This window comes from Mycobacterium colombiense, from assembly GCF_003284935.1.
In the GTDB taxonomy this organism is placed as follows: domain Bacteria; phylum Actinomycetota; class Actinomycetes; order Mycobacteriales; family Mycobacteriaceae; genus Mycobacterium; species Mycobacterium arosiense_A.
Window position 1 is genome coordinate 1 of record NZ_QMEV01000026.1, and the last position, 56,260, is coordinate 56,260.

Here is a 56,260-nt window from a genome sequence, read left to right on the forward strand (position 1 = left end):
GAGGTGAGCCCCACCCCTACACCGACACCGCAGCAGACCCTGTCGGCCTGACCGCGCCGTCGATCGATTCGGCCGCAACGGAAAACCGACTGGTCAACCGTCTCCGATTCGGCACTCATTTTGTGACCCAAACTGGGTATACCGAGATGACGCCCAGCAAATAGCTGGGCTTTGTCAGCGATTGCAAGGAGACTTTCATGACTGTCATGGCAGCTACCGAATTTCTTGCCCGCTCCAGCACTTTGACCAGCGTCGGCTGGATCGGCTACATCATCATCGGCGGTCTGGCCGGAGCGCTCGCCAGCAGGATCATCAGGGGCAGCGGAGCCGGCATCCTGATGGACATCGTCATCGGCATTGTCGGCGCCCTGATCGGCGGTTTCATCCTGAGCTTCTTCGTCAACACCGCAGGCGGCGGCATCATCTTCACCTTCTTCACCGCACTGCTCGGCGCCCTGTTGCTGCTCTGGGTCGTCGGGATGGTGCGCAGGACGTAACCGGCTTAACCCGTTGCGGCCGTGGTGGTTAGCGGCATGATGGATTAATGCCTCCGTCGGTGACCACCACGGCAATGCGGGCCTGGCGCGTGCGCCGCCCCGGGCCGATGAACACCGGCCCGCTGGAGCAGGTCACCACCGAGGTACCGCGACCGGGGCCCGCCGAACTGCTGGTGGCCGTCCACGCGTGCGGGGTGTGCCGCACCGACCTGCATGTCACCGAAGGCGACCTGCCCGTGCATCGCGAGCGGGTCACGCCCGGCCATGAGGTGGTCGGTGAGGTCATCGACATGGGCGCTGAGGCCGGCGGAGAATTCCGGGTGGGGGACCGGGTGGGCATCGCCTGGCTGCGCCACACCTGCGGCGTATGCAAGTACTGTCGTCGCGGCGACGAAAACCTGTGCCCCCAGTCCCGCTACACCGGTTGGGACGCCGACGGCGGCTACGCCGAGTTCGCCACGGTCCCCGCCGCTTTCGCGCACCCACTGCCCGTCGGCTACAGCGACAGCGAGCTGGCGCCGCTGCTGTGCGCGGGCATCATCGGTTACCGCTCGCTAGTGCGCGCCGAGCTGCCGCCCGGTGGGCGCCTGGGGCTCTACGGTTTCGGCGGGAGCGCGCACATCACCGCGCAGGTCGCGTTGGCGCAAGGCGCCGAGGTGCACGTGATGACCCGCGGATCCCAGGCGCAGGAACTGGCGTTGAAACTCGGCGCCGCGTCGGCTCAGGGCGCGGCCGATCCACCACCCGTGCCGCTGGACGCCGCGATTCTGTTTGCGCCAGTAGGGGATCTGGTGCTGCCCGCGCTCGAGGCGCTGGACCGCGGCGGCACCCTGGCCATCGCCGGCATCCACCTGTCCAATATCCCGACCCTGAACTACCAACGGCACCTGTTCCAGGAACGCCAGGTCCGATCGGTCACCTCCAACACCCGGGCCGACGCGCGGGCCTTCCTCGACTTCGCGGGACAGCACCACATCGAGGTGACGACGCCGGAATATCCGCTGGCACAGGCCGATCGGGCTCTGGCGGATCTGAGCGCGGGCCGCATCGCCGGGGCGGCGGTGCTGCTGGTGTGAACCGGCTCAGGTGGACAGGTGCCACACCAGCGCGGCGGCCAGCGCGCCAAGCCCATTCAACGACCAGTGCAACGCGATCGGCGCGATGAGGCTGCCGCTGCGCCGGCGCAGCCAGCTGAACACGAAGCCGGCGGCGCCGGTGGCCAGCACCGCGCCGGTCACCCCCGCGGCCATGCCCACGATCCCGCCGCCGAACAGCCGGGTGAACCCGACGTTGCTGCTGGTCAGCCCGAATGACGTCGCGACGTGCCACAGCCCGAACAACAGCGAGCCGGCCAGCGCGACGCCGCGAAAGCCCCAGGCGCGGTTGAGCGTTCCGTGCAGCACCCCCCGGAAGGCCAGCTCCTCGGGGATCACGGTCTGCAGCGGGATGATGACCATCGAGGCGATCATCGCCCCGGAGATCGTGGCGTAGCGGTTGTTCATGAACATCGGCCGGGTCGCCGGCAGCAGGACACCCACCGCGATCACCGCGGCCACGACGGCCACGGCGGCCACGGCGTAACCCAGGCCGGGCTTCCAGTGCTCGCGGCCCAGACCCAGGTCTGCCCAGCCCAGGCCGCGCCACCGCATCAGGATCACCAGGCCGACGGCTGCGCCGGGGACGGTCGCGATGCTCGCCCAGGGCGTGGTGAAGTGCGCGACCAGGTTGGTCAGCACCAGCACCACCACGACGACGGCGATGTCGAGGTGGATCCGGAATCTGTGCGGGGCCGAGAGCGGGGACACCAGGGGGTCGATGGCGGCTGTCCCGGTGGCGTCACGCATCCGGCCAGTTTACCGGCCGCCGAGGCCCCGACAGTTCGACGAGATTGCCATCACGGTTGTGTCGGCGCCCTGAGCACCGCCATCACGGCAATCTCGGCGTCAGATCACTCAGCCGTCCAGGTCCAGCCTGCGATCTTCGGGTCGTCCTCGCCGTGCTCACGGGTGTACATCCGCGCGGCGAGGCGCGCGTCGACCATGCGCTGCCGCAACATCGCGGCGCGACTGGCCAGGCCGTCCACCCGGTCGATGACGTCGATCACGAGGTGGAAACGGTCCAGATCGTTGAGCATCACCATGTCGAAGGGCGTGGTCGTGGTGCCCCGCTCCTTGAAGCCGCGCACGTGCAGGTGGGCGTGGTTGGTGCGGCTGTAGGTCAGCCGGTGGATCAGCCAGGGATAGCCGTGGTAGGCGAAGATCACCGGCTTGTCGCGGGTGAACAGGGCGTCGAACTCGCGGTCCGGCAGGCCATGCGGGTGTTCGGAGTCCGGCTGCAGCCGCATCAGGTCGACGATGTTGATCACCCGCACACCCAGGTCGGGCAGCTCGCGGCGCAGGATGTCGGCCGCCGCCAGCGTCTCCAGTGTGGGGACGTCGCCGGCGCAGGCCAGCACCACGTCGGGCGCGTCGGTGGCCGTGCTCGCCCAGTCCCAGATGCCCAGGCCGCGGGTGCAGTGCGCGATGGCGTCGTCCATGCCGAGGTAGGCCAGCGCGGGCTGCTTGCCCGCCACGATCACGTTGATGTAGTCGCGGCTGCGCAGGCAGTGATCGGCCACCGACAGCAGCGTGTTGCCGTCCGGCGGCAGATAGACGCGGGTCAGCTCGGGCCGCTTGTTGGCGACGAGGTCGATGAACCCCGGGTCCTGGTGGGATGCGCCGTTGTGGTCCTGGCGCCACACGTGCGAGCTCAGCAGGTAGTTCAGCGACGCGATCGGGCGGCGCCACGGCAATTCCCGGCTGGTCGCAAGCCATTTCGCGTGTTGATTCATCATCGAGTCGACGATGTGCACGAACGCCTCGTAGCAGTTGAACAGCCCGTGCCGTCCGGTCAGCAGGTAGCCCTCCAGCCAGCCCTGGCACAGGTGCTCGGAGAGCACCTCCATCACGCGGCCGTCGGGCGCGAGGTGCTCGTCGTCGGGCTCGACCTCCGAGAGCCACACCTTGTCGGTCGATCCGTACACGGCGTCGAGCCGATTGGAGGCCGTCTCGTCAGGCCCCATCAGCCGGAACCGATCCTCGTTGCGGGCGATCACGTCGCGCAGGAATCCGCCCAGCACCCGGGTGGCCTCGTGCGTGGCGGTCGCCGGGCGCTCGACGGCCACGGCGTAGCCGCGAAAGTCCGGGAGGTCCAGGTCGTGCAGCAGCAGGCCGCCGTTGGCGTGCGGGTTGGCGCTCATCCGCCGATCGCCGGTGGGCGCCAAGGCCCGCAATTCGTGACGCAGCCTGCCGTTGTCGTCGAAAAGCTGCTCGGGCGCGTAGCTGCGCAGCCACTCCTCGAGTTGGGCGCGGTGTTCGGGGTTGTCGTGCGTCTCGGACAGCGGCACCTGATGCGAGCGCCAGGTGCCCTCCACCTTCTTGCCGTCCACCACCTTGGGCCCGGTCCAGCCCTTGGGCGTGCGCAGCACGATCATCGGCCATACCGGTCGCTCCGCCTCACCGCCGCCGCGCGCCGCGCTCTGGATGGCCGCGATGTCGTCGAACGCGTCGTCGAGCGCGGCGGCCAGTTGCTGGTGTACGTCGGCCGGGTCGTCACCGGCGACCGTGATCGGCCGGTAGCCGTAACCGCGTAACAGCGATTCCAGCTCGTCGTGCGGGATGCGGGCCAGCACCGTCGGGTTCGCGATCTTGTAGCCGTTGAGCGCCAGGATGGGCAGCACCGCGCCGTCGGTGACCGGGTTGAGGAACTTGTTGGAGTGCCAGCTGGCGGCCAGCGGCCCGGTTTCGGCCTCGCCGTCGCCCACGACGCAGGCCACCACCAGGTACGGATTGTCCAGGGCCGCGCCGTAGGCGTGCACCAGCGCGTAGCCCAGCTCGCCGCCCTCGTGGATGGAGCCCGGCGTCTGGGCGGCGACGTGGCTGGGGATGCCGCCGGGAAAGGAGAACTGCCGAAACAACTTCCGCAGCCCCTCGGCGTCCTCCTCGATGCCGGTGTACACCTCGCTGTAGGTGCCCTCCAGGTAGGCGTTGGCGACCAGCCCGGGGCCGCCGTGGCCCGGGCCGGTCACGTAGATGACGTCGGCGTCGCGGTTGCGGATGATCCGGTTCAAGTGCGCGTAGACCAGGTTGAGCCCGGGCGTGGTGCCCCAGTGCCCCAGCAGGCGCGGTTTGACGTGGTCGGTGGACAGCGGCTCGGTGAGCAGCGGGTTGTCGAGGAGATAGATCTGGCCGACCGACAGATAGTTGGCGGCACGCCAGTACTTGTCGATCAGAGCTAGTTCGTCGTCGGAGAGCGGAGAGTGCGCGGGCGCGGAGGTTCGGGTTTCTAGGCTCACTCGGCCGATTGTCCGCGCCTTCGGCGAACAATGCTCGTGCGCGGCTAGTCCTCGCCGCGGGCGCGGGCCTCGTAGGCCTGCCGCTTGGCCACGTCGACGTCGTCGGTGAAGACGTGATCGCCGCCGAGCATCCGGTTGAGTCCCTCGGCGATTCGGCGGGGCCAGAACTTCTGGGACACCACCATCGCCCCCGCCGCCTTGGTGATCCGCACCCGGGGCTTGGGGTGGGCCACCAGGCTGACGATCGCGTCGGCGATCTCGGCGGGCTCGGCGTTGCGGAAGCCCTTCATGCCGGGCGTCCCGGCGACCAACTCGGTGTTGACGAACGTCGGCAACACCGCGGAGAACTTCACCCCGGCCGACCGGTACTCCAGCCGGGCCGAATCGGTGAACGCGACCACCGCGTGCTTGCTGGCGCAGTAGGTGGCCAGGCCGACGATGTAGAGCTCGCCGGCCAGCGAGGCGACGTTGATGACGTGCCCCGTGCCGCGCGGGACCATGCGCTGGGCGGCCAGCTTGCTGCCCAGCATCACGCCGTAGACGTTGATGTCCAGGATCCGGCGGGTGACCGCGTCGGGCTCGTCGATGATCCGGCCGACGGGCATGATGCCGGCGTTGTTGATCAGCACGTCGATCGGGCCGAGCTGCCGCTCGACCTCGTCCAGGAAACCGGCGAACGAGTGCGGGTCGGTGACGTCGAGCTTGCCGTAGACGTCCAGCCCCAGGTCGGCGCCCGACTCCTTCACCCGAACCTCGTCGACGTCGCCGATGGCGACCTTGGCGCCCAGGTTGTGCAGCGCGGTCGCGGTGGCCAGCCCGATTCCCCGGGCGCCGCCGGTGATCACGATGACCTTGCCTTTTAGCCGGCCGCTACCCTTCAGGCCAATCGAAGCCGCGTCCGCCATGCCGGTCCCCTCCCTGTTCTTGACGGGTGTCAACTTAGTCGATGGGCTAAGCACAGCACTCGACGCCGCCCCGCGCAACAACCCGGTGGCTGGGGCCCGGTCGCCGGTGCCGGGCGGTTCAGCGCAGCGCGAACCAGACCAGGCTGACCCCACCGGCCAGGGCGCAGTAGATCGCGAACGGCGTCAGGGTCCGGGTTTCGAAGTACCGCGTCAGGAAGCGCACCGCGAGGTACGCGCAGACGAAGGAGGCGACGCTGCCGGCCGCCACCTGCCCGCCGATCCCGGCGCCCAGGGGCCCGAAGAGTTCCGGGATCTTGTACACCCCCGCGGCCAGGATGATCGGGGTGGCGAGCAGGAAGGAGAACCGCGCGGCGTCCTCGTGCGACAAGCCCCGCCACAGGCCGGCCACGATGGTGATCCCCGATCGGCTGATGCCGGGGAACAGCGCCAGGATCTGCGCCGCACCGATCACCACGCCGCGAAGCAGGGGGAGTTGGGCGAGCCGGCGGTCCGAGGCCTCGTCGCCGTGTTCGGGCTCCGCGCCGGTTGCCGCGGCCCGGTCCGGGACGGGCGCGACGCGCCGGCGCAGCACTTCGCCGGCGTAGAGCGCGATCCCGTTGAGCAACAGGAAAGCCGCCGCGGGGACCGGCTTGCCCAGCGTGGTGCGGAACAGCTGTTCCAGGGCCAGCCCGGCCAGACCCACCGGGATGGTGCCCCCCACCAGCAGCCAGGCCAGCCGCTCGTCGGGCGTCTGGATGCGGCGATGACGCAGCGAGGTGAAGAACCCGGTCAGGACGCGCACCCAGTCGCGCCAGAAGAACAGCAGCAGCGCGGCGGCGGTGGCCACGTGCAGACCCACGATGAACGCGAGGTAGGGCGATTTGGGGGCCGAGACGCTGAGGTCCTGGGCCCATCGCCCGCCGACCAGCGCGGGCACCAGCACCGCGTGCCCCAGGCTGGAGACCGGGAACAGCTCGGTGACGCCCTGGAAGGCGCCGACCACCACGGCCTCCACGTAGCTCAGATGCGCGGTCATAGGGGATGCCTCCATGGGGCGACGGGTAGGGGCCGGGCGGATCGGCCTGTGACGATAGCCGACGCGGCACCGGCATGGGTCTTCGACCGAGCGTTGCGCCCACCGATCAACGGTGCGCCGAATCAGCTTGCCCACCCGGCACTTTGGCCGCCGCCGCGGCCGCTCGGCGTCGGCAACGCCCGACGGGCAGCGGCCTGACCAGGCAGGTACGGTGTCCAGATGGCTGACGGGCTGCTCGATGCCGTGCGCGTCCTCGACTTGTCGAGCGGCGTCGCCGACGCGGTCACCCGCCTGTTCGCCGACCTGGGTGCCGACGTGCTCAAGGTGGAGCCGCCGGGCGGTTCCCTGGGCCGCGACGCGATGCCCACGCTGCGCGGCGCCAGCATCCCGTTCGCCGTGCACAACGCCAACAAGCGCAGCGCGGTGCTCGACCCGTTCGATGACGAGGACTGCGCCCGCTTCCTGGACCTGGCCGCCGAGGCCGACATCCTGGTGGACACCGGCGCCGACGAGCGCGGGGCCATGTTCGGGACGTCGGGCGAGGAGCTGGCGGCCCGCTACCCGCACCTGGTGGTGCTGTCGATCACCGACTTCGGGGCGACGGGCTCGCGGTCGTCCTGGCGCGCCACCGATCCCGTGCTGTACGCGATGTGCGGCGCGCTGTCACGGTCCGGCCCCACCACCGGCACGCCCGTGTTACCGCCGGACGGTATCGCTTCGGCGACCGCCGCCGTCCAGGCGGCGTGGGCCGCGCTCGCGGCATACTACAACCGATTACGGTGTGGCACAGGGGATTACATCGACTTCTCGTGGTTCGACGCCGTCGTGATGGCCCTCGATCCCGCGTTCGGCGCGCACGGACAGGCCGCCGCCGGCGTCCGCCGCAGCGGGCGGTGGCGGGGCCGGCCGAAGAACCAGGACGCCTACCCGATCTATCCGTGCCAGGACGGTTACGTCCGGCTGTGCGTGATGGCGCCGCGCCAGTGGCGCGGCCTGCGGAGCTGGCTGGGGGAACCGGAGCGGTTCCAGGACCCGAAATTCGACGCGATCGGCGAGCGGTTCGCGGCCTGGCCGCAGATCAGCGAGCTGATCCGGGAGCTATTCGCCGGGCAGACCATGAAGGACCTGGTGGCCGCCGGGCAGGCGCACGGGGTGCCGATCGCCGCGGTGCTGACGCCCGCACGGATCCTGGGATCCGAGCACTTCCAGGCGGTGGGCGCCATCACCGAGGCCGAACTGGTCCCCGGCGTGCGCACCAGCGTGCCGACCGGCTACTTCGTGGTCGACGGCCGGCGCGCGGGTTTTCGGACACCGGTCTCCGCCGCCGGCGGCGACGACCCCTATTGGCGCGGCAATCCGTCGGTGGTCCCGTCCTCGTCGGGCCGGCTGGGCGACTATCCCTTTGCCGGGCTGCGGATTCTGGATCTGGGCATCATCGTCGCCGGCGGCGAGTTGAGCCGGCTGTTCGGCGACCTGGGCGCCGACGTCATCAAAGTCGAAAGTGCCGATTATCCGGATGGATTGCGGCAGGCCCGGATCGGCGACGCGATGAGCGAGTCGTTCGCCTGGACGCACCGCAACAACCGGGCCTTGGGACTGGATCTGCGCAGCGCCGAGGGCAAGAAGATCTTCGGCCGCCTGGTGGCCGAGGCCGACGCGGTCTTCGCCAACTTCAAGCCGGGAACCCTTGCCGCACTGGGATTTTCCTATGACGAGCTGCGCGCCATCAACTCGCGCATAGTGCTGGCCGAAAGCAGCGCCTTCGGCGGCTCGGGACCGTGGAGCGCGCGGCTGGGTTATGGCCCACTGGTCCGCGCCGCCACCGGCGTTACCCGGCTGTGGACCTCGGACGACGCGAACGACGAAGCCGAGGGGGGCCGCCACGGGTTCTACGACGCGACGACGGTCTTCCCCGACCACGTGGTGGGCCGGGTCACCGCGATCGGCGCGCTGGCCGCGCTGATCCACCGCGACCGGACCGGCCGTGGCGCCCACGTCCACATCTCGCAGGCCGAAGTCGTGGTCAACCAGCTCGACACGCTGTATGTGACCGAGGCGGCGCTGGCCGCGGGCGTCGCGCAGATCCGCGAGGACACCGCCCTGCACGCGGTCTACCCCTGCGCGGGCGACGACGAATGGTGCGTCATCTCGATCCGGTCGGACGACGAATGGCGGCGAGCCACTTCGGTTTTCGACCACACCGAGTGGGCAGACGACCCGCGCTTCGCCACCGGCGAAGCGCGACTGGCCCATCGACGCGAGCTGGTGGAGCTGGTGTCCGGGTGGACGCGCACCCGCACCCCGTTGCGGGCGGCCGAACTGCTGCAGTCGGCCGGGGTTCCGGCGGGGCCGATGAACCGCCCGCCGGACGTGCTCGAGGACCCGCAGCTGGTCGCGCGAAACGTGTACAGCCCCATGACGCATCCCCTGATCGACCATCCGCTGCCGGCCGAGACGGGCCCGGCGCCGTATCGCCACATCCCGGCGGCCCGGCAGACCCCGGCGCCGATGCCCGGGCAGCACACCGTCGAGATCTGCGCAGGCCTGCTCGGGATGAACCCCGCGGACATCCGGCGGCTGATCGACGACGGTGTCCTGTCCGCCCCGGCCGACAGCGCCTAGCCGTCGGGTCCGCAGCGCTGCCACGCGGCGTCAGGGCGAGGCCCGGCGGAGCCAGATCGATAGCCACGCTAAATTCGTTGCCATGAGCGTCGACCCCAGGACCCCGGTGTTGGTCGGCTACGGCCAGGTCAACCATCGCGACGAGATCGACCCGGAACGTCGCTCGGTCGAGCCGATGGACCTGATGGTGGCCGCGGCCGAACAAGCCGCCGACGCCGCGGTGATCAGGGCCGCCGACTCCATCCGCATCGTCAACATCCTGTCGGCCCAATACCGCGACCCGGCCCTGTTGCTGGGCCAGCGCATCGGCGCGACAGACTTCAGCACCCTCTACAGCCCCGTCGGGGGCAATGTGCCACAGTCGCTGGTCAACCAGGCCTGCCTGGACATCCAGCGGGGTCGCGCCAAGGTGGTGCTGCTGGCCGGCGCCGAAACCTGGCGCACCAGGCGCGGATTGCGGGCCAAGGGCGCCAAGCTGGTGTGGACCGAGCAGGACCACTCGGTCCCGATGGCCAAGATCAGCGGCGACGACGTCGCGATGGCGGGCGAGGCCGAGATCAGGATCTCCCTCGACCGGCCGGCGTACGTCTACCCGCTGTTCGAGGAGGCGCATCGGATCGCGAACGGCGAGTCGATCGACGATCATCTCGAGCGCATCGGGGCGCTGTGGGCCCGGTTCAACGCGGTGGCGGTGGACAACCCGAACGCCTGGATCCGCACCCCGTCAAGCGCCGACGACATCAGCCGGCCGGGCCCGCAGAACCGGATGATCAGCTGGCCCTACACCAAGCTGATGAATTCGAACAATATGGTCGACCAGGGCGCGGCGCTGGTGCTGACCTCGGTCGGGGAGGCGACCCGGCTGAAAATCCCGGCCGAGCGCTGGGTGTACCCGCACGCGGGCACCGACGCCCACGACACCGCGTCCATCGCCGAGCGCCACGAATTGCACCGCTCAACCGCGATCCGGATCGCCGGTGCGCGGGCGCTCGAGCTGGCCGGCCTGGGCATCGACGACATCGACTACGTCGACCTGTACTCCTGCTTTCCCTCCGCGGTTCAGGTGGCGGCGGCCGAGCTCGGCCTGAGCGCCGACGATCCCGCCCGCCCGCTGACGGTGACCGGCGGCCTGACGTTCGCGGGCGGCCCGTGGAGCAACTACGTGACGCATTCCATTGCCACCATGGCGGAGTTGCTGGTGGCCAATCCGGGCCGGCGCGGCTTGATCACCGCCAACGGCGGCTACCTGACCAAACACAGCTTCGGGGTGTACAGCACCGAACCGCCGGCCGAATTCCGTTGGGAAGACACGCAACCGGCCGTCGATCGGGAGCCGACGACGGACGCGGTGGTCCAGTGGGAGGGCGTCGGCACCGTGGAAGCCTGGACGACGCCGTTCGACCGCGACGGTCGGCCCGAGAAGGCATTTCTGGCCGTGCGTACGCCCGACGGGTCGCGCGCGCTGGCCGTGGTCACCGATCCCGCTGCGGCGCAGGCGTCGGTGCGTGAAGATATCGGCGGCGCCAAGGTTGCCGTCGCCGCGGACGGCAGCGCGACGCTGCACTAGCCCGGCCGGCAACATCACAGCAGGTCGCCGAACCGTTACCGGACTAACGGTCGCGTAGCCCGTGCTTACTTGCCTATTGTTGAATGCTGAGGGTTGGGGGAGGTGAGCCCAGGTGCACATCCTGGTTACCGACGCCACCGGCGCACTCGGGCGGCTGGTCGCTGGGCAGCTGATCGCTGCCGGGCACACGGTCACGGGCATTGCTGAACTTCCCCACCCATGTCTGGACCGCAACGTCGAGTTTGTTTGCACGTCGCTGCGCGATCGGGTCCTGCGGGAGCTGGCCGACGAGGCCGACGCGGTGATCCACCTGGCCCCCATTGACCCGTCCGCGCCGGGCAGCGCGGATATCGAGGGCCTGGCCCGGGTGACCGACGCCGCGGCCCGCGCCGGTTCCCGGCTGCTGTTCGTATCGCAGGCCGCCGGGCGCCCCGAGCTGTATCGGCCGGCCGAGGACCTGGTCTCGTCGAGTTGGGGACCCACCGTGGTCGTCCGGATCGCACCGCCCGTCGGTCGCCAGCTCGACTGGATGGTGTGCCGCACCGTGGCCACCCTGGTGCGCGCCAAGACGTCGGCTCAGCCCATCCGGGTGCTGCACCTCGACGACCTGATGCGGTTCCTGGTGGCCGCGCTCGACACCGACCGCACCGGTGTGGTGGACCTCGCCAGCCCCGACACCGTCAACCTGATCACCGCCTGGCGGGTGTTGCGTGCCACCGACCCGCGATCCCGGTTGCATCGGGTGCGCAGCTGGTCGCAACTCGTCCCGGATATGAATCTTTCTGCCGCACAAGAAGACTGGTCGTTCGAGTTCGGCTGGCATGCTCTGGACGCGGTCGCCGACACCGCGCGCGGACTCGTCGGTCGCCGGCTCGACACCGCGGGCGCGATCAATCACGGCGGTCGACTCGCCCTCCCGGTCGAAGTGCTCGCACACGGGAGGCGGTCCGAGGACGCGCGCAGCGCGGCGCCCGAAGGCATCGAGGGCGAATTCGACGACCAGATCGATCCGCGGTTTCCGGTCTTCAGTGGTTCCGCCCTCAACGAGGCGCTGCCCGGGCCGCTCACCCCGATAACGCTCGACGTCCAACTGAGCGGATTGCGCACGGCGAGCAGGGTATTGGGCCAGGCGCTCGCGCTCGGCGGCGCGGTGGACGAGGAATGGGGCAGCAGGGCCATCGCGGTGTTCGGCCATCGTCCCTACGTCGGGATCTCGGTCAACATGGTTGCGGCCGCTCAGCTGCCCGGCTGGGATCAGGAGGCGCTCACCCGTGACGCCCTCGTCGGCCGGCCCCACATCGGCGATCCCCTCCCGCTCGGTGAGCCGGCCCTGGTCGGCGGCGCCCTGGGCTCGCTCGCCAAGGCCGTCGCCGCGGGTCGGTCGGTGGCGCTGCTGCGCCATCTGCGGGCCGACACGCGCGCCTACGCCGCCGCCGCGACCGCGGAACACCTCGACGCCGACCAACTGGCGCTGCTGCCGGAGGCCGCACTGGAAGTTCGGCTCCGGCTGTTGCGTGACCGCATCCATCAGGGCTGGATCCTCAACGCGCTGTGGCTGATCGACGCCGGCGTTAGCGCCGCGACACCGGTGCGCGGCCAGGCGGCCCGCGGCGTGTCCGGGGTGGGCATGATCGCCGACAGCCAGCTCGTCGCCGCCGAGATCGCCGGGTTGGCGGCGGCGCTGCGCGCCGACCCCCCGTTGTGCGCGCTGGCCGCCGACGGCAACCTCGCCAGCATTCGCGCATTGTCGCCCAAGACCGCCGCCGCCGTGGATGACGCCGTGGCGCGGATCGGGCACCGCGGGCCGGGGGAGGCCGAGTTGGCCAGCAAGACATTCGCCGACGATCCGACGATGTTGCTGATCGCCGCGGCCGCCTGCGAACAGCCCCAGATGCCGGAGGAACGGCAGGCCCGCGCGGCCCGCGGTTCGCGGGAGCTGGCCTACGACACCACGATGCGGTTCACGCATGAACTCCGGATGACGTTGCGCGCCTTGGGTTCTCTGCGGGTCGAGGCGGACCTGATCGACGATGTCGACGACATGTACTACCTGACCTGCAACGAACTGGTCACCCTGCCCGGCGATGCGCGGCTGCGGATCAAGCGCCGCCGCACCGAACGCGAACGGCTGCAGGTGCAATGCCCGCCCGACGTCATCGACGGCGCGTGGGCTCCGGTCCAGCGCGGTTCCGACGACGCCGAGCGCACCGCCGGCTGAGCCCGGCCGAACCGGTCCGCCGGCGGTGACCGAGGACGCGGCCCTCCCGGCGCTCAGCTCAACAGCTCGCGCAGCGCCAGCGCATTGCGGACCGCGTGGCCGCCGAGGTCGTTGTTGAAGTACATCCACACGTCGCGTCCGTCGCCGTCCCAGCCCGCGATTCGCTCGGCCCAGCGCCGCAAATCGTCGTCGGAGTAGGAGCCGGCGTAGTTGGCTTCCGGATCCGGGCCGTGCATCCGGATGTACACCAGGTCGGTCGTGGCGCGGGGGATGCACTCGAGCCCGAGGCCGCTCATCACCACATAGGCGGCGCGGCGGCGTTCCAGTAGCTCGAACACCGCGGGGTCATTCCACGAGGGGTGGCGCAATTCGACGGCGACTCGGATCGACTCGGGCACCAACGCCAGAAACGAGTCCAGGCGCGCGTCGTCGCGCTGCTGCTCGGGGTGCAACTGGGCGAGCAGGACGCCGTGCCGATCACCCAGCAGGCGCCAACAACGTTCGAATCGTTCGATCCACGGTTCGGGTGAGGCCAGCCGGCGGTAGTGGGTCAGTCCGCGGTGCGCCTTCACCGACATGGTGAAGCCCTCCGGCAGCTGGCGTCGCCAACCCGTGAAGGTCGAATCCTGCGGCCACCGGTAGAAACTGGCGTTCAACTCGACGGTGTCGAACACCTCGACGTAGCGGGCGAGGCGGCGCCCCGACGGCGTGCCCGTCTGATACAACACATTCACCCAGTGGTTGTAGGACCACCCCGAGGTACCGATGCGTATGGTCACGGGCCGCTCAGCCGGTCACCCGTGCGCGCACATCGTCGTCCAGCGACGCCCTGACCAAAGCGGCGGCCAGCCGCGCATTCGCCTGCGGCGCAAGCGATCCCAGCCTTTCCGGATCGGTGGGCAAGCCCAATCGCTTGGCGGTGCGGGTAGTCCGGTCATCGAAATACGGACGCACCCAGGTCCACACGTCTTGCACTTCGCGCAGGTAGATGTCGGCACCGGTGTCACCGATTCCCTTGAACTCCTTGAGCATTCGTTTGGCCGCTGTGGTGTCGTGCCGGCTGCGGTCGGCCAGCCGGCGCAGATCACCGGAGTAGTCGTCACGAACCCGGTCGGCCATGTCCGCCAGCCGTGTCGCCGAGCTCTCGTCGTAGCGCACGTAGTGCGCACGCCCGAACGCCTCGATCATGGTGTGCCGGTCGGCCGCCTGCACGGCTTTGGGGGTCCGCAGGCCGGCTTTGAACAGTTCGCGCGCGGCGGCCATCGCGATGCCGGCGTCGATCGGCTTGCTGGCGAGCATGCACAGGACGAGAAGCTGAAACAGCGGCATCGGCTTGTCGCTCAGCTTGATACGCGCCTGCGAGGCATACGTCGTGCCGGCAACGTCGAGCAGTCGTCGCACCCGCTTGTCCATACGCACCCGCGTACCCGCGCCCCGTGCGAGCAAACCGCACGCTACTTGGGCGGCAGGGTGCGCGCGTAGCCGACTCCACGGCTCACCCAGCCCTGCAGCTGCCGTTTGGTCCGCACGCCCGCGGCGTCGACACGCAGCCAGCCGCGCATCTCTCGGCCGCCCATCACCATGGGGTGGACGTGCGCACGTCGTAGGAGCGATTCGAACTCGGCGGCGGGCGCCCGCACCAGCAGCCCGCCCTGCCCGCTCGCGGCCACCGACATGTTGCCGCCGACCAGAAACGCCAGGCCGCCGAACATGCGTTTCTCCTCGATGCCGGACTCCGCACCCAACAGCTCGCGGATCCGGTTGGCCAGGTCTTCGTCGTAGGCCATGGAATCAGTCCAGATCGACGCGGACGGTCAGCAGGTCGCTGCCCATCAGGCGCACCACCGCGCTGTTCATCCGCGGCAGTTGGCCCAGCCGCTGCACGGCATCGTCATCGGGCAACAGGTGTGCGGTGCCGTTGCGCCACCGTCCGCCAACCCGCACGCGCACAGCGGGATTGGCTTTGATGTTGCGGACATAGTCGGAGTGCTCGCCGTGCTCGGAGACCATCCAGAACTGGTTGTCCACGACGCGCCCGCCCACCGCCGTCCGGCGTGGCCGCCCGCTCTTGCGCCCGGTGGTTTCCAGCATGGTCATCGGCAGTTGCCGACCCACCGGGTTGACGAGCAGCCGCTGAACCCGATGGACCACTTGCCGTTTCAGTTTCGCCAAGTCACTCATGGCTTGGATTCTGCCGCAAACGAGAACAGCCGCCACATGCGCGGCGGCTGTCTCGTCGTGCGGCTTACGCGACGTAGGCCACGAACTGTCCGCCGGGCAGGAAAACGCCCCACTGGTTGACGTTCGGGTTAAAGACGACCGGGTAGTCGCCCGGCTGGCCCGGCGGCGTCCAACGCGCCGGGTACCCGAAGCCGACCGGGTCGTTGAAGTGCCCCGGCGGCGGGAATCCGTGCTGCCCCGGCGGAAGCGGGGTGCCCGGGCCGTTGCAGTTCGCACCGGGCCCGCCGACGCAGCCCGGCACCGGAGGATTCGGCCCATGCGGGTCGGCCTGCGCCAACCCGGCACCGATTCCCACCGCACCGGACGTCAAAGCACCCGCAATTGCAGCGCTAGCAGCAATTTTGTTCAACCTCATGATGAACTCCTTATCCAGCCAATCGGCCGCCAGCGGCGGCGTCACGGCAGTGATCTGTTGTTCGTCACCCGCGCCGTGTGGCGTCGGGTAGAGGTCACACCCCCCTCGGCCGGTCTTCCCTCTGCGCTGACAGATACCCGGCCCCGGGGGAGGCCAAAACGTTCCGGCCCTCCCCGGGGCCCACTCGGCACGGGTTCAACAACGCACGGGCGCCATCACGCGGCCACCACCCCGGCGTCCTGCGCCGCCGGCTCCAGCGCCTGCGCAACGATCTCGGCGACATCGGTCATCGGCCGCACGTCCAGCGCCCCGAGCACCTCGCCCGGCACGTCATCCAGGTCGGGCTCGTTGCGCGCCGGAATGAAAACCGTTGACAGTCCGGCACGTTGGGCCGCCAGCAGCTTCTGCTTCACCCCGCCGATGGGCAGCACCCGCCCGTTCAGCGTGACCTCGCCGGTCATGCCGACGTCGGAGCGGACCTGACGCCCGGTCGCCATCGACACCAGCGCGGTCACCATGGTGACACCGGCCGACGGGCCGTCCTTGGGCACCGCACCCGCGGGCACGTGCACGTGGATGCGCCGGTCCAGCGCGTGGGGATCGACCCCCAACTCTGCGGCGTGCGAGCGGACGTAGGACAGCGCGATCTGCGCCGACTCCTTCATCACGTCGCCCAGCTGACCGGTCAGCTGCAGACCCGGCTCACCGTCGGTCGCGCCGGCCTCGATGTAGAGCACGTCACCGCCCAGACCCGTCACGGCCAGGCCGGTGGCCACGCCCGGCACCGCGGTGCGCTCGGCCGACTCCGGCATGAACCGCGGACGGCCCAGGTAGTCAACGAGATCGGGCTCGTCGATGGTCAGCGACGCGGCGTCGTCTGCCAGCTTGGTGGTGGCCTTGCGCAACGCCTTGGCCAGCAGCCGCTCGAACTGCCGCACACCCGGCTCGCGGGTGTAGTCCGCGGCGATCTTGCGCAACGCGGCGTCGGTCACCGTGACTTCGTCCTCGGTCAGCGCCGCCCGCTCCCGCTGCCGGGGCAGCAGGTAGTCACGCGCGATGGCGACCTTGTCGTCCTCGGTGTAGCCGTCGATGGCCACCAGTTCCATGCGGTCCAGCAGTGCCGACGGGATGTTCTCGATGACATTGGCGGTGGCCAGGAACACCGCGTCGGACAGGTCCAGATCCAGATCCAGGTAGTGGTCCCGGAAGGTGTGGTTCTGCGCCGGGTCGAGCACCTCCAGCAGCGCCGCGCTCGGGTCGCCGCGATAGTCGGAACCGACCTTGTCGATCTCGTCCAGCAGCACAACGGGATTCATCGACCCCGCCTCACCGATCGCGCGCACGATGCGGCCCGGCAACGCGCCCACGTAGGTGCGCCGGTGCCCGCGGATCTCGGCCTCGTCGCGCACGCCGCCCAGGGCGACGCGAACGAACTTGCGACCCAACGCCCTGGCCACGCTTTCGCCCAGCGACGTCTTGCCGACGCCGGGCGGCCCGGCCAGCACCATCACCGCACCCGAACCCCGTCCGCCGACGACCTGCAACCCACGCTGGGCGCGGCGCGCCCGCACGGCCAGGTACTCGACGATGCGGTCCTTGACGTCGTCCAGCCCGTGGTGATCGGCGTCCAGGACTTCCCGCGCGGCCCTCAGGTCGGTGGAGTCCTCGGTCCGGACGTTCCAGGGCAGGTCGAGCACGGTGTCCAGCCACGTGCGGATCCAGCCGCTTTCCGGGCTCTGGTCGCTGGACCGCTCCAGCTTGCCGACCTCGCGCAGCGCGGCTTCGCGCACCTTCTCGGGCAGCTCCGCGGCCTCGACGCGGGCGCGGTAGTCATCCGAACCGTCCGGCTCACCCTCGCCCAGCTCCTTGCGGATGGCGGCCAGCTGTTGGCGCAGCAGGAACTCCTTCTGCGTCTTCTCCATGCCCTCGCGCACGTCCTCGGCGATCTTGTCGCTCACCTCGACCTCGGCGAGGTGCTCGCTGGTCCAATCGATCAGCACGCGCAGCCGCTCGGTGACGTCGACGGTCTCCAGCAGTTGCCGCTTCTGCGCGTTGGTCAGGTACGAGGCGTAACCGGAGGTGTCGGCCAGTGCCGACGGATCGGTCAGCCTGTTGACGTAATCGATGATCTCCCAGGCTTCGCGGCGCTGCAGCATGGCCAGCAAGAGCTTCTTGTACTCCGCGGTCAGCGCCTTGATCTCGTCGGTCGTTTCGGTCTCGGGCACCTCGGTCACCTCGACCCACAGCGCCGCCCCGGGTCCCGACGCTCCCGCCCCGATCTGGGCCCTGCGCTCACCACGGACCACCGCGGCGGTGCCGCCCCCGGCGATGCGCCCGACCTGCAGGATCTTCGCGATCACGCCGTGCGAGGGGTAGCGGTCTTCGAGCCGGGGGGCGATCAGCAGTTGGCCCGATTCGCTCGCCTGAGCGGCGTCGATCGCCGCGCGGGCGGCGTCGTCCAGCGCGATCGGCACCACCATTCCGGGCAGCACGATGGTGTCAGTGACAAACAGCACCGGCACCGACTTGGCTTCAGCCATCAAATCCTCCACAAGTTGAGTCTGATGCGCTTAACCCAGCCCGGCGGCGGTTTGTTCCCGGCCAGGTCAGGCCCCGGCCGAATGTGCGACCGGCCTCACACCTGCGGCGGCAGGGGGCCCAGTCGCCGGAGCTGCGTGACGTGCTGGGGCGTCAGCTCGTCCAGGCAGGTGACGCCCAGCAGCGCCATGGTCCGCAGAATCCCGCCGCGCAGGATGTCGATCGCGCGGCTGACTCCTGCCTGGCCGCCGGCCATCAGGCCGTACAGGTAGGCCCGCCCGACCAGGGTGCAGCGGGCCCCCAGCGCGATCGCGGCGACGATGTCGGCGCCCGACATGATGCCGGTGTCTACCAGGATCTCGGTGTGTCGCCCGAGCTCACGCGCGACCGTGGGCAAAAGGTGGAAGGGTACCGGGGCCCGATCCAGCTGGCGCCCACCATGATTCGACAAGACGATGCCGTCGACGCCGCGGTCGACGACGGCGCGCGCGTCCTCGATTGTCTGAATTCCTTTTACGACGAGCTTGCCGGGCCATTGCGCCTTGATCCATTCCAGGTCGTTGAAGGTGAGGCTGGGATCGAACATGGTGCTCAGGTATTCGGCGACGGTGCCCGGCCAGCGATCCAGCGAGGCGAAGGCCAGCGGCTCGGTGGTCAGCAGATCGAACCACCATTTCGGATGCGGCACGACATCGAGCACGGTGCGCAGCGTCAGTGTTGGCGGGATCGTCATGCCGTTGCGGTTATCCCGCAGCCGGGCACCGGAGACCGGCACGTCGACGGTGGCCAGCAGCGTGTCGAAGCCCGCATCGGCGGCGCGCCGCACCAGTTCCATGGAGCGCTCGCGATCGCGCCACATGTAGAGCTGGAACCACTTTCGGCCCTGCGGGACGGCGGTGACCAGATCTTCGATCGCGCAGGTCCCCAGCGTCGACAGCGAGAACGGGATCCCCGCTTCGGCTGCCGCTCGCGCGCCGGCGATCTCGCCCTCGGTGTGCATCAAGCGGGTGAATCCGGTGGGCGCGATCCCGAACGGCAACACGACCGGCTGGCCAAGTACATTCCAGCCGGCGGTCACCTGGGAGACGTCGCGCAGGATCGTCGGGTGAAACTCTATGTCGCGGAACGCTTGTCGCGCGCGCTGGATGGACAGCTCGTCGTCGGCGGCGCCGTCGGTGTAGTCGAACGCCGCCTTGGGGGTGCGGCGCTTGGCGATGGCGCGCAGGTCCTCGATGGTGTAGGCGGCGTCGAGGCGGCGCCGGGTCGCGTTGAGTCGGGGCCGCTTGAATTGGATCAGCGGTGCGAGGTCGCGCACCTTGGGCACTCGTCGTTGGACCGCCTTTCGCCTTTCGAGTTCCATAATGTGCAACCGTAGTCATATGGAATCGGCAGGCGACCCCTTCGATCTCAAGCGTTTCGTGGACGCCCAGGCTCCCGTGTACGGCAACGTGGTCGGCGAACTGCGCGACGGGCGCAAGCGCAGTCACTGGATGTGGTTCGTCTTCCCGCAGCTGCGCGGCCTGGGCGGCAGCCCGACGGCGCTGCGCTATGGCATCTCCTCGCTCGAGGAGGCCCGCGCCTACCTCCGGCACGACCTCCTCGGTCCACGCTTGCACGAGTGCGCCCAGCTGGTCACCGCGGTGCAGGGACGTTCCGCCGGGCAGATCTTCGGCTCGCCGGACGACCTCAAGCTGCGCTCGTCGATGACGCTGTTCGCCCGCGCCACCGAAGACAACGAGGACTTCGTCGCGGTGCTCGACAAGTACTACGACGGCCGCCAGGACGAGCTGACGTGCGAGCGCCTAGGCCGGACGTAGAATCCGCCAGCCGTTCGCCTCGACGGTGACCGCGTCGACGACCTCCTGCGGCGGGGCCGCCGAGCCGCCGAGCACCTCGGCACGAGGCGCGCCCAGCTTCGGCAACGACACACGCAGCGGATCGTCGTCGATGTTGAGCACCACCAGGAGGGCATCGTCGCCGTTGCGCGTCTCGTAGACGTAGTGCCGGTTCTGCAGCAGCAGCGCGGTGGTGGATGCCGCATGCAACCAGGGGTAGCGGCGTCGCAACCCGACCAGGTATTGGTGCAGCCGCCAGATTTCGATGCCGAAGCCATCGAGTTGCAGTGGGGGAGAACCGAACTCGGGGCGCACCGCGTCGTCGCCGCCGAAGCGTTCTTCCTTGACGCCGCGGAATCCCAGTTCGTCGCCGGCGTACACGCTGGGTACCCCGCCGACCGTCAGCAACAGAACCAGCGCGTGGGCGACGTGTTCGCGATTTTCCAGGCGGCTGGCGATGCGGGTGACGTCGTGGTTGCCGATGAACGTCAGCGGCGAGAAGCCGGTCAAGAATTCGTTGTGGCGCTGCAGCGCCCAGTCCAGCTCGAAGAAATTGCCGTCGTTGAGGCCGCTCCAGATCGCCTTCCACAGCTCGTATTGAGTGGCCGAATCGAAGGTGGCGGCCTTGACGACCGCGGCGTAGTCGCCGTGGATGAGTTCCCCGACGAACCAGGCATCCGGGTAGCGCTCGCGCACCCGCGGCAGCGTGGCAGCCCAGAAGTGCTGTGGCACGGCATATGCCGCGTCAAGTCGCCATCCGTCGGCGCCGCGGCCCAACCAGTGCGCCATGACGTCGACGGTGTAGTCGACCACTTCCGGATTGTCGTGGTTGAGGGTGATCAGCCCGTCGTGGCCTTCGAAGGTGTGAAACCGGCCGGGCCGTCCGCGAAACCAGCGTGCGGCCGCGTCGTTGTCGGCCGCCTCGCGGTAGCGCGCGAAATCCTGGCCGACGTGGTTGAACACCCCGTCGAGCAGCACCCGCAGCCCGCGGCGATGCGCCTCGGCGATCAGGTGGTCGAAGTCGTCGTCATCGCCCAGTCGGGGGTCGATGCGGTAGTGGTCGGTGGTGTCGTAACCGTGTGTGCGCGAGGCGAAGACGGGCCCCAGGGCAACGCCGGAGGCCCCGAGTTCGATGGCGTGGTCCAGCCAGTCGACGAGCCGCCGCAACCGGTGCTCCTCCGGTTGCGGCGGCTCGCTCGCCTGCGGGGTGGGAAACGCTCCCACGAACCCCAGGGGATAGACCTGCCACCAGATCGCGTGCTGGACCCAGGCGGGCCCGGTCACGGTTCTGGTCACGGCTCGATCAGCCGACGGTGGCCAGCGTCTGGGAGGCGATGATCGCTTGCGCCACGCCGGAAATGATCGCCGCGGCCTTCAGCGCCTCCTGGATGGTTTCCCGGCTGACTCCGGCCTCGCGCAGCGTGTGCTCATGAGAGGCCACGCAGTCCGGGCAGCCGTTGATCGACGACACCGCGAAGGACCACAGCTCGAAGTTCGCCTTCTCCACGCCGGGGTTGGCGATGATGTTCATCCGCAACCCCGCGCGCAGATCGTCGTACTTGCCGTCCAGGAAGCCCCGGCCACGGTAGAACACGTTGTTCATGCCCATGATCGACGCGGCTCCCAGCGCCGCGTTGTACGCCTCGGCGGACAGGATGTCGGCCGCCTCGGCCCCAATCTCGGCGAGCGCCTGGGTGTTCCGCGTGGCGGCGGCACTCGCCAGCAGGGTGCCCCAGAGCTGCTCCTCGTTGAGCTCGGTCGTGCGAGTGATCGAGCCCAGGTTGAGCTTGAGGTCCTTGGCGTACTCCGGCAGCGCTTCTTTGAGGTTTTCGACGCTCATCTCGCCTCCTTATCCGACCTTATGCGATCAACGCCCGGATCAGGCCGACTGCTTGAGCAGCTCGGTGGCGTCCAGCGTCGGGTCACCCTTGCGCCAGTTGCACGCGCACAGCTCGTCGGACTGCAGGGCGTCCAGCACGCGCAGCACCTCTTCGACGTTACGGCCCACGGAACCCGCGGTCACCGAGACGAACTGGATCTCGTTGTTCGGGTCGACGATGAAGGTCGCCCGGTCGGCCACGCCGTCGGCGTTGAGCACCCCGGTGCCCAGGCTCAGCTCGCGCTTGATGTCCGAGAGCATCGGGAACGGCAGCTTCTTCAGGTCCTCGTGCTGCGCGCGCCAGTTGAAGTGGACGAACTCGCTGTCGATCGAGACACCGAGCACCTGCGCGTCACGGTCGGCGAATTCGTCGTTGAGCTTGCCGAACGCGGCAATCTCGGTGGGGCACACGAAGGTGAAGTCCTTCGGCCAGAAGAACACCACGCGCCACTTGCCGGCGTGGTCCTCGCTGGTGATGGTGGTGAAGTAGTCCCCAGGCTGCTTGGCGTCGACCTTGGACAGATCGCCCGCGATCAGCGCAGTGAGTTCGTAGGCGGGGAACTGGTCGCCGATGGTCAGCAGAGGCATATCGCTCCTTATCTGGAATAACTCAAGATTAGATGTCCTCCACCATGTTGCCGCGTAGCCTTATTGAAGTAAAGGTGATATTTCCCACTAGACTCATAGGTATGTCCGATAAGACTTATCAGCCCACGATCGCCGGCCTGCGCGCCTTCGTGGCGATCGCCGAGAAGCGGCAATTCAGCAGTGCCGCAACGGCTCTCGGCGTCAGCCAGTCAACGCTGTCGCAGGCCCTGGCGGCGCTGGAGACGGGCCTGCGCACCCAGCTGGTCGAGCGCTCGACGCGGCGTGTCTTCTTGACAGCGCAAGGCGCCGAACTGCTCCCACGCGCCCAGGCGGTCGTCGACGCGGCCGACGCGTTCAGCGCCGCCGCGGCCGGCTCCGCGGATCCGCTGCACACCGGCATGCGGCTGGGGCTGATACCGACGGTGGCGCCCTATGTCCTGCCGACGGTGCTGGCCGGGATCGCCGAGCGACTCCCCGGCCTGACCTTGCGGGTGACCGAAGACCAGACCGAACGGCTGTTGGCGGTCCTGCGTGAGGGCGCGTTGGACGCGGCCCTGATCGCCCTGCCCGCCGAGGGCGCCGGCGTCACCGCGATCCCGATCTACGACGAGGATTTCGTCCTCGCCCTGCCGCCCGGCCATCCGCTGGCGGGCAAGCGCCGGGTTCCGGCGACCGCGCTGGCCGACCTCCCGCTGCTGTTGCTGGACGAGGGCCACTGCCTGCGCGATCAAGCGCTCGACGTCTGCCACAAGGCGGGGGTGCGTGCGGAGCTGGCCAATACCCGGGCGGCTTCGCTGGCCACCGCGGTGCAATGCGTGACCGGCGGCCTGGGCGTCACCCTCATCCCGCAGAGCGCGGTGCCGGTCGAGGCGTCGCGCAGCCGCCTGGGCCTGGCGCAGTTCGCCGCGCCCCGTCCGGGGCGGCGGATCGGTCTGGTCTACCGCTCGTCGAGCGGGCGCGACGAGTCCTATCGCCAGCTCGCCGCGCTTATCGGCGCAGTGATCAGCAGCCACCACCAGGTGCGACTGGTGAAGTAGGCCTGCGCGGCCGCCCGGCCCAGGTAGGTTCTGCCTATGGAAAAGGTGATCGCCGTGCTCAGGCGTGCCGAGCCGGATGACGCGTGGTGTGCCCGGCAACGGGGTCACGTCGCCGACGCACTGCTGCAACTGGGCGTCGCCGGGCTGCAGATGAACGTTCGTGACAGCACCGTGCGTCACTCGCTGATGACGTTGACCACCCTGGACCCGCCGGTCGCGGCGGTGGCGAGCATGTGGACACAGCAGTGCTACGGCGATCAGATGACGGCGGCGCTGAAATTCCTCGCCCAGGAATGTGAGCAAGTCGCCGCGTATCTGGTCACCGAATCCGTCCCGCTGATTGCGCCCGCGGTCGAATCCGGTTCTCGCACACCGGGTTTGGCTAACATCGCGCTGCTGCGCCGGCCCGCCGACATGGACCAGGCAACCTGGCTGACGCGTTGGCAGGGCCAGCACACCTCGGTGGCCATCGAAACGCAGTCGACGTTCGGCTACACGCAGAACTGGGTGGTGCGGGCCCTGACCCCGGACGCGCCGGGAATCGCGGGCATCGTCGAGGAGTTGTTTCCCATCGAGGCCATCACCGACCTCCACGCTTTCTTCGGAGCCGCCGATGACGAGGAGCTACAGGACCGGCTGGGTCGAATGGTCGCCAGCACCAGCGCCTTTGGCGCCAACGAGAACATCGACACGGTGCCGACGAGCCGCTACGTCTTCGCCAGCCCGTTCAACGGATGAGGGGCTCACATGACCACACTGCGCGACGCTGTCGCCTTGGCCGCCGCGGAAAGCGGTCTGGCGGTGGTGTCGACCGTTCGTGCTGACGCGACGGTCCAGGCTTCGCTGGTCAACGTGGGGCTGCTGGCACACCCCGCGGACGGTCAGCCCGTGCTGGGCTTCACCACCTACGGCAAGGTCAAGCTGGCCAACCTGCGGGCCCGGCCGCAACTGGCCGTCACCTTTCGCAACGGGTGGCAGTGGGCGACGGTCGAGGGCCGCGCCGAGCTGGCCGGCCCGGACGACAGCAGGCCCTGGTTGACGGACGCCGATCAGTTGCGCTTGTTGCTGCGCGACGTGTTCACCGCCGCGGGCGGCACCCACGACGACTGGGACGAGTACGACAGGGTGATGGCCTCCGAAGGCCGCGCCGTGGTGCTGATAGCGCCAACCCGCGTCTACAGCAACGGTTAGCCTCGGGGCTGCCGGCGTGGTGACCCGCTGCGCCCGGCTGCGCCGCGCTTGCGATCCCCACTAGGCTGCTGGCGTGACGCTGCAGATCGACGACGACAAGCGGGTTCGCACCCTCACGCTGAACCGGCCCGAGGCGCTCAATGCGTTCAACGAAGCCCTCTACGACGCCACCGCCGAGGCGCTGCTGGCCGCCGCCGAGGATCCCGAGGTCGCGGTCGTGCTGCTGACCGGCGCGGGCCGTGGTTTCAGCGCCGGCACCGACCTGGCCGAGATGCAGGCACGAATCACCGACCCCGACTTCACCCCGGGTAAGCACGGCTTCATCGGACTGATCACCGCGCTCAGCGCGTTTCCCAAGCCGCTGATCTGCGCGGTGAACGGCGTGGGCGTGGGCATCGGGGCCACCATCCTGGGCTACGCCGACCTGGCGTTCATGTCGTCGACCGCCCGCCTGAAGTGCCCCTTCACCAGCCTGGGCGTGGCGCCCGAAGCGGCCTCGTCATACCTGCTGCCCCAGCTGGTGGGGCGACAGAACGCGGCCTGGCTGTTGATGTCGTCGGAATGGGTCGGCGCCGACGAGGCGCTGCGGATGGGGTTGGTCTGGCGGGTCTGCGAACCCGACGAGCTGCTGGCGCAGGCCCGTCAACACGCGGAAATCCTTGCCTCCCGGCCGATCTCGAGCCTGATGGCCGTCAAGCACACCATGATGGAACCCGTCCGGCCCGAGATTGTGGCGGCCACCGCCCGGGAGAACGCCCACTTCGCCGAACTCATGGGCGCGCAAGCCAACGCCACGGCCCTGGCCGCCTTCAACAAAACGTGAAGCAATAAACGCTGACGCGCCGGCTAGGCCGACTGAGCCGTCTCCAGCTTGGCCGAGGCGGCGAGGATGGCCCGCAGCGTGCGCCGGCAACGACCGCAGTCACCACCGGCCCCGCACGCGGCCGCGATCTCCTTGGAGGTTGATGCGCCCTGGGCGACGACGTCGCACACGGTCTGGTTGGTGGCCCCAACACAAAGGCACACGTACATCAGCGCACCTCCTGCATGCCGGCGTCCCCTTCGTCGAAAGCTCGGACGGGCGTCTGCGATTCGTCCCCGCCGCCGGCAATCCCGTTCACCGGGCACCGTGGCGATGAGGCCGAATACACCTGCCGCGTATTAGTGCAGTCTATCCTAACTTCGTTAGCCCAGTCTAACCTAACCAAGGGGCGACTTACCGCGCTCGGGGGCTCACTGAGCGCAGCCAAACCTTGCTGGAACATTCCCACCGGCCGTGGCAAAGTGCTGCTACAGCCCAGGTTTGTGCGCTCCAGCCCAGCGCATCCGCCGCGGTCACATACGACAGCCGCTCACACCATAGGAGTGACAATGCAAGGGGATCCGGAAGTTTTGCGTCTGCTCAACGAGCAGCTGACCAGCGAGCTCACCGCGATCAACCAATACTTCCTGCACTCCAAGATGCAGGACAACTGGGGTTTCACCGAGTTAGCTGAGCACACCCGGGCCGAGTCCTTCGACGAGATGCGCCACGCCGAGGCGATCACCGACCGCATCCTGCTGCTCGACGGGTTGCCGAACTACCAGCGCCTCTTCTCGCTGCGCATCGGTCAGACGCTGCGCGAGCAGTTCGAGGCCGACCTGGCCATCGAATACGAGGTGATGGAGCGGCTCAAGCCGGCGATCATCCTGTGCCGGGAAAAGCAGGACTCCACCACCGCCACCCTGTTCGAGAACATCGTCGCCGACGAGGAGAAGCACATCGACTACCTCGAGACCCAGCTCGAGTTGATGGACAAGCTGGGCGTGGAGCTGTACTCGGCGCAGTGCGTGTCGCGGCCACCCAGTTGACCCGGCCGGCGGCGAAATAGGTAACGTCGTAGAAGGTATGACGAGCCCGAAAGCAGCGACCCGATCTCGCCCGGCTTCCGGTGCCGCCTCCACCGGCGAGCTGATCAGCCCCCAGCGACGCAATCTGATCTTCATCGCGATCGTGCTCGGCATGCTGCTCGCCGCGCTGGACCAGACCATTGTCGCGACGGCGCTGCCGACCATCGTCGCCAACCTGGGCGATGCCGGCCATCAGTCCTGGGTCGTCACCAGCTATCTGCTCGCATCGACCATCGTCACCGCGCTGGTGGGCAAGCTCGGCGACGTGTTCGGCCGCAAGCGCGTATTCCTAACGGCCGTAGTCTTTTTCGTCATCGGCTCGATATTGTGCGGACTGGCGCAGTCGATGGCCATGCTGGTGGGGGCGCGCGCCCTGCAAGGAATCGGCGGTGGCGCCATCACCGTCACGGCCAGCGCGCTGATCGGCGAGATCGTCCCACTGCGGGAGCGGGGCCGATATCAGGGTATCCTCGGGGCGGTCTTCGGCGTCACCACGGTCATCGGTCCGCTGCTCGGCGGCTACTTCACCGACTACCTGAGCTGGCGATGGGCCTTCTGGGTCAACGTGCCGATCTCGGTGGTGGTCATCTTCGTTGCCGCAGCGGCGATTCCCGCGCTGACCGCGTCCGCCAGGCCCGCCATCGACTACTCCGGGATTACGTTCATCGGCCTGGGCGCCGCGGGCCTCACACTGGCCACCAGTTGGGGCGGCACCCTCTACCCGTGGGGATCACCGACGATCATCGGACTGTTCGTGGGCGCCGCGGTGGCGCTGGGTGTGTTCGCGATGGTGGAGCGCCGCGCCGCCGAACCCATCTTGCCCATTCGGCTGTTCGCCAGCCCGGTGTTCGCCGTGTGCTGCGTGCTGTCCTTCGTCGTGGGCTTCGCCATGCTGGGCGCGATGACCTTCCTGCCGACGTATATGCAGTACGTCGACGGTGTCTCGGCGACCACCTCGGGCCTGCGCACCCTGCCCATGGTGCTCGGGATGCTGGTCACCTCGACCGGCAGCGGCACCATCGTCGGCCGGACCGGCCGATACAAGATCTTTCCGGTGGTCGGCACGGCGCTGATGGCGCTGGCCTTCCTGCTGATGTCGCGGATGCAGCCGTCCACCTCCACCCTGATCCAGTCGCTCTACCTGGTGATCCTCGGCGCCGGCATCGGATTGTCCATGCAGGTGCTTGTCCTCATCGTGCAGAACACGTCGAATTTCGAAGACCTCGGTGTCGCCACCTCGGGTGTGACGTTCTTCCGGACCATCGGAAGTTCGTTCGGTGCGGCCATTTTCGGCTCCCTGTTCGTGAACTTCCTCAACCGCCGAATCGGTCCGGCCCTGGCGGCCAGCGGCGCGCCCCCCAGCGCGGTCAGTTCGCCCGGGGCCTTGCACCGGCAACCGCATGACGTGGCCGCCCCCATCGTGGCGGCCTACGCCGAGTCGCTCACCCAGGTCTTCTTCTGGGCGGCGCCGGTGGCTCTGGTCGGATTCGTGCTGGCGTTGTTCTTGCGCGAGATTCCGCTGCGCGATATCCACGACAGCACAATCGATCTCGGCGATGCGTTTGGCATGCCGACCACCGAGACGCCCGACCAGATGCTGGAGAACGCGATCGCGCGGATGCTGCGCGGCGAGACCGGCATGCGGCTGCGCAGCATCGCCATGCGGCCCGACTGCCGGCTCGACGTCGCCGGGCTGTGGGGGGTCTTGCGGATCAATCGCTACACCCAGATGTACGGGACCGCCCGGCTCACCGACATGGCCGACCACCTACGGATACCGTTCGAGGTTCTCGAGCCCACCTTCGCCCGCCTGGTATCGGGGGGTTACGCGCAGCGCGACGGCGAGCAGATGTGGCTCACCCCGGCCGGGGGACAGCAGGTCGCGTACGTGCACTCGCTGCTGTTGGCCTGGCTGGTCGACAAGCTGGCCCGGTCACCGGGATTCGAGGGCCGCCCGGACCGCCGCGCGGTGGAGGCGGCGCTGGAGCGCGTCGCGCATCGCGTTCTGGCCCAACGGGATTGGCATGAGGAACAGCCGACCATGGCGATCCCGTCGGCCGCTCGCTAGCGGGTGTCGATGCGCATTCGCCGACATCGCCGTCCCGGGTGATGACGCGGGCGTACCATCACGCCATGAGCCGAATCGGAACATTTGCTGACGACGACCTGGCCGGCTGGTTTGTGAAGTCTCCGGACATCGGCGGCGCGCTCGGCGGCTTCAGCCAGGCGGTGTACACCAAGAACCGGTTGCCGTTGCGCACCCGCGAACTGGCCCGCGCCGTGATCGCCCACCGCAACGAATGCGTCGTCTGCGTCAACACCCGCGACGAAGACGGACCCGCCGCGGGCGTCGACGAGGAGCTCTACGACCACGTCCACGAGTGGCGCACCTGGCCCGGCTACAGCGAGCAGGAGCGGCTGGCCGCCGAGTTCGCCGACCGCTTCGCCACCGAGCACACCGCGCTGCGCGACGACGAAGACTTCTGGAGCAGGTGCGCCGAACACTTCTCCGACGAGTTGCTCGCCGACCTGGCACTGTCCTGCGCGCTGTGGGTCGGCATGGGTCGAGTGCTGCGGACCCTCGACATCGGCCAAGCCTGCAAACTGACCATCCCCAGCCGCGGTTAGTTTCTCCCAGCCCGGGCAACCGGTTCTTGACGCGCGCCCGCCGGGCACAAAAGCCGGGCCGTCGATGTTGCGCTGTGGGTGAGAGAACTCAGAGGGAGGCGGCGGTGAAGATTCGCTTCGGCGTCGGCCTGGGTGGCGATAGCGCGCCGGACCAACTGGCCGCCATCGTGGATCACCTCGAGGCCAGCGGGGTGGACTCGCTGTGGTTTTCCGAATTGTTGTACTCCCCGGCGGTCGATCCGATGGTCGGCATGGCGTATGCGCTCGCCCGCACGACCAGATTGAAGGTGGGCACGTCGGTGGCCGTGCTCCCGGGCCGGCACCCGGTGCTGGTGGCAAAGCAGTTGGCGTCCCTGGCGGCCGTCGCACCCAAACGGGTCCTTCCCGTCTTCGGCTTACGTTCGGCGATACCGGCCGAACGCGAGGTCTTCGTGGTCCCCGAGGGCGAGCGCGCGGCGGTGTTCGACGAGTCGCTGCGGCTGCTGCGCGCGGCGCTGGTTGAGGAATCGGCGACGTTCACCGGCCGGTATTTCAGCGTCAGCGACGTGGCCGTCGCGCCGAGACCGTCACCGCCGCTTGACATCTGGGTGGGCGGCTCGGCGCCGGCCGCCTTTCGACGCATCGGGGCGCTGGGCGACGGCTGGCTGGGCAGTTTCCTCACTCCGGCTGAGGCGCGGGCCGCGCGCGATGCGATCGAGCGAGCCGCGGCGCACGCCGGCCGCAGCATCGAGCCCGACCACTTCGGCATCTCGTTGGCCGTGTGGGAGGGGGAGGGGGAGCTGCCGGAGCAGGTGGCCGCGGCGGTACTCCGGCGTCGGCCGGACAGTGACCCTAACGAACTGATCGCCGCCGGGTGGGACCGGCTGCACCGGCAGCTCGACGCCTACATCGAGGCGGGTTTGACGAAGTTCGTCATCCGGCCGGTGGGTAAGGCACCGGTGGACGGCTTCCTCGATCGGTTCGTCACCGAACTCGTCGGCCGGCAGAACTGAGCTGCGGTGATGCCGTTTGCCGTGTGGAGCAGTGCGGGGTTGGGAGAATGGCTGCCATGACCGGCACACCGCTTGCCGCCGCGGCGATTGCGCAGCTGGAGGCCGAGGGCGTCGACACGGTCATCGGCACGGTGGTGAATCCGGCCGGGCTCACCTTGGCCAAGACGGTCCCGATCCGGCGGACCGACACGTTCGCGGATCCCGGCCTGGGGGCCAGCCCGTCCTGGCATGCGTTCGCCATCGATCAGACCGGGATCGCCTTCACCCCCGATGTGGGGGTGGTGGGGGACCAGCGCATTCGGATCGATCTGTCGGCGCTGCGCATCGTCGGTGACGGGCTGGCCTGGGCGCCCGCCTCATTCTTCGAGCAGGACGGCGCGCCGGTGCCGACCTGCAGCCGGGGCACGCTGCGACGCGTCGAGGCGGCGCTCGCCGAAGCCGGCCTGGAGGCCGCGGTCGGGCACGAAATCGAATTCCTGCTGGTCGGCCCCGACGGCGCCCGGCTGCCGTCGACGCTGTGGGCGCAGTACGGCCTGGCCGGCGTGCTGGAACACGAGGCGTTCGTTCGTGATGTGATCGGATCGGCGATGGGGGCCGGGATCGCGATCGAACAGTTGCACCCCGAGTACGGCGCAAACCAGTTCGAGGTCTCGCTGCCGCCGCGGTCCCCGGTGGCAGCCGCCGATCAGCTGATACTGATGCGGTTGGTCGCCGGGCGCGCGGCGCGTCGGCACGGGCTGCGGATCAGCCTGTCGCCCGCCCCCTTCGGCGATGGCGTTGGATCCGGTGCGCACCAGCACTTTTCGCTGTCGGGTCCGGGAGGACCGCTGTTCTGCGACGGCGACGGACCCCGGGGCATGACCGCCGCGGGGGAGAGCGCGGTGGCGGGTCTGGTTCACGGGCTGCCGGAAGCCCAAGGAGTGCTGTGCGGGTCGATCGTCTCCGGCCTGCGGTTGCGGCCGCGCAACTGGGCCGGCGCCTATGCGTGCTGGGGCACCGAAAACCGCGAGGCCGCGGTGCGATTCGTCACCGGCGGACCCGGAAGCCCGCGCGGCGGCCACGTGGAGGTCAAGATCGTCGACCCGTCCGCGAACCCGTACCTGGCGACGGCGGCCATCCTGGGCCTCGCCCTGGACGGGATCAAGCGCCAGGAGACCCTGCCGCCGGAGGTCACGACCGACCCGGCCACCCTGCCCGAATCCGACCGTGCGCGCGACGGTATCGTGCGCCTGACCGATTCGCAGGCCGAAGCGATTGCGGCGCTTGATAATTCGGAACGGATGCGCCGCATCCTGGGCGACCCCGCGGTCGACATGGTGGTCGCCGTTCGCCGCCTGGAGCAGGAGCGCTACGGCGACCTGGCCCCCGAACAACTGGCGGACAAATTCCGCATGGCCTGGAGCCTGTGACGGGCGATCATGGTCTCCGACACTCGCGCCCTGGCTCAGCACATCGGCGATGTGGCGCTGATCGATCAGCATGTCCACGGTTGCTGGATGACGCCCGCCGACCGGCCGCGATTCGAGAACGCGCTCAACGAGGCCAACAGCGAACCCATCACCCATTCGGGCTTCGACTCACAACTCGGGTTCGCGGTCCGCGCGCATTGCGCTCCCGTCCTGGGTTTGCCCAAACACGTTGGCCCGACGGCATATTGGGAACGCCGCAGCCAACTCGACGAGGACGAATTGGCGCGCCTGTTCTTGACGGCCGCCGGGGTGAGCGACTGGCTGGTGGACACCGGGATCGGCAGCGGTGACGTCGCCGGGGTCGCGGATATGGCCCGGGTGTCCGGCGGTGATGCCGGCGAGCTCGTTCGCCTCGAGGAGGTCGCCGAGCAGGCGGCGCAAACGCAGGGTGACTACGCGGCGGCGTTCGAGGAGATCCTGCACCGGCGCGCGGCAGGCGCCGCCGGCACCAAATCGATCCTGGCCTACCGAGGCGGGTTCGACGGCGACCTGAGCGATCCGACGCCGGCGGAGGTCGCCGAAGCCGCAAGCCGCTGGCGCGACCGCGGCGGTACGCGGTTGCAGGACAGGGTCCTGCTGCGGTTCGGGTTGCATCAGGCGCTGCGGCTGGGCAAGCCCCTGCAGTTCCATGTCGGGTTCGGCGACCGCGATTGTGATCTGCACAAGGCCAACCCGCTGCTGCTGCTGGACTTTCTGCGCGAGACGGCAAACGTCCCGATCGTGCTGTTGCACTGTTACCCCTACGAGCGCGAGGCTGGCTACCTGGCCCAGGCGTTCAACAACGTCTATGTCGATGGCGGGCTGAGCGTTAACCACCTGGGGGCGCGGTCACCCGCGTTCCTTGCGCGGTTGCTCGAGATGGCGCCGTTTTCCAAGATCCTTTATTCGTCGGACGGATTCGGTCCGCCAGAACTGCATTTCCTCGGCGCGATCCTGTGGCGCAGGGGCATCGAGCGGGTACTGCGCGAATTCGTGGACCGCGGCGAGTGGAGCGAGGCGGACGCCATCCGGGTCGTCGACCTCATCGCCCGCGACAACGCCACCCGCATCTACCGCCTGACACGTCGCGACGGCCGGCCGTGACCACCCATCCGAAGCCGACCGATTCCCGGCCTCGCGGGCCGCGGAGCGTTCGGCGCGGCGGCCGGACGCGACGACTGGCCGCAGCTTTCGGGCAGGTGGTCATCGGGCCCAATACCGCGGTCGCTTGGCGCGTGCGCGCGCGTGACGTTGCACGGCTGGGTGGAGGTCAAGGGAAAGCACGATCCGGTCCGCGTCCGGGTGCTGGATGCGCTGGCGGAATAGCAGCACTTTCGTCGTCTGGAACGCCAGAAGTTTTTCCAGATTCGCCTGTGGCCGTCCGTTCGGGCGCCTAGGCTTCGATCGACGAATCGGGCAAACGTCGCCAAACTGAAGATGGACTAGGGAGGTTTGGGCACGTGTTGTCCCGTGCTGCGTTCGTCATCGCAGCCGTCGTCTTCGGCGCCGCCGCTGTGGCGCCATCGGCCTACGCGTCACCCAGCGGCGGTTGCTACACCGCCAGTTCTGGTGACTGCGTGCCATATCCGCAAAAGGGCGGCCCGCAACCGCCGGGGGCCACGGCCCAGTGCTCGGATGGAAGTTGGTCTTTCAGCGAGCACCCGCATGCCAGTGGGACCTGCCACGGTCACGGAGGCGTCCAGCAGTACTTGTAGCCATCGGCTGCCAACAACACCGGGATGGTCAAAGCACGAGGGGTGACCATCCCAGGTGTTTGCGGCGGCCCGGTATTTACCGGCCCAGCCGGCTTCATCTACGGCGTTTGACCCCCGGTGACGCCGGGGTATGCGTCCCGTCATGGCGACCGCGCAGGACGTCTTGAATTGGGCTCGCGACAAAGTTGTGTCGTGGGTGCCCAAAGCCGACCTTGACCAGCGGGATCCGGATTACATCCGCGATCAGCTGCCGGGAACCTGGTTGCTGGCGTCGTTCTATTTCAGGGCGGACGTGCGGGGTTTGGACCGCATTCCGGCCGAGGGACCGGTGCTGCTGGTGGGCAACCACAGTGGCGGCAATGTACCGCCCGACACCTTCGTGTTCACCCTCGCCTTCTGCTCGTATTTCGGCGTCGAGCGGCCTTTTTACCAGTTGGCCCATGACCTCGTCGTCTCCGCCCCGCCGCTGGGAGCGTTGCGGAAATTCGGCACCGTCGCCGCCAACCCCGAAAATGCCCGTCTCGCACTGGATTCCGGCGCAGCGTTGCTGGTCTATCCCGGCGGTGATTACGAGGTGTTCCGACCCTCGTGGGAACGTCACAAGGTGGACTTCGGCGGGCGCATGGGCTATGTCAAGCTGGCCCGCGAGGCCGGGGTGCCGATCGTCCCCGTCGCGAGCATCGGTGGGCAGGAGAGCGCGCTCTTTCTCAATCGCGGGCAGTGGCTGGCCAAGTTGCTGATGGCGGACAAGTTGCTCCGGCTCAAGAGCATCCCGATATCGCTGGCGCTGCCCTGGGGACTCAACATCAGCGACCTGGCGGGCCACATTCCGCTGCCCACCAAGATCGTGATCGAGGTTCAAGACCCGATCGAGGTCGACGGCGACGATCAAGCGGTGCATGACAAGGTGATGGCCTCCCTGCAGGGGGGCGTCGACCGGCTGGCCGCCGAACGACGATTCCCGGTGATCGGCTGATGCGCGTCGAACGCCGTTGCGTCATCAACGCCGACCGTGCCGCCGTCTGGAAAATCGTCAGCGACCCGGACTGTTACCCGTCGTTCATGGCGAGCCTAGAGCGGTGGGAGTCGTCGAACGACCAACCACCCGGCGTCGGTGCGCGGTACACCGTCCACTGGAAGATCGGCTCCGTACCCGCTGGCGGCGTGATCGAGGTGGTCGAGTTCGACGACGGCCGCGACCTTGCCTGGGTGGGAATTACCGGCGTAACGCTGCGCGGGCGGATGCGGTTGCGCGACAGAGGCGACGGCTGCACAAGGGTGACATTTCGGCTGTCGTATCAGGCGCCCGGGGGAATACTTGGGTATATCGCCGATCGGATCGCCGTGCGTCAGGTGGGACGCACACTGACGGAAACGTTGAAACGCCTCCGGAAACTGGCCGAGGCGTAGCCGCGATGATGCGTTTTACCGCCGTGGGCAGTAGACAGTCCACGTTTCCTTGAAAGGGGATCGTCAGACGAGCGCTGAGGCGTCGAATATCCAGCTGGTGTCGCCGGTCGCCAGCCCCTCGAAGTGGTTCGGGGGAGCGAAGGCCACCAGGCTGTTCATGTCCCAATAGTCTTTCCACACGGTGATCTTGCCGTCGACGACCTTGTGGACCGTCACGAACCGCAGCACGCCCTGCTCGCCCGTGGCGAAGGTCCAGGTCTCGGAGTGCTCGTAGAGCACGTCGGAACCGTTGGAGACCAGCACGCCCGGGTGGTTCTCGTAGCCGGCCAACTGCTCGAGTCCCATCCTCAGGCGCTGCACGATGCCCTCCGGGCCGCGCGCCGACAGTGCGGGGACCGGCATGTCGACGTAGAGGCAGTCGTCGGACAAAAAGGTCTTGATCGCTTCCCAATCTCGCCGCGAAAGCGCCTGCCACAGCCCCCGTACGACATCCTCGACCGCGATCATAGATACCTCTGTCATAGCGGCAAATAAACCCCGTCGCCGCCCCGGTGTCAACTGGTTCGGTCGTACTCGCGCACATACGGCCCAAGGGCCACCGGCAGCGACGACCATCCCCGCAGCACCCGGGTTTCGCGCCGGCTTCCGGCGCCCGCCGCGCGCACCTCGGGGAAGCGATCGAAAAACGTGCGCAGTCCGACTTCGCCCTCGGCCCGGGCAAGGGCCGCACCCAAGCAGAAGTGCCGGCCACCGGAGAACGCGAGATGCCTTCCGGCGTTTTCCCTTTCGATGTCGAAGCGGTGCGGATCGGGGAACACCGACGGGTCCCGGTTGGCGGCCGCCAGATACACCAGCACCAAGTCGCCACGGTGTAACTGCCGGCCGGCTATCTCGACATCGTCCAGCGCCATCCGCGCGGTCAGCTGCACCGGCGATTCCAGCCGCAGGATCTCTTCGACGGCGTTGGGCCACACCTCGGGGCGCCGCCGGAGGGTGTCGAGATGCTCCGGCGCGTCCAACAGCATGCGAATACCGTTGCCGAGCAGGTTCACCGTGGTCTCGAAGCCGGCGGCCAACACCAGCCCGGCGATCGCCTGGAGCTCCTTGTCGTCGAGATAGGTTTCCGCAGAACCGCCTTCGGCCGTCTGGATCAGCTGGCTCATCAGGTTGTCGCTGGGGTCCAGGCGTAGCCGTTGCAAGTGCTCGGCGAGCCAGGCGCTGAAGCCGGCGATCCCGTCCTGCACGCTGCGGTACTGCCGCCATGGCAACCCGATGTCGAGGCTCGGCGCGGCCAGTTCGCCGAATTCCAGTACGCGCCGCCGCTCCGACTCAGGCACGCCGAGGATGTCGCTGATGATCGATACCGGAAGCTGCGAGCAGTACCGTCCGACGATGTCGACGACGCCGGATTCCCCGGCGAGCCGATCCAACAGCTCCGCGGCCGTCTGCTCGACCCGATCCCGCAGTGCGGCAACGGCTCTGGGCGTGAATACCGCGGACACGGTCTTGCGGTAACGGGTATGGTCGGGCGGCTCGACGGCCAGCAACGACGGCGCACGCAGCGGATGCAGCAGGTCGTCGCGGGTACGGCGCTCCAGCCATCGCAGTGGCGCCGGGAGATTCGATCCGAAGACCAGCACCCGGAAATCATCGGAGCGCAGCAGTTCATGCGCCAGTGCGTGATCCGCCGTCAGATACGCGACGCGGCCCTTCACCAGCTTGCCCCGCGCGCGGACTTCGTCGTAGTAGTGCACCGGGTCGGCGGCCACCGCCGGATCGGCGATCAGCCTGGCCTGGACCTCGCCCCGCCGGGCCCCGAGCGCCGCGGCCCCCCGGATGAAGCCATGCATCGCGAACCAGTGCAATCGTTCCCTCACTGGTTCCTCCCTCGATCAGGTGCCGTTTCGAGCCTAGGCTCCGACCACCTGCGGAGTCAGCACTGCGCGACGATTTTGAAGTCCGTGGTGACCACTTTGTTGGGGTTGCTGCTGTTGATGCCGTACGCGCTGCCCGTGATGGTGTAGGCGTCGTTATTGAGATCGACGTGCGCGTCGCCCACCCCGCCCTGCCAGAAGCTGCCGCTGAACCCGTCGACGTTGCGAATCTTGACCCACTGCGGCATCACCCGATAACCGCTGAGCAACACCACCGCTTCGACCCCGCCATCGCGGTCGGGGATGGTGATGGTCCGATACATCTGGTCTTGCCGGCACGCCGGGGGACGCGTCGTGTGCGTGGCACCGTCGATGGTCAGACGCGCGGCCCGGCGAGGTGTCGTCTGCGCGGCGCTGCACCCCGCGACGCCGACGACGACTGCTAGGCAAACCAAAGCGACTGTGAGCAAACGCTTTTGCACCAGCCGACCTCCTTACTAACGCTTCGGCACCAGCGCGGGCAGGGACTTGACGATGCTGCGTCGCACGAATTCCGGGCTCAGGCCCTTGAACAAGTCAATCAGGCGAATGCTCTTGGGTACATACCAGTGCAACCGCTTCTGGTTGTGGTAGGCCTGCCACGCCGTCTCGGCCACGCTGCTTGCCGGCATCAACCGGAGCATGCCCTTCTTGGGGGCGGTGGCCCGCAGTTGCTCCGCCGTCATGGGCGCTCGGCCGTCATCGGAGTGGTTGGTCGTGGTCGTCAGGATGGCGGTGTCGATCAGACCGGGCAGCACGTCGGCGACGCGCACCCCGTGTCGCTGCCACTCCACGCTCAGCGCCTCGGTCAGACCTTTGACCGCGTGCTTGGTCGACGAATAGACGGCCAGGCGCGGCATGCCGTAGGTCCCCGAGGACGACGACGTGGAGAACATCAGGCTGCCCGGGGTCTTCTTGAGATAGGGCAACGACGCGTATGCGCCCGTGAGGACCGCCTTGAAATTCACGTCGACGACGCGCATCGCGGCGTCGTAGGGCACGTCCTCGAACCAGCCCGATTCGCCGATGCCGGCGTTGTTCCACATCATGTCGAGCCCGCCGCCGCTGTTGCCGGCGCAGAAGTCGGCCAGCGCGCCGTCGAGGGCTAGCTTGTCCGTCACGTCGACGACGCGGGTCCAGAGCCGATCGCCGCCGAGTTCGTCGTTCAGCGTCGCCAGGCCGTCTTCGTTGCGGTCCACCGCGCCGACGCGCCAGCCCTTGGCGTGGAACAGCTTGGCTCCCTCGCGACCCATGCCGCTGCCCGCACCGGTGATGAAGACGGATTTCACGAGCCTCAGTCCGCCTCGACCACGTCTTTGATGCGGTTCAGCGTCTTGGTCATGTCCCGGATGTTGCGGCGTTTGCGCAGGAAGCCGCCGAACAACCAGTACACGCCGAGCCACGGCGCCGGGTTGAGCCGAAACGACTCGGTGACGTCCGTCCCGCCGCCGCTCGGCGCCAAGCGGTAGTGCCAGTTGTTGACGGCCCTGTCACCGAGGAGCACCGCGAAACCGAATTCGCGGCCCGGTTCGCAGGCGGTGACCTTGCAGGTCGTCCAATACACCGGCCCCATCTCATTGCGCCGGACGTGACCGCGGAATTTCGCACCCAGGGCCGGGCCGTTCGCATCACCGAGCCACTCGGCTTCAAAAACTTCCGGCGAAAACTTTCCGGTGTTGCGGACGTCTGCGATGAGGTCCCAGATCTTGGCAGCAGGCGCAGCCATATGAACAGTCGCCGAACCTTCCATGGGCTGATCCAAACACAGGCGGGCGCCGGGTCATAGACCGCAGGTGCGTTTCATCAGTGCGGTACGGCCGCCTGGATCAGCCCGTTGATGATCTGCTTGATGCCCTGAGCCGGGTGCGAGTACCAACCGATCGGCAGGCCGGACTGCGCGCCACACTTTGGCCAGGCCTCCACGCCCTCTTCGGCGAAAACCCGGTTGGCGACGGCGATTTGCTGCTCCCTGGACGCGGCAGCTGGGTTGCCGACACCGCCGTAGCGGGCCCAGGTGCTCGGTTTGAACTGCAGCCCACCGTAATTGCCGTTCCCGGTGTTGGCGTGCCAGTTGCCACCGGATTCGCACTGGGCGATCGCGTCCCAGTTGGGAGCGGGTTCTGCGCTCACCACACCCGTGGACGAAGCCATCGACGCTGCAACGACCCCGCCGACCACTACGGACTTGACGAGAAGCTTGCAGAGATATTTCATGTCCAGGATTTCGGCACGTGTAGCCAAAGCGTTACCTATTCGAAAATGGCGCGAGATATGCCATCTATCTGGGGAAATCGCCTTATCGACAGGCCAAATGGGACAGTTAGAAATTGGTGAGGAAAAATTAAGTTATTGCTGGCAGTAGGACTGCGTCGCTGATGACAGAGCCCGCTGGTAGAGGTCGTCGAGCGCACGGTCAGCGACGACGCCGCTTCTCGCCGCGTCGAGTTGGGCGGCGCATTCCGGCGAGTGCAGAACGCCCCAGTCGGCCGACAGCTGAGCCAGCATCGTTTGGTTGAGGGCGTCGATCGCCGAGCGTGACGACGATAGGTCCGGCGCCTCAGCCGGAGCGCTGCCCGGATCGAGTTTCCAGTCCGCGAACCGGCCATATTCGACGGCCTCGGTGGCGCTGATCTGGTCCCCGAAGACCCGGGTGACGTAGCCACGGTCGATGCGTTGGGCGACGGCCTGGTCGCCCAGCCTGGCCAGCTCTTGCCGTACGCGCTCCGGATCTTCGATGGCGCCATGGTTGTTCCACTTGTAGGCGGCGACCGGGTCCGCGATCTGCAGCCGTTGCGCGGCGGCGTCGACCAATTGGGTGAGTGGACTCGCGGGGTTCGCCCGAGCGGGCGCCACCAGCAGCGCCAGGCTCACGACCGCGATCCCACAACGCACTACTGCGCCTGACGGAGTCGTCAGGCGCAGTAGTGACCGAGCAGGCGGTGGGGTTATCCGCCGCCGCCCGGGGAAGCGCCCAGAGTGCCCTGCAGGTCGGGCTTCATGGCGTTGAGCTGAGCTCCCCAATACTCCCAGCTGTGCGTTCCGTTGGCGTTGAAGTTCCACACCGCGTTGTGACCGCCGGCGCCGTTGTAGGCGTCCTGGAACTTCAGGTTGCTGCTGCGCACGAAGTTCTCCAGGAACTCGGCCGGCATGTTCGCCCCGCCGAGTTCGGACGGCGTGCCGTTACCGCAGTACACCCAGAGCCGGGTGTTGTTGCCGACCAGCTTCGGGATCTGCAGGGTCGGGTCGTTTCGCGCCCATGCCGGGTCGCTCGACGGCCCCCACATGTCGTTGGCCTTGTACCCCCCGGCGTCACCCATCGCCAGACCGATCAGGCTTGGCCCCATTCCCTGCGACGGGTCCAACAGCGCCGAGAGCGAGCCGGCGTAGATGAACTGCGCCGGGTGGTAGGCGGCCAGGATCATCGCCGACGAACCGGCCATCGAGATGCCGACCGCCGCGCTTCCGTTCGGCTTCACACTCTTGTTGGACTGCAGGTATTGCGGCAGCTCACTGGTGAGGAAGGTCTCCCACTTGTACGTCTGGCAGCCGGCCTTACCGCAGGCCTGGTTGTACCAGTCGCTGTAGAAGCTGGACTGACCACCGACCGGCATGACGATCGACAGGCCGGACTGGTAGTACCACTCGAACGCCGGGGTGTTGATGTCCCAGCCGTTGTAGTCGTCCTGGGCGCGCAGACCGTCCAGCAGATACACCGCGGGAGAACCGTTGCCGCCGCTTTGGAACTGGACCTTGATGTTGCGGCCCATGCCCGCGGACGGCACCTGCAGGTACTCGACTGGCAGGCCCGGCCGCGAAAACGCATTCGCGGTTGGAGCGCCGCCGGCAAGACCGATCAGGCCCGGCAGTGTGGCTGCCGCCGCTGTGCCGACCAAAAGCCGGCGCCCCCAGGCCCGGACCTTCTCGCTCAGATCTGTCATACCTGCCCCTTGTCGATGTGGTCAGTGTGATCGTGGTCTCACAGGAATTTACCGTGTGAGTCCGTCAAATGTCGATTGGGACGCGAACGCGTCTCGTTTCGGCATCGCTTTTCACTTCACAATTTCGCCACCCGGCACAACCGGGCGGCGACACGCCCCGCGTACCCGCTGCACGGCCACCCCACACACCGGGTAGGGAAACGCCAGGCAGCAGCGGGTTTACGACGAGTCGAGCGCGCTCGGCGGGCGGCGCCGCTACCCCGTTATAGAAAGCCCCCGAAATGACGCGCGGGACGGGCATTTATTTTGCGCCGTCGATAAAAACGGCGTTCGTTTCGGTGCGGGGGGACCGCGCCGTACCGATCCCGCGTCGTCGCGCTCCCGCAACCGGCGCCACGGCGCCGACGCATCGACGCGGCGAACCCGCCTGCGGCGCCTGCCCGTTTCGCCGCGTCGCCCTCCCCATCTGGCGATTCCGCGCCGATGGCTGACCGGCGCAGCCGGGCTTGCACCGACCGCGTAGGCTGCTCTCGAAGCAAGCCGATGAAGACCACGCTATCCCGGGTCTGTTCCGGCTCTCACGAATCACCGCGCCCGCGGCTTCATGGTGCGCGTAGATGCGGTTGAGGGCGTCGGACGCGGGACCGATTGGGGCATAGATTTGGACACGGTTCTTGGCCTGTCGGTGACGCCGACCGCCGTTGGTTGGGTCCTCGCCGAAGGACACGGCGCAGACGGCACCATCCTGGATCACCAGGAGCTGGCCTTGCGCGCAGGCCACGGGGTGCGCGCCGTGGGTACCGCAGAGCAAGTCGTGGACGAGGTCCTGCGCGTCGACACGGCGGCGGCTGCGAGCGATCGCCGGCTGCGCGTCATCGGAGTGACCTGGAACGACGAGGCATCCGCACAAGCCGCGCTGGTCTTGGAGGCGTTGACCGATGCGGGATTCGACAACGTCGTGCCGATCCGGTTTCTCGAGGCCATCGAGACGTTGGCTCAGGCCATCGCGCCCGTCATCGGCTACGAGCAGACTGCCGTCTGCATCCTCGACCACGACATGACGACCGTGGTCATGGTCGACACGCACGACGGTGAGACCCGGACGGCCACCAAGCAGGTGCGCGGCGGCTTCGACGGCCTGACCCGCTGGCTGACCGGCATGTTCGAGCGCAGCGGATGGCAGCCCGGCGGCGTTGTCGTGGTGGGCGCCCACAGCGACATCGAGGGTCTCTCCTGGCAGCTCGAAAAGACTTTGCCGGTACCGGTTTTCGTGCAATCGATGGCCCAGGTGACGATCGCGCGCGGTGCGGCGCTGTCCGCGGCTCGCAGCACCGAATTCACCGACGAGCAGCTGGTCGAGCGCGTCAGCGAGCCCGCTGCGGCACCCACTCAGAAGCGGCAGTTGTCCTATGCCGGGGCCGTGACCGCGTTGGCCGCCGGTGCCATCACGTTCGTGGGCTCGGTGTCACTCGCGGTGGGGATTCACGTCGGCCCGGCCAGCGCCGCCGGCGGTCCGAGGCACGCCACCCACCCGCCCACGCCCCAGGTGGCCGAGGCGGTCGCGGCCGTCGCGCCGCTTCCTGCGGCCCCACCCACCAAGTCGCCGCTACCGCAGGCCAAACCCCCTGCCGGCGAACCGGTTTCGCAGCCCAGCATTCCGGAGGAGGAGCCGGGCGCTAACGGCGAACGACAGGCGGACGGCGCTAACCGACAGCCCTACCTGACGCGGGTACTCGAGCACATACCCGGTGACACCGGCGATCCGGCGACCGACCCGCAACCCTGACTTCGCCCGGCGCCGGCCAGCGCAGCGCTCAGTTGCCCTGGGCGCGAACGGCGGAGAATAACAACGACACGTCGTCGGCGACCTGTACCGATCCCATCATCAGCGAGTACGGCTTGATGCCGTAGTCGGACTGGCGAATGGTGGATTCGACTGACATCCGCCATGATTCCCCGAGATCTCGCGTGTGCACCTCGACGACGTGGTCCCGCGACACGCCCCGGATTTCCAGGGTGCCAGCCAGACGGTAAGTACCGCCGACGTTGTCGATGACGTCTGCGCTGTAGCGGATCTCGGGGAATCGATTGGCGGACAATGATTTCAGGGCGTTCGACCGCACCAGCACCTTCTCCGCCCCGGACAATCCTTTGACGCCGCCGTCGCCGCGCAGCACGTCGAGCGAATCGGTCTCGACCGTGAGGCGTGCGCTCACGGGTTGGGAGTCCGACCAGCCCACGGTGGCGCGCCAGCGCGTCATCGCGATGGTGAGCCGATGGCCCATCCGTGCCACCCTGCCGGTGACGCCGGTGTGCAGCAACAACTCACCGTCGGCCGGGCCGATTGTCCACACCGCGTCTTGGTCGGAAGTCACGAATCGACTGTGTCACATGGTCAAAACGGTGCGGTAGTGCGCCCGGCCCCCTTCCAGGGCCGCGTAGCCCTCCGCGGCTTGCGACAGCGGCAGTTCCTCGATCCAGGCGCGCACACCGGACACGACCGCGAAATGCATTGTGTCCTCGACATCTTTCGCCGTCCCGGAGGGGTGGCCGACGATGCTGACGCCCGGCGTTATCAGCTGCACCGGGCTGATCGGCAGCGGCTCGGGCGTGACCCCGATGGTGACCAGTTGGCCCTGGGGGAGGATGCCGCCGACCGTGGCGGCCATGGCCTGCGAATTTCCGGCGGTGGCCAGGACGACCGTTGCGCCGCCCAGATCCTTGAGCGCTTCGGCGGGGTCGTTGGCCGTGGAGTCGATGTAGTGATGGGCGCCCAGCTTTCGGGCGTCGTCGGCCTTGCCGGTGCCGCGGTTGATCGCGATGGTCTCGAAACCCATGGCCCGCGCGAATTGCACGCCGAGGTGTCCCAGGCCGCCGACGCCGAGGATCGCCACCCGGTCGCCGGGCAGCGCCTTGGTGTGCCGCAGGGCGTTATAGGTGGTCACGCCGGCGCACCCCATCGGGGCGGCTTCGGCGTCGGAAAGCTCGGACGGTATTCGCGCCAGCGCGCTCACCGGCACGGTCACCGACTCCGCGTATCCGCCGGGATACTGCCAACTCGGCACCTTGCCGTTCTCGCAGTGGATGAACAGGCCTTTGCGGCATTGGTCGCAGCGGTAGCAACACCCGCCGAACCAGCCGACCGCGACGCGATCGCCGATTGCGAAATCCTGGACGCCGTCGCCGATTTCGGCGATCGTGCCGGCGATCTCATGCCCGGGAGTCAGCGGCCACGAAATGCCGGGGAAGCCGCCGTTGACGAAGTGCGCGTCGGTTCCGCAGATGCCGCACGCGGCGACGGTCAGCCGTACCTCATCGCGACCCGGCGGCTTGGTTTCGGCGTCGACCAGCTCCAAAGCTGCGCCGGCGGACGCGACATGGACGGCTCGATGAGTGGGCATGCCCTTAGCTTGTCACCCCTGGGCCTGATGTGCGACAGGACATTTCTGAGCGCCGTTGGTGTGGTAGTCGACCTGCCAGTGCTTGATTCCATTGAGCCATCCCGACCGCAGCCGTTCCGGCTTACCGACCGATTCCAGGTCGGGCATGGCATCGGCGATCGCGTTGAACATCAGGTCGATGGTCATCCGCGCGAGGTTGGCCCCGATGCAGTAGTGCGCGCCGGTGCCACCGAACCCCACATGCGGGTTGGGGTCGCGCAGGATGTTGAAGGTGAACGGGTCGTCGAACACGTCCTCGTCGAAATTGGCTGAGCGGTAAACCATTACGACGCGCTGACCCTTTTTGATCTGCACCCCGGACAGCTCGTAGTCCTCCAGGGCGGTCCGCTGGAACGAGGTGACCGGGGTGGCCCAGCGGACGATCTCGTCGGCCGTGGTGACGGGGCGCTCCCGTTTGTACAGTTCCCATTGGTCGGGGAAGTCGGTGAAGGCCATCATGCCCTGCGTGATGGAGTTGCGGGTGGTCTCGTTGCCGGCCACGGCCAGCAGGATGACGAAGAAGCCGAACTCGTCGTCGGAGAGCTTGTGTCCGTCGACGTCGGCCTCAATCAACTTGGTGACGATGTCTTCCCCGGGGTTCTGCGCCCGGTCGGCGGCCATCTTCATGGCGTAGGTGATCAGTTCGACCGAGGCACCCATCGCGTCGTTGCGGGCGAATTCCGGATCCTGGTCGCCCACCATTTCATTCGACCAGTGGAAGAGCTTCATGCGGTCTTCCTGCGGCACGCCCAGCAGTCCGGCGATGGCCTGCAGCGGAAGCTCGCAGGACACCTGCTCGACGAAGTCGCCGGAACCGGCAGCGGCCGCCTTCTCGACGATCTGACGCGCGCGCTCCTTCAAATCGTCGCGCAGCAGCTCGACGGCGCGCGGTGTGAAGCCGCGGGAGATGATCTTGCGCAGGTGGGTGTGCTGCGGGGCGTCCATGTTGAGCAACACGAACTTGCCGGTGTCGCGCTGTTCGCGCACCGTGCCCTCCTTGTACCGGGGCAGCGCCGTGTTCTGCAGGCTGGAGAAGACGTCGCTGCGCCGCGAAATCTCTTTGACGTCCTTGTGCTTGGAGACCACCCAGAAGCCGCCGTCATCGAATCCGCCCACCCCGTTGGGCTGTTCGTTCCACCAGATCGGCGCTGTGCGGCGGAGTTCGGCCAGTTCTTCGACGGGCAGCCGCTCGGCGTGGATGTCCGGGTCGGTGAAGTCGAATCCGGGGGGCAGATTGGGGACCGGCTTGGCGGTTGGCTCGACGGTTGGCATGGCCCGCTCCTCGATGACGAAGTGGTCTAGTCGTCCTTGTGCAAGGAAACCACTGCCGCACCTTGGTTGGGAAGCATTGACGCAAGATCGCCGGGCGCGAATTGGAACGTGTTCCTCACCCGGCGTTTCGCGCCCTGTAGCGCGCCGGCCGCCGCCGATCGGGCCCGCACGCCGGAACGGTCTTGTGGCCGACGGTCCGACCGATATGCTTTGGTGCAGGTCACCGGCGACGACAGGCGGGGTAGGACATGATTCGGCAACTGCTCAGCGCCGCTTCGATAGCGGGCATCACCATCGGCTTGGCACCGAGCGCGGCCGCCGGCTATGACGGCGACGTGCCGGGCATGAACTATCAGGCTTCGCTGGGTGCGCCGTGCGACAACTACGAGCGCTTCATCTTCGGACGTGGGCCCAGCGGCCAGGCCGAGGCCTGTCACTTCCCGCCCCCCAACCAGTTCCCGGCGGCGACCACCGGGTATTGGGTGGCGTCGTATCCGCTGTACGGAGTCCAGCAGGCCGGCGCCAAGTGCCCCGGCCCGCAGAGCGCGGCGCAGTCGGACCGCGGACTTCCGATGCTGTGCTTGGGACCTCAAGGATGGCAAGAGGGCTGGTTCACCGGCGCAGGGTTCTTCCCGCCGTCCGAGTAACGACCATGGCCGACCGCCCGCCGGCTCAGCATCCGATTCCACGCTGGCTGCGTTTGGTGCTGGCGTCCGACCGGGCCGGCTCGGCCTGGTACATCGGGACCGGCTTCTTCTTCGCGCCGGTGCTGGCGGTGCTCTCGCCCTGGCCGACCGTCACCGCCGTGCTGTGGGGTGTCATCGCGGTGGCCGGACTCTGGCTAGGATTGCTGGGCATCGCGATGGCGGTCGGACTGGCCCGAATATTGCGCTCCGGGGCCGAAATTCCCGAAGACTACTGGCGCAGCTTGGTGCACTACTAGGCCTGGACGGGCGTCGGCGCCCGCGGAGAAATGCCGCGCGACCCCGTCTAGAGTCGTAGCAACCATCCCGCAACAAAAGGAGACTCGAGATGGCCTTCAATGCCAGGGATGCAGTCGACGCGGTCAGGGACATCGCTACCAACGCCGTCGAAAAAGCCTCCGACATCGTCGAACACGCGAGCGACATCATCCGCGGCGACCTCGCCGGCGGCGCCAGCGGCATCGTCCAGAATTCGATCGACATCGGCACGTACGCGGTGGACCGGACGAAGGAAGTGTTCACCGGCCGCGACGAAGCTGACGACGTCTAGGCGCGCCGCCTCCGCGTTAAACGGAGGCAGCCTCGTTCAGTTCGTCCAGCCGGTTGGTGGCCTCCAGGTACTCCTGCACCCAGCGCTCGATGACCGTTGAGGTCTTCTCCACCTTGGTGAACTGCCCGACCACCTGGCCGACCGGGTTGAATGCCACGTCGACGGATTCGTTCGGGTACCTGTTGGTGGCCCGCACGGCCATGCCGGAGACCATGTACTGCAACGGCATTCCGAGCGGCTTGGGGTTCTCCGGGGCCTCCCACGCCTCGGTCCAGTCGTTGCGCAGCATGCGGGCCGGCTTGCCGGTGAACGAGCGGCTGCGGACGGTGTCGCGGCTGCCGGCCTTGACGTAGGCCTGCTGCTGAACCGGGGTGTTCGAGGACTCCTCGACCATCAACCACTGCGATCCGGTCCACGCGCCCTGCGCGCCCAGCGCCAGCGCCGCCGCGATCTGCTCACCGCTGCCGATGCCGCCGGCCGCCAGCACCGGAACCGGGGCGACCTCCTTGACGACCTGCGGCCACAGCACGATCGAGCCCACCTCACCGCAGTGCCCGCCGGCCTCGCCGCCCTGGGCGATGATGATGTCGACGCCCGCGTCGGCGTGCTTGCGTGCCTGCGAGGGGGAGCCGCACAGCGCGGCGACCTTGAGCCCGGCCTCGTGGATGTGCTTGATCATGTCGGCCGGCGGGGTGCCCAGCGCGTTGGCGATCATCTTCACCTTCGGGTGCTTGAGCGCCACCTCGACCTGGGGCGTGGCCGTCGCCTCGGTCCAACCGAGGAGCTGCAAGCTGTCGCCGTCGCTTTCCTCGACCGGCACACCGTGATCGGCGAGGATCTTCTTGCCGAAGTCAAGGTGCTCCTGCGGCACCATCTTGCGCAGCGTGTCGGCAAGCTCCTCCGCGGACAGATGGGAGTCCATGCCTTCGTACTTGTTCGGGATCACGATGTCGACGCCGTAGGGGTGGTCGCCGATGTTCTCGTCAATCCAGTTGAGTTCGATCTCCAGCTGCTCGGGCGTGAAGCCGACCGCCCCGAGCACGCCGAACCCCCCGGCCTTGCTGACCGCCACGACGACGTCGCGGCAGTGGGTGAAGGCGAAAATCGGGAACTCGATGCCGAGTTCGTCGCAGATAGGGGTGTGCATTACAACTCCTGGAAGCTCGCCGAATTGGAACGTGTTCTAGTTTAGTACGTAGCGCACTGACGTGGCCAGCGGGTCCTGACCTGCGCCTTGTGACTACGACCCGTCACCGCCGTCAGATCGCGGCGCTGTTCGCCACCCACAGGACGAGAAAGGCGAGCATGCAGGCGGCGCTGAGCAGATGGTCGCGGCAGACCGAGCGCGCCAGGCGCGTCTGCTCGGGCGGACTGTCGTCGCGGTGCCCGAGTTGCACCGCATCCGGAACCGTGTGCGTCAGCGCCAGCATCGTCGGGATGCCGGCCAGCGCGGCCGACGTCACCAGCAGCCAACCGGGATCGTGCCCCCGCGCGGCCTGCAGGACCAGCGTTCCGAGCAGGGTGAGCATGACGAGCGCGATCAACCGGCTCATCGGCCGAGACGTGGTGGTCGCGCGGTGGTAATACGCCGCGATGGACGCGAGCACGGCCTCAGGCAGGTCGGTCGCGGCCTTTCGGTAGCGAAGAACCTGGACGTCGAAGATCAAGTCCATCCACAAGACGGCGAGCAGGAACCCGCTGCAGGCCGTGAGCAACGAGGCCATGGCACTCACCTCTGATCCATCCCGGAACTGTGCACCGCACCGCGGTTGCCACTTGGACCCATTGTTCTCGGTGGCGCAATAGGCGGCGGGGGACCGGCGCAGCGTTGGGTCGCCCCCGCATGGAATCACTTGTGCCACTTCTGTTTCAGTGGTCAGCGCGGGGCGATTCTTGTCGGTGACGAGGCATAGCATTCGAACATGCGTTCGATTGATCGTGAGGAGCTTCGGGACGATGTCGAGGCGTTGCGCGCCGCCATCTCCCGCTTCCAGGACCATTCGTACGAGGCGTTGACCACTCCGGAGCGGTTGGGGCTGTTGGGAACGCTCGAACGCGAGGTGCGTCGCATGCAGGCTCTCGGCCACCAGTTGATCAATCAGATTGGCCAGCAAGCGGATCCGGCCGAGTTGGGCGGCAAGCTGTCCTGGGCGTTGGCCGATCGGCTGCACATCACCCGCGCGGAGGCCAGCCGGCGCATCGCCGAGGCCGCCGAGCTGGGCCCGCGCCGCGCACTGACCGGTGAACCGCTAGCGCCGCTGCTGCCCGCCACCGCGGCAGCCCAACGCACCGGAGCCATCGGGGCCGACCACGTGGCAGTGATCCGGCGGTTCTTTCACCAGCTGCCCGAGGCCGTCGACCTCGACACCTCTACGCACGCCGAACAACAACTAGCCACCAAGGCCACCCAATTCCGCCCCGACCAGCTCGCCACACTGGCCCGGCGCCTGATGGACTGCCTCAACCCCGACGGCACCTACACCGACACCGACCGCGCCCGCCTGCGCGCACTGATGCTCGGCCACCAGCAGACCGACGGCATGTCACGGCTCAGCGGCTGGCTCACCCCCGAAGCCCGCGCCACCCTCGAGGCGGTACTGGCCAAACTGGCCGCCCCCGGCATGGCCAACCCCGACGACCAACAGCCCCTCGTCGACGGTCCACCCCCCGAAGACGCGATCCAACGCGACACCCGCAGTGCGGCCCAACGCAACCACGACGGCCTCAACGCCGCCCTACGCGCGGTCCTGGCCAGCGGAAAACTCGGACAGCACAACGGCTTACCGGCAACGATCATCGTCACCACCACCCTGGCCGCCCTCGAATCAACCACCGGCACCGGCCTCACCGCCGCCGGCACCCTGCTACCCATGTCCGACGTCATCCGCCTGGCCCGCCACGCCCACCACTACCTGGCGATCTTCGACCACGGCACCGCCCTAGCGCTCTATCACACCAAACGCCTGGCCTCACCCGGGCAACGCATCGTCCTACACGCCCACGACCGCGGCTGCACCCATCCCGGCTGCGACGTCGCCGGCTACTACTGCGAAGTCCACCACGTCACCGACTGGGCCCACACCCACCGCACCGACATCAACCAACTCACCCTGGCCTGCGGCCCCCACCACCGCCTCCTCAACCACGGCTGGACCACCCGCACAAACACCCACGGCGACACCGAATGGATCCCACCACCACACCTCGACCACGACCAACCCCGCACCAACACCTTCCATCACCCCGAAAAACTCCTGTCCGACGACGAAGGCGATCCATAGCGGCTAACGGGAGATACGCGTCCAACCGGAGTTAATCTGCGCGAATACGCCGATGTTTTGCTACGCGTCGTGGCCGCATGCTGGCTAGCATGAGCAGGATCGATCCACGCGCGAAGACACCGCTGGTGGACTGGAGCGAGCTGACTGTGAGCGGGCTGTTGCCGACCGGCACCGTGACGTTGCTGTTGGCCGACGTCGAGAGCTCCACGCGGCTCTGGGAAACCCAACCCGACGAGATGGCGGGCGCCATCACGCGAATGAACCAGGTCGTCTCGGACACCATCGCCGCGCACGACGGGGTGCGGCCGGTCGAGCAGGGCGAGGGTGACAGCTTCGTCGCCGCGTTCGCCCGCGCCTCCGACGCGGTTGCCTGCGCGCTGGAGCTACAGCGCGCACCGCTGGCGCCCATCCGGCTGCGCATCGGCCTGCACACCGGTGAAATTCAGCTACGCGACGAAGGCAACTACGCCGGCCCGACCATCAACCGCACCGCACGGCTACGCGACCTCGGCCATGGCGGCCAAACACTGCTGTCGGGCGCCACCGAGGCGATGGTCCTCGACCGGCTGCCCGACGGCGCGTGGCTTGCCGACCTGGGCACCCATCCGCTGCGCGACCTGCCCCGCCCCGAGCGGGTGGTCCAGCTATGCCATCCGGACCTGGTCAACGACTTCGCGGCGCTACGAGTGGCCAAGCCCGTTGCCAGTCGCCGCCTTCCGTTGCAGCTCACTACTTTTGTCGGTCGCGAAGCGGAATTGACTCACGTTCTGGAACTGCTCAGCGAAAACCGGCTGGTGACCTTGACCGGCGCGGGCGGTGTGGGCAAGACCCGGTTGGCGATCAAGATCGCGAATCAGCTCGCCGACGAGTTCGCTGACGGGGTCTGGTATGTGGATCTGGCGCCCGTCACCGACCCTGATCTGGTGCCGATCACCACGGCCCGGGCGATGGATCTTCCCGACCAACCCGGACGCTCCACCATGGACACCCTGGTCCGCTTCGTCGCTGGCCGGAAGATGCTGGTGGTGCTGGACAACTGCGAGCATCTGCTGGATGCGGTTGCGGCACACATTAATTCGCTGGCAGCCGCGGTGGGAGTGAGGTTGCTCGCGACCAGTCGCGAGCCGATCGGTGTGGCCGGCGAGATCAGCTATCGGGTGCCGTCGCTGTCACTGGCCGACGATGCCATCGAACTGTTCGCCGACCGCGCCCGCCTCGCGCAGCCCAGCTTCGATCTCACCGGCAGCAACGGCGCGGTCGTCGCTGAAATATGCCGACGCCTCGACGGCATCCCGCTGGCGATCGAACTGGCCGCGGCGCGGGTGCGCGCCTTGTCACCGTCCGAAATCCTCGCGAGTCTGCATGACCGGTTCCGGCTATTGACCGGCGGTGCGCGCACGGCGGTGCGCCGCCAACAGACTCTGCGCGCCTCCGTCGACTGGTCGCACGCATTGCTGACCGAACCGGAACGCACCGTTTTCCGTCGACTGGCGGTATTCATGGGCGGGTTCGATCTTGCCGCGGCCCACGCCGTCGTCGCCGAGGGCGAGATACAGCCGTTCCAGGTACTGGACTTGGTCAGCCTGCTGGTGGACAAGTCGTTAGTCGTTGCCGAACATTCGAGCAGCCGAACGCGATTCAGACTGCTGGAGACCATGCGCCACTATGCGGCCGAAAAACTCGCCGAGTCCGGTGAAGGCGATGCTGCGCGATCACGCCACCGCGACCACTACACCGCACTCGCGTCGCTCCTCGAGGGGCCGTCAGACAGTGGCTACGGGCAGCGTGTCGAGCAGATCGAAGCCGAGATCGACAATATGCGGGCCGCATTCGCTTGGAGTCGGGAGAACGGAGATGCGGAGTCGGCGTTGGCGCTCGCCTCGTCGCTGACCCCACTGTGGCAACCCCGCCCCGCCGAAGGAGTGGCGTGGTTCGACGCGATCCTCAGCGACAACGCCCCCGGACGATAGCTCCGGCCGTCCGCGCGCGGGCGCTCGCCGACAGGGTCCTGCTCAAAGCGATCATCGGGTGGGACGCAGACAGCGCAAAGCAGTCGGAAGACGCCCTGGCCATCGCGCGCGAGCTCGAGGACCCGGCGCTGCTCGCGCGTGCCCTCGCGGCCTGCGCCTTGATCGCCGTCGACGCCGAGGCGGCTCGTGGCTACCGGGCCGACGCGATCCAACTGGCCCGCGCTCTCGGCGACCGGTTGCGGCTGGGCCACATCCTCAGCATCGAGGCGCTCGTGACCGTGACGACCGGCGACCTCACCGCGGCGCGCGCGGTCGCCGAGGAGGGCTGTGAGCTTTCCGAGGCGATCGGCTACCGTGCCGGCCTGGTGCGGTGCCATTGGTGCCTCGGACTGGCGGAACTAGGGCGCGGCGATGTCGCTCGGGCCATCGGAAATTTCCGTGCCGCCAGTGCGGTGGCCGAAGCAGGTCACTATGCGAACTTCCAGAAATTGGGGCTCGCCGGCCAGGGTATGGCGCTGGCGTGCCAGGGCGACGTCGACGCGGCGAGGGCTGCCGCAGACCAGGCGGTAGACGGCGCCGACGAGTTTGGGAGTCTTTTCGCCGGCATCGCGTACACGGCGTTGAGCATGGCGGCTTTGGCCTCGGGCGATGCTGCGACCGCACGGGATGCGACGGATGCGGCCTACAGATACGGGATGAGTGTCATTCCGGGGTTGGGCGCCGTGGCACGGACGTTCAGTGCGCAGGCGGCATTGGCTTACGGAGATCTACTCACGGCGCGCCGCGCGGCAGACGGAGCGGTAACGACCGCCTCGGGCTGGTACTCGATGTGGGCGCTGGCCACGCGTGCGCGAGTGGCGATGGCGCAAGGCGAGCCAGAGCCAGCCGAAAGCGATGTCCGCGCGGCCATTACGTGCGGGGTAGAAGCGGGGGCTTACCTGGGGATCGCCGACAATTTGGAGTGCCTCGCCGCCTTGACCGCCGATCGTCCCCAGGCCGCACGGCTGTTCGGCGCGGCAGAGACAATCCGGCAGCGCAGTGGCGAAGTCCGATTCAAGATCTGGGATAGCGGCTACCAGTCCTCGGTCGCCGCACTGCGTGATGCCATGGAGGCGAAGGCTTTTGACTCCGCGTGGGCAGAGGGTGCGGCCCTGTCCACCGACGAGGCGATCGCCTACGCCCAGCGCGGCCGCGGTGTGCGTAAGCGACCGACCAGCGGCTGGGGTTCGCTCACGTCGACCGAACGGCAAGTGGTGGATCTGGTCAGCGAAGGCCTGGGCAACGCCGACATCGCGAAGCGACTGTTCGTCTCGCCGCGCACCGTGCAAACCCACCTCACCCACGTCTACGCGAAGCTCGGGCTATCCTCGCGCGTGCAACTCGCCCGGGAAGCGGCTCAACGCACCTGACCCCCCGACGATTCGTAGTGGCGCATCCCTTGATCCAGTACCGAGCGACCGGGTACCGTAGTGCTGCCAATTACGAAACTACGCGTAGCGTAATTGGCTTCCAAGCCACCGAGAGGATCTCCCGTGATGCGTAGCCGCTACGCCGGCGATCCCTTCACCACGTCCACACCCGAGATCGCAGCCGCGCTAGAGGATGTCAGCATCCCCACGCTGCTGCTCTCGCTCGTTCACATCACCGGCGACCCACGATTCATCCGCGACTTCAAGCAGATGGGCATCTTCCTCAACGAGGTCCAGGGCTTCATGTCGGAGGACGACAAGGCGCGGGCCCGGGCCGAGGCCCTGTCGGTGATCACCGAGTACCGGGACCGCGGCTGCCCCGAACCGCAGCCGCTGAGCCCCGAACTCATCAGGGAGATGATGGACTGGGCGGCTTGTGAACACGTGCCCGACGACTATTTGCCGCTGGTCTCCGAAGAGCTCGATCTCGACGGCGTCGACCCCCGGCGACCGGCCGCGCTGCCCGCCGAGCGCGCCGCCGAACTTCCGGTCCTGGTCGTGGGGTGCGGCGAATCCGGCATCCTGGCCGGTGTGCGCCTCAAGCAGGCCAACATTCCGTTCACCATCGTCGAGAAGAACGCGGGTCCCGGCGGAACCTGGTGGGAGAACAGCTATCCCGGCGCCCGGGTGGATGTGGCGAACCACTTCTATTGCTACAGCTTCGAACCCAACAACGACTGGACGCATTTCTTCGCCGAGCAATGCGAGCTGCAGGACTACTTCACCAAGGTCATCGACAAACACGACCTGGCCGAGCATGTGCGCTGGCGAACCGAGGTTCTCGCGGCCGAATGGAACGACGACGACGGCGCGTGGAGCGTTTCGCTGCGCTCGTCCGACGGCCAGACGACCACCGTGCGCGCCCGCGCGCTCATCACCGCCGTGGGGCAACTGAACCGTCCGAACATCCCCGCCTTCGACGGCGCGGACACCTTCGCGGGGCCCTCATTCCACTCGGCAGCCTGGGATCATTCGGTAGACCTGAAAGGCAAGCGGGTCGCGCTCGTCGGCGCCGGCGCCAGCGGCTTCCAGATCGCCCCCGCGATCGCCGAGGACGTGGAGCACCTCACCGTGTTCCAGCGCACCGCGCAGTGGATGTTCCCGAACCCGATGTATCACGACGAGGTCGGCGACGGGGTGCGCTGGGCGATGCGTCACCTGCCGTTCTACGGCAGGTGGTATCGGTTCCTCGTGCTCTGGCCCGGCTCGGACAAGGGCCTCGATGCGGCCGAGGGCGACCCGGGTTACGCCGACCAGGAGCACGCCGTCAGCGACATCAACGCCGCCGCGCACATGATGTTCTCGCAATGGATCACCAGTCAGGTCGGCGAGGATTCCGAGTTGTTGACCAAAGTGATGCCGGACTATCCCGCCTGCGGCAAACGCACCCTGCAGGACAACGGCAGCTGGCTGCGAACGCTGCAGCGCGACAACGTCGAATTGGTCCGCACACCCATCGACAAGATCACCCCGCGCGGCATCGTCACCACTGACGGCGTGGCTCATGACGTCGATGTCATCGTGTACGCCACCGGGTTTCGGCACACCGACGTGCTCTGGCCGCTGAAGGTCACCGGCCGCGGCGGCACCGATCTGCACGAGATGTGGGGGAGCCGGCCGTATGCCTACCTGGGCATCACGGTCCCGCAGTTCCCGAACTTCTTCATCGTCTACGGCCCGGGAACCCACCTGGCCCACGGCGGCAGCCTGATCTTCCAGTCCGAGCTGCAGATGCGCTACGTGGACCAGTGCCTGGCGCGACTGGCCGAAACCGGCGTGCATTCCCTCGAACCGAAACCCGAAGCCGCCACGGATTGGCACCGGCGGACGCAGACCCAGATCAAGAAGATGGTGTGGTCGCATCCGGCGGTCAAGCACTCGTATTTCAAGAACGCCGACGGGGAGATCCACACGGTGAGCCCCTGGCGTCTCAACGAATACTGGTCGGCGGTGCGCGAGCCGGATTGGTCACAGTTTGTCGTCCGAACCAAAGATTCGGCGCGACAGGGAAAGTGAGCACGTCAATATGCGCACCGTAGTCGTTGACGGTCCCCGCAGCATTCGGGTGGACACCCGCCCCGATCCGGCCCTTCCGGGGCCCGACGGAGCGATCGTCGAGGTGAGCGCCGCCAGCATCTGCGGATCCGACCTGCACTTCTACGAGGCCGACTTTCCGATGCCGGACCCGATCGCGCTCGGTCACGAAGCCATCGGCACCGTCGTGGAGGCCGGGCCGCAGGTGCGCAACGTCAAGGTCGGCGATCAGGTGATGGTCTCCTCGGTCACCGGCTGCGGCGCATGCGCGGGATGCGCCACCCGCGATCCGGTCATGTGTCACTCCGGATTTCAGATCTTCGGCGGCGGCGTGCTCGGCGGCGCGCAGGCCGATCTGCTCGCCGTGCCCGCCGCGGACTTCCAGCTGCTCAAGATGCCCGAGGGCATCAGCACCGAGCAGGCGCTGCTGCTAACCGACAACCTGGCCACCGGCTGGGCCGCGGCGCAGCGGGCCGATATTCCCTCGGGCGGCACGGTGGCGGTGTTCGGCCTGGGTGCGGTCGGCCTGTGCTCGCTGCGCAGCGCGCTGTTTCAGGGTGCCGCAACGGTTTTCGCGGTCGATCAGGTCGATGGTCGCCTGCAGCGTGCCGCCCGGTGGGGCGCGACGCCCCTCAAAGTGCCGGCGCTCGAGGCGATCCTGGCCGCGACCGCAGGCCGCGGCGCCGACGCGGTGATCGACGCCGTCGCCACGGACGCCTCCCTGACCGACGCGATCAACGCCGTCCGGCCCGGCGGCACGGTTT

At 68.0% G+C, this 56,260-nt stretch carries 54 protein-coding genes and 1 pseudogene (1 of these 55 cut by a window edge); 27 read left to right on the forward strand and 28 right to left on the reverse strand.

What is annotated here, in order from left to right:
- Positions 1–197: 197 nt before the first annotated feature.
- A complete protein-coding gene (locus DQP57_RS13690; RefSeq protein WP_112633456.1) occupies positions 198–497 on the forward strand; it encodes a GlsB/YeaQ/YmgE family stress response membrane protein in 300 nt (99 codons plus the stop codon).
- A 47-nt stretch (positions 498–544) separates the two neighbouring features.
- Positions 545–1,573, forward strand: a complete 1,029-nt coding sequence (locus tag DQP57_RS13695) for a zinc-binding alcohol dehydrogenase family protein (RefSeq protein WP_112633457.1) — start codon at positions 545–547, stop codon at positions 1,571–1,573.
- A 6-nt stretch (positions 1,574–1,579) separates the two neighbouring features.
- Here the strand turns inward: DQP57_RS13695 and DQP57_RS13700 are convergent, their stop codons facing one another.
- From DQP57_RS13700 to DQP57_RS13715, 4 genes are all read right to left on the reverse strand, one after another.
- The gene (locus tag DQP57_RS13700) at positions 1,580–2,341 is read right to left on the reverse strand and encodes a CPBP family intramembrane glutamic endopeptidase (RefSeq protein ID WP_112633458.1); all 762 of its coding nucleotides are present in this window, start codon (positions 2,339–2,341) and stop codon (positions 1,580–1,582) included.
- A gap of 104 nt (positions 2,342–2,445) precedes the next feature.
- A complete protein-coding gene (locus DQP57_RS13705; protein ID WP_112633459.1) occupies positions 2,446–4,830 on the reverse strand; it encodes a phosphoketolase family protein in 2,385 nt (794 codons plus the stop codon).
- A 44-nt stretch (positions 4,831–4,874) separates the two neighbouring features.
- Entirely contained in the window at positions 4,875–5,735 is an 861-nt protein-coding gene (locus tag DQP57_RS13710; protein ID WP_112633460.1) for an SDR family oxidoreductase, read from the reverse strand.
- Positions 5,736–5,853: 118 nt separating this feature from the next.
- Positions 5,854–6,771 (reverse strand): undecaprenyl-diphosphate phosphatase, encoded by a 918-nt coding sequence (locus DQP57_RS13715; RefSeq protein WP_112633461.1) that lies wholly within the window; start codon positions 6,769–6,771, stop codon positions 5,854–5,856.
- A gap of 219 nt (positions 6,772–6,990) precedes the next feature.
- Between DQP57_RS13715 and DQP57_RS13720 the strand changes: the two genes are divergently transcribed.
- The 3 genes from DQP57_RS13720 to DQP57_RS13730 all read left to right on the forward strand — a co-directional run bounded on the left by DQP57_RS13720 (position 6,991) and on the right by DQP57_RS13730 (position 13,178).
- Positions 6,991–9,393: a CaiB/BaiF CoA-transferase family protein gene (locus tag DQP57_RS13720; RefSeq protein ID WP_112633462.1), complete on the forward strand. Its 2,403-nt coding sequence runs from the start codon at positions 6,991–6,993 to the stop codon at positions 9,391–9,393.
- An 82-nt stretch (positions 9,394–9,475) separates the two neighbouring features.
- Positions 9,476–10,960, forward strand: a complete 1,485-nt coding sequence (locus DQP57_RS13725; protein WP_112633463.1) for an acetyl-CoA acetyltransferase — start codon at positions 9,476–9,478, stop codon at positions 10,958–10,960.
- Between the two features lie 112 nt (positions 10,961–11,072).
- The gene (locus DQP57_RS13730) at positions 11,073–13,178 is read left to right on the forward strand and encodes an NAD-dependent epimerase/dehydratase family protein (RefSeq protein ID WP_112633464.1); all 2,106 of its coding nucleotides are present in this window, start codon (positions 11,073–11,075) and stop codon (positions 13,176–13,178) included.
- A gap of 53 nt (positions 13,179–13,231) precedes the next feature.
- On the opposite strand, the gene DQP57_RS13735 is transcribed toward DQP57_RS13730, so the two are convergent.
- The 7 genes from DQP57_RS13735 to DQP57_RS13765 form a co-directional block, all read right to left on the reverse strand.
- A complete protein-coding gene (locus DQP57_RS13735; protein WP_112633465.1) occupies positions 13,232–13,957 on the reverse strand; it encodes a DUF72 domain-containing protein in 726 nt (241 codons plus the stop codon).
- Between the two features lie 7 nt (positions 13,958–13,964).
- A complete protein-coding gene (locus DQP57_RS13740) occupies positions 13,965–14,591 on the reverse strand; it encodes an endonuclease (RefSeq protein WP_112633466.1) in 627 nt (208 codons plus the stop codon).
- Positions 14,592–14,632: 41 nt separating this feature from the next.
- On the reverse strand, positions 14,633–14,965 hold the full coding sequence (locus tag DQP57_RS13745; protein ID WP_112633467.1) for a TfoX/Sxy family protein: 333 nt from the start codon (positions 14,963–14,965) through the stop codon (positions 14,633–14,635).
- A 4-nt stretch (positions 14,966–14,969) separates the two neighbouring features.
- Complete coding sequence (locus tag DQP57_RS13750; protein ID WP_112633468.1) at positions 14,970–15,359, reverse strand: nitroreductase family deazaflavin-dependent oxidoreductase; 390 nt, start codon at positions 15,357–15,359, stop codon at positions 14,970–14,972.
- A 64-nt stretch (positions 15,360–15,423) separates the two neighbouring features.
- On the reverse strand, positions 15,424–15,774 hold the full coding sequence (locus tag DQP57_RS13755) for a hypothetical protein (RefSeq protein ID WP_112633516.1): 351 nt from the start codon (positions 15,772–15,774) through the stop codon (positions 15,424–15,426).
- Between the two features lie 215 nt (positions 15,775–15,989).
- On the reverse strand, positions 15,990–18,314 hold the full coding sequence (gene lon / locus DQP57_RS13760) for an endopeptidase La (protein WP_205869118.1): 2,325 nt from the start codon (positions 18,312–18,314) through the stop codon (positions 15,990–15,992).
- A gap of 95 nt (positions 18,315–18,409) precedes the next feature.
- Positions 18,410–19,672, reverse strand: a complete 1,263-nt coding sequence (locus DQP57_RS13765) for an alpha-hydroxy acid oxidase (RefSeq protein ID WP_112633470.1) — start codon at positions 19,670–19,672, stop codon at positions 18,410–18,412.
- 19 nt (positions 19,673–19,691) lie between these two features.
- Here DQP57_RS13765 and DQP57_RS13770 point away from each other — a divergent pair, with 19 nt between their 5' ends.
- Entirely contained in the window at positions 19,692–20,129 is a 438-nt protein-coding gene (locus tag DQP57_RS13770; RefSeq protein ID WP_112633471.1) for a DUF1810 domain-containing protein, read from the forward strand.
- On the opposite strand, the gene DQP57_RS13775 is transcribed toward DQP57_RS13770, so the two are convergent.
- From DQP57_RS13775 to DQP57_RS13785, 3 genes are read right to left on the reverse strand one after another with little or no spacing between them, the layout of a single operon-like run.
- Positions 20,115–21,431 carry an alpha-amylase family protein gene (locus DQP57_RS13775; RefSeq protein WP_430919187.1) on the reverse strand — a complete coding sequence of 439 codons (1,317 nt, stop codon included), beginning with the start codon at positions 21,429–21,431 and terminating at the stop codon, positions 20,115–20,117. The two genes, DQP57_RS13770 and DQP57_RS13775, sit on opposite strands and share 15 nt — an antisense overlap.
- 19 nt (positions 21,432–21,450) lie before the next feature.
- Positions 21,451–21,987 carry an alkyl hydroperoxide reductase gene (locus DQP57_RS13780; RefSeq protein ID WP_112633473.1) on the reverse strand — a complete coding sequence of 179 codons (537 nt, stop codon included), beginning with the start codon at positions 21,985–21,987 and terminating at the stop codon, positions 21,451–21,453.
- 39 nt (positions 21,988–22,026) lie between these two features.
- Positions 22,027–22,614: a peroxiredoxin gene (locus tag DQP57_RS13785; protein WP_112633474.1), complete on the reverse strand. Its 588-nt coding sequence runs from the start codon at positions 22,612–22,614 to the stop codon at positions 22,027–22,029.
- A 101-nt stretch (positions 22,615–22,715) separates the two neighbouring features.
- On the opposite strand from DQP57_RS13785, the gene DQP57_RS13790 reads away from it, so the two are divergent.
- From DQP57_RS13790 to DQP57_RS13805, 4 genes are all read left to right on the forward strand, one after another.
- Complete coding sequence (locus tag DQP57_RS13790) at positions 22,716–23,651, forward strand: hydrogen peroxide-inducible genes activator (RefSeq protein ID WP_112633475.1); 936 nt, start codon at positions 22,716–22,718, stop codon at positions 23,649–23,651.
- A gap of 36 nt (positions 23,652–23,687) precedes the next feature.
- On the forward strand, positions 23,688–24,389 hold the full coding sequence (locus DQP57_RS13795) for an EthD domain-containing protein (protein ID WP_205869119.1): 702 nt from the start codon (positions 23,688–23,690) through the stop codon (positions 24,387–24,389).
- A gap of 9 nt (positions 24,390–24,398) precedes the next feature.
- A complete protein-coding gene (locus DQP57_RS13800; protein WP_112633476.1) occupies positions 24,399–24,842 on the forward strand; it encodes a TIGR03618 family F420-dependent PPOX class oxidoreductase in 444 nt (147 codons plus the stop codon).
- 73 nt (positions 24,843–24,915) lie between these two features.
- Positions 24,916–25,665 (forward strand): enoyl-CoA hydratase/isomerase family protein, encoded by a 750-nt coding sequence (locus DQP57_RS13805; RefSeq protein ID WP_112633477.1) that lies wholly within the window; start codon positions 24,916–24,918, stop codon positions 25,663–25,665.
- Positions 25,666–25,688: 23 nt separating this feature from the next.
- Here DQP57_RS13805 and DQP57_RS13810 read toward each other — a convergent pair whose 3' ends face one another.
- Positions 25,689–25,874 carry a (2Fe-2S)-binding protein gene (locus DQP57_RS13810; RefSeq protein WP_112633478.1) on the reverse strand — a complete coding sequence of 62 codons (186 nt, stop codon included), beginning with the start codon at positions 25,872–25,874 and terminating at the stop codon, positions 25,689–25,691.
- Between the two features lie 339 nt (positions 25,875–26,213).
- Here DQP57_RS13810 and bfr point away from each other — a divergent pair, with 339 nt between their 5' ends.
- From bfr to DQP57_RS13855, 9 genes are all read left to right on the forward strand, one after another.
- Positions 26,214–26,693 carry a bacterioferritin gene (gene bfr, locus DQP57_RS13815; RefSeq protein WP_112633479.1) on the forward strand — a complete coding sequence of 160 codons (480 nt, stop codon included), beginning with the start codon at positions 26,214–26,216 and terminating at the stop codon, positions 26,691–26,693.
- 37 nt (positions 26,694–26,730) lie between these two features.
- On the forward strand, positions 26,731–28,800 hold the full coding sequence (locus DQP57_RS13820; RefSeq protein WP_112633480.1) for an MDR family MFS transporter: 2,070 nt from the start codon (positions 26,731–26,733) through the stop codon (positions 28,798–28,800).
- 65 nt (positions 28,801–28,865) lie between these two features.
- A complete protein-coding gene (locus DQP57_RS13825) occupies positions 28,866–29,360 on the forward strand; it encodes a carboxymuconolactone decarboxylase family protein (protein ID WP_112633518.1) in 495 nt (164 codons plus the stop codon).
- Positions 29,361–29,464: 104 nt separating this feature from the next.
- Positions 29,465–30,352 (forward strand): TIGR03854 family LLM class F420-dependent oxidoreductase, encoded by an 888-nt coding sequence (locus DQP57_RS13830; RefSeq protein ID WP_112633481.1) that lies wholly within the window; start codon positions 29,465–29,467, stop codon positions 30,350–30,352.
- A 56-nt stretch (positions 30,353–30,408) separates the two neighbouring features.
- The gene (locus DQP57_RS13835) at positions 30,409–31,761 is read left to right on the forward strand and encodes a glutamine synthetase family protein (RefSeq protein WP_112633482.1); all 1,353 of its coding nucleotides are present in this window, start codon (positions 30,409–30,411) and stop codon (positions 31,759–31,761) included.
- A 9-nt stretch (positions 31,762–31,770) separates the two neighbouring features.
- Positions 31,771–32,904 carry an amidohydrolase family protein gene (locus DQP57_RS13840; protein WP_112633483.1) on the forward strand — a complete coding sequence of 378 codons (1,134 nt, stop codon included), beginning with the start codon at positions 31,771–31,773 and terminating at the stop codon, positions 32,902–32,904.
- A 356-nt stretch (positions 32,905–33,260) separates the two neighbouring features.
- Positions 33,261–33,515, forward strand: a complete 255-nt coding sequence (locus DQP57_RS27545) for a DUF3761 domain-containing protein (protein WP_112633484.1) — start codon at positions 33,261–33,263, stop codon at positions 33,513–33,515.
- Between the two features lie 142 nt (positions 33,516–33,657).
- Positions 33,658–34,491 carry a lysophospholipid acyltransferase family protein gene (locus DQP57_RS13850; protein ID WP_112633485.1) on the forward strand — a complete coding sequence of 278 codons (834 nt, stop codon included), beginning with the start codon at positions 33,658–33,660 and terminating at the stop codon, positions 34,489–34,491.
- Positions 34,491–34,925 (forward strand): SRPBCC family protein, encoded by a 435-nt coding sequence (locus DQP57_RS13855; protein WP_112633486.1) that lies wholly within the window; start codon positions 34,491–34,493, stop codon positions 34,923–34,925. The genes DQP57_RS13850 and DQP57_RS13855 overlap by 1 nt, the downstream gene beginning before the upstream one ends.
- Positions 34,926–34,988: 63 nt before the next feature.
- Here DQP57_RS13855 and DQP57_RS13860 read toward each other — a convergent pair whose 3' ends face one another.
- The 8 genes from DQP57_RS13860 to ag85B all read right to left on the reverse strand — a co-directional run bounded on the left by DQP57_RS13860 (position 34,989) and on the right by ag85B (position 40,776).
- Positions 34,989–35,432 (reverse strand): nuclear transport factor 2 family protein, encoded by a 444-nt coding sequence (locus tag DQP57_RS13860; RefSeq protein ID WP_112633487.1) that lies wholly within the window; start codon positions 35,430–35,432, stop codon positions 34,989–34,991.
- Between the two features lie 47 nt (positions 35,433–35,479).
- Positions 35,480–36,802: a cytochrome P450 gene (locus DQP57_RS13865; protein WP_112633488.1), complete on the reverse strand. Its 1,323-nt coding sequence runs from the start codon at positions 36,800–36,802 to the stop codon at positions 35,480–35,482.
- A gap of 56 nt (positions 36,803–36,858) precedes the next feature.
- Positions 36,859–37,281: a lipoprotein LpqH gene (locus DQP57_RS13870; protein ID WP_112633489.1), complete on the reverse strand. Its 423-nt coding sequence runs from the start codon at positions 37,279–37,281 to the stop codon at positions 36,859–36,861.
- 15 nt (positions 37,282–37,296) lie between these two features.
- Positions 37,297–38,127 carry an SDR family oxidoreductase gene (locus DQP57_RS13875; RefSeq protein WP_112633490.1) on the reverse strand — a complete coding sequence of 277 codons (831 nt, stop codon included), beginning with the start codon at positions 38,125–38,127 and terminating at the stop codon, positions 37,297–37,299.
- A 5-nt stretch (positions 38,128–38,132) separates the two neighbouring features.
- On the reverse strand, positions 38,133–38,606 hold the full coding sequence (locus DQP57_RS13880) for an SRPBCC family protein (RefSeq protein WP_205869124.1): 474 nt from the start codon (positions 38,604–38,606) through the stop codon (positions 38,133–38,135).
- A 35-nt stretch (positions 38,607–38,641) separates the two neighbouring features.
- A complete protein-coding gene (gene rpfC, locus DQP57_RS13885) occupies positions 38,642–39,079 on the reverse strand; it encodes a resuscitation-promoting factor RpfC (RefSeq protein WP_112633492.1) in 438 nt (145 codons plus the stop codon).
- Between the two features lie 105 nt (positions 39,080–39,184).
- Positions 39,185–39,718 (reverse strand): chorismate mutase, encoded by a 534-nt coding sequence (locus tag DQP57_RS13890; RefSeq protein WP_240631756.1) that lies wholly within the window; start codon positions 39,716–39,718, stop codon positions 39,185–39,187.
- 65 nt (positions 39,719–39,783) lie between these two features.
- Complete coding sequence (gene ag85B, locus DQP57_RS13895) at positions 39,784–40,776, reverse strand: diacylglycerol acyltransferase/mycolyltransferase Ag85B (protein ID WP_112633493.1); 993 nt, start codon at positions 40,774–40,776, stop codon at positions 39,784–39,786.
- A 661-nt stretch (positions 40,777–41,437) separates the two neighbouring features.
- On the opposite strand from ag85B, the gene DQP57_RS13900 reads away from it, so the two are divergent.
- Positions 41,438–42,562: a DUF7159 family protein gene (locus DQP57_RS13900; RefSeq protein WP_112633494.1), complete on the forward strand. Its 1,125-nt coding sequence runs from the start codon at positions 41,438–41,440 to the stop codon at positions 42,560–42,562.
- Positions 42,563–42,590: 28 nt separating this feature from the next.
- Here the strand turns inward: DQP57_RS13900 and DQP57_RS13905 are convergent, their stop codons facing one another.
- The 3 genes from DQP57_RS13905 to DQP57_RS13915 are packed head-to-tail and all read right to left on the reverse strand — an operon-like array spanning position 42,591 to position 45,488.
- The gene (locus tag DQP57_RS13905; RefSeq protein ID WP_112633495.1) at positions 42,591–43,151 is read right to left on the reverse strand and encodes a YceI family protein; all 561 of its coding nucleotides are present in this window, start codon (positions 43,149–43,151) and stop codon (positions 42,591–42,593) included.
- Between the two features lie 12 nt (positions 43,152–43,163).
- Positions 43,164–44,177, reverse strand: a complete 1,014-nt coding sequence (locus DQP57_RS13910; RefSeq protein WP_112633496.1) for an alcohol dehydrogenase — start codon at positions 44,175–44,177, stop codon at positions 43,164–43,166.
- Between the two features lie 12 nt (positions 44,178–44,189).
- Positions 44,190–45,488, reverse strand: coding sequence for a cytochrome P450 (locus DQP57_RS13915; RefSeq protein ID WP_112633497.1), 1,299 nt, complete (start codon positions 45,486–45,488; stop codon positions 44,190–44,192).
- Between the two features lie 248 nt (positions 45,489–45,736).
- Between DQP57_RS13915 and DQP57_RS13920 the strand changes: the two genes are divergently transcribed.
- The 3 genes from DQP57_RS13920 (at position 45,737) to DQP57_RS13930 (ending at position 46,742) form a co-directional block, all read left to right on the forward strand.
- Positions 45,737–46,135 carry a hypothetical protein gene (locus tag DQP57_RS13920; RefSeq protein ID WP_112633498.1) on the forward strand — a complete coding sequence of 133 codons (399 nt, stop codon included), beginning with the start codon at positions 45,737–45,739 and terminating at the stop codon, positions 46,133–46,135.
- 5 nt (positions 46,136–46,140) lie between these two features.
- Positions 46,141–46,431 (forward strand): hypothetical protein, encoded by a 291-nt coding sequence (locus DQP57_RS13925; protein ID WP_112633499.1) that lies wholly within the window; start codon positions 46,141–46,143, stop codon positions 46,429–46,431.
- A gap of 89 nt (positions 46,432–46,520) precedes the next feature.
- Entirely contained in the window at positions 46,521–46,742 is a 222-nt protein-coding gene (locus DQP57_RS13930) for a hypothetical protein (RefSeq protein ID WP_112633500.1), read from the forward strand.
- A gap of 16 nt (positions 46,743–46,758) precedes the next feature.
- Here DQP57_RS13930 and DQP57_RS13935 read toward each other — a convergent pair whose 3' ends face one another.
- Both DQP57_RS13935 and DQP57_RS13940 read right to left on the reverse strand, forming a co-directional pair.
- Positions 46,759–47,889, reverse strand: a complete 1,131-nt coding sequence (locus DQP57_RS13935) for a nitronate monooxygenase (RefSeq protein ID WP_112633501.1) — start codon at positions 47,887–47,889, stop codon at positions 46,759–46,761.
- Positions 47,890–48,001: 112 nt separating this feature from the next.
- Positions 48,002–48,466 carry a hypothetical protein gene (locus DQP57_RS13940; protein ID WP_112633502.1) on the reverse strand — a complete coding sequence of 155 codons (465 nt, stop codon included), beginning with the start codon at positions 48,464–48,466 and terminating at the stop codon, positions 48,002–48,004.
- Positions 48,467–48,664: 198 nt separating this feature from the next.
- Between DQP57_RS13940 and DQP57_RS13945 the strand changes: the two genes are divergently transcribed.
- The 4 genes and pseudogenes from DQP57_RS13945 to DQP57_RS13960 form a co-directional block, all read left to right on the forward strand.
- Positions 48,665–50,023, forward strand: a complete 1,359-nt coding sequence (locus DQP57_RS13945; protein WP_112633503.1) for an HNH endonuclease signature motif containing protein — start codon at positions 48,665–48,667, stop codon at positions 50,021–50,023.
- 146 nt (positions 50,024–50,169) lie between these two features.
- A pseudogene (locus DQP57_RS13950) lies at positions 50,170–53,402 on the forward strand (helix-turn-helix transcriptional regulator).
- Between the two features lie 126 nt (positions 53,403–53,528).
- Complete coding sequence (locus tag DQP57_RS13955) at positions 53,529–55,478, forward strand: flavin-containing monooxygenase (RefSeq protein ID WP_112633504.1); 1,950 nt, start codon at positions 53,529–53,531, stop codon at positions 55,476–55,478.
- A 10-nt stretch (positions 55,479–55,488) separates the two neighbouring features.
- On the forward strand, positions 55,489–56,260 hold the 5' portion of the coding sequence (locus tag DQP57_RS13960; RefSeq protein ID WP_112633505.1) for an alcohol dehydrogenase catalytic domain-containing protein. The gene runs 254 nt beyond the window's last position; 772 of the gene's 1,026 nt are visible here — the first part of the coding sequence; the start codon lies at positions 55,489–55,491; its stop codon lies off the right edge, out of view.

What these genes read in the sequence shown, in the direction of transcription:
- ag85B (WP_112633493.1), bottom strand. Translation starts at nt 40,776, where the DNA reads ATGACAGATCTGAGCGAGAAGGTCCGGGCCTGGGGGCGCCGGCTTTTG.
- DQP57_RS13920 (WP_112633498.1), top strand. Translation starts at nt 45,737, where the DNA reads ATGATTCGGCAACTGCTCAGCGCCGCTTCGATAGCGGGCATCACCATC.
- DQP57_RS13930 (WP_112633500.1), top strand. Translation starts at nt 46,521, where the DNA reads ATGGCCTTCAATGCCAGGGATGCAGTCGACGCGGTCAGGGACATCGCT.
- DQP57_RS13800 (WP_112633476.1), top strand. Translation starts at nt 24,399, where the DNA reads ATGACCACACTGCGCGACGCTGTCGCCTTGGCCGCCGCGGAAAGCGGT.
- DQP57_RS13835 (WP_112633482.1), top strand. Translation starts at nt 30,409, where the DNA reads ATGACCGGCACACCGCTTGCCGCCGCGGCGATTGCGCAGCTGGAGGCC.
- DQP57_RS13785 (WP_112633474.1), bottom strand. Translation starts at nt 22,614, where the DNA reads ATGCCTCTGCTGACCATCGGCGACCAGTTCCCCGCCTACGAACTCACT.
- DQP57_RS13840 (WP_112633483.1), top strand. Translation starts at nt 31,771, where the DNA reads ATGGTCTCCGACACTCGCGCCCTGGCTCAGCACATCGGCGATGTGGCG.
- DQP57_RS13910 (WP_112633496.1), bottom strand. Translation starts at nt 44,177, where the DNA reads ATGCCCACTCATCGAGCCGTCCATGTCGCGTCCGCCGGCGCAGCTTTG.
- DQP57_RS13770 (WP_112633471.1), top strand. Translation starts at nt 19,692, where the DNA reads ATGGAATCGGCAGGCGACCCCTTCGATCTCAAGCGTTTCGTGGACGCC.
- DQP57_RS13725 (WP_112633463.1), top strand. Translation starts at nt 9,476, where the DNA reads ATGAGCGTCGACCCCAGGACCCCGGTGTTGGTCGGCTACGGCCAGGTC.
- DQP57_RS13750 (WP_112633468.1), bottom strand. Translation starts at nt 15,359, where the DNA reads ATGAGTGACTTGGCGAAACTGAAACGGCAAGTGGTCCATCGGGTTCAG.
- lon (WP_205869118.1), bottom strand. Translation starts at nt 18,314, where the DNA reads ATGGCTGAAGCCAAGTCGGTGCCGGTGCTGTTTGTCACTGACACCATC.
- DQP57_RS13915 (WP_112633497.1), bottom strand. Translation starts at nt 45,488, where the DNA reads ATGCCAACCGTCGAGCCAACCGCCAAGCCGGTCCCCAATCTGCCCCCC.
- DQP57_RS13940 (WP_112633502.1), bottom strand. Translation starts at nt 48,466, where the DNA reads ATGGCCTCGTTGCTCACGGCCTGCAGCGGGTTCCTGCTCGCCGTCTTG.
- DQP57_RS13690 (WP_112633456.1), top strand. Translation starts at nt 198, where the DNA reads ATGACTGTCATGGCAGCTACCGAATTTCTTGCCCGCTCCAGCACTTTG.
- DQP57_RS13765 (WP_112633470.1), bottom strand. Translation starts at nt 19,672, where the DNA reads ATGGAACTCGAAAGGCGAAAGGCGGTCCAACGACGAGTGCCCAAGGTG.
- DQP57_RS13695 (WP_112633457.1), top strand. Translation starts at nt 545, where the DNA reads ATGCCTCCGTCGGTGACCACCACGGCAATGCGGGCCTGGCGCGTGCGC.
- DQP57_RS13925 (WP_112633499.1), top strand. Translation starts at nt 46,141, where the DNA reads ATGGCCGACCGCCCGCCGGCTCAGCATCCGATTCCACGCTGGCTGCGT.
- DQP57_RS13810 (WP_112633478.1), bottom strand. Translation starts at nt 25,874, where the DNA reads ATGTACGTGTGCCTTTGTGTTGGGGCCACCAACCAGACCGTGTGCGAC.
- DQP57_RS13745 (WP_112633467.1), bottom strand. Translation starts at nt 14,965, where the DNA reads ATGGCCTACGACGAAGACCTGGCCAACCGGATCCGCGAGCTGTTGGGT.
- bfr (WP_112633479.1), top strand. Translation starts at nt 26,214, where the DNA reads ATGCAAGGGGATCCGGAAGTTTTGCGTCTGCTCAACGAGCAGCTGACC.
- DQP57_RS13740 (WP_112633466.1), bottom strand. Translation starts at nt 14,591, where the DNA reads ATGGACAAGCGGGTGCGACGACTGCTCGACGTTGCCGGCACGACGTAT.
- DQP57_RS13795 (WP_205869119.1), top strand. Translation starts at nt 23,688, where the DNA reads ATGGAAAAGGTGATCGCCGTGCTCAGGCGTGCCGAGCCGGATGACGCG.
- DQP57_RS13715 (WP_112633461.1), bottom strand. Translation starts at nt 6,771, where the DNA reads ATGACCGCGCATCTGAGCTACGTGGAGGCCGTGGTGGTCGGCGCCTTC.
- DQP57_RS13935 (WP_112633501.1), bottom strand. Translation starts at nt 47,889, where the DNA reads ATGCACACCCCTATCTGCGACGAACTCGGCATCGAGTTCCCGATTTTC.
- DQP57_RS13820 (WP_112633480.1), top strand. Translation starts at nt 26,731, where the DNA reads ATGACGAGCCCGAAAGCAGCGACCCGATCTCGCCCGGCTTCCGGTGCC.
- DQP57_RS13945 (WP_112633503.1), top strand. Translation starts at nt 48,665, where the DNA reads ATGCGTTCGATTGATCGTGAGGAGCTTCGGGACGATGTCGAGGCGTTG.
- DQP57_RS13780 (WP_112633473.1), bottom strand. Translation starts at nt 21,987, where the DNA reads ATGAGCGTCGAAAACCTCAAAGAAGCGCTGCCGGAGTACGCCAAGGAC.
- DQP57_RS13860 (WP_112633487.1), bottom strand. Translation starts at nt 35,432, where the DNA reads ATGATCGCGGTCGAGGATGTCGTACGGGGGCTGTGGCAGGCGCTTTCG.
- DQP57_RS13850 (WP_112633485.1), top strand. Translation starts at nt 33,658, where the DNA reads ATGGCGACCGCGCAGGACGTCTTGAATTGGGCTCGCGACAAAGTTGTG.
- DQP57_RS13710 (WP_112633460.1), bottom strand. Translation starts at nt 5,735, where the DNA reads ATGGCGGACGCGGCTTCGATTGGCCTGAAGGGTAGCGGCCGGCTAAAA.
- DQP57_RS13700 (WP_112633458.1), bottom strand. Translation starts at nt 2,341, where the DNA reads ATGCGTGACGCCACCGGGACAGCCGCCATCGACCCCCTGGTGTCCCCG.
- DQP57_RS13955 (WP_112633504.1), top strand. Translation starts at nt 53,529, where the DNA reads ATGCGTAGCCGCTACGCCGGCGATCCCTTCACCACGTCCACACCCGAG.
- DQP57_RS13755 (WP_112633516.1), bottom strand. Translation starts at nt 15,774, where the DNA reads ATGAGGTTGAACAAAATTGCTGCTAGCGCTGCAATTGCGGGTGCTTTG.
- DQP57_RS13825 (WP_112633518.1), top strand. Translation starts at nt 28,866, where the DNA reads ATGAGCCGAATCGGAACATTTGCTGACGACGACCTGGCCGGCTGGTTT.
- DQP57_RS13855 (WP_112633486.1), top strand. Translation starts at nt 34,491, where the DNA reads ATGCGCGTCGAACGCCGTTGCGTCATCAACGCCGACCGTGCCGCCGTC.
- DQP57_RS13790 (WP_112633475.1), top strand. Translation starts at nt 22,716, where the DNA reads ATGTCCGATAAGACTTATCAGCCCACGATCGCCGGCCTGCGCGCCTTC.
- DQP57_RS13720 (WP_112633462.1), top strand. Translation starts at nt 6,991, where the DNA reads ATGGCTGACGGGCTGCTCGATGCCGTGCGCGTCCTCGACTTGTCGAGC.